At 69.0% G+C, this 57671-nt stretch carries 7 protein-coding genes (2 of these 7 running past the window's edge); all 7 read right to left on the reverse strand.

Going from position 1 to position 57671, the window contains the following annotated elements:
• Positions 1 to 2935: the 5' portion of an SDR family NAD(P)-dependent oxidoreductase gene (locus ACFIMZ_RS28020; protein ID WP_431822724.1), read on the reverse strand. The gene continues 14060 nt to the left of window position 1, outside the view; 2935 of the gene's 16995 nt are visible here — the first part of the coding sequence; its start codon is at positions 2933 to 2935; its stop codon lies off the left edge, out of view.
• A 10-nt stretch (positions 2936 to 2945) separates the two neighbouring features.
• The gene (locus ACFIMZ_RS28025) at positions 2946 to 14996 is read right to left on the reverse strand and encodes an amino acid adenylation domain-containing protein (RefSeq protein ID WP_431822725.1); all 12051 of its coding nucleotides are present in this window, start codon (positions 14994 to 14996) and stop codon (positions 2946 to 2948) included.
• A 25-nt stretch (positions 14997 to 15021) separates the two neighbouring features.
• The gene (locus ACFIMZ_RS28030) at positions 15022 to 27273 is read right to left on the reverse strand and encodes an SDR family NAD(P)-dependent oxidoreductase (RefSeq protein ID WP_431822726.1); all 12252 of its coding nucleotides are present in this window, start codon (positions 27271 to 27273) and stop codon (positions 15022 to 15024) included.
• 17 nt (positions 27274 to 27290) lie between these two features.
• On the reverse strand, positions 27291 to 39947 hold the full coding sequence (locus tag ACFIMZ_RS28035; RefSeq protein WP_431822727.1) for an SDR family NAD(P)-dependent oxidoreductase: 12657 nt from the start codon (positions 39945 to 39947) through the stop codon (positions 27291 to 27293).
• Positions 39948 to 40035: 88 nt separating this feature from the next.
• Complete coding sequence (locus ACFIMZ_RS28040; protein ID WP_431822728.1) at positions 40036 to 47097, reverse strand: SDR family NAD(P)-dependent oxidoreductase; 7062 nt, start codon at positions 47095 to 47097, stop codon at positions 40036 to 40038.
• A 194-nt stretch (positions 47098 to 47291) separates the two neighbouring features.
• Complete coding sequence (locus tag ACFIMZ_RS28045) at positions 47292 to 47582, reverse strand: hypothetical protein (protein WP_431822729.1); 291 nt, start codon at positions 47580 to 47582, stop codon at positions 47292 to 47294.
• A gap of 352 nt (positions 47583 to 47934) precedes the next feature.
• Positions 47935 to 57671 carry the final stretch of an amino acid adenylation domain-containing protein gene (locus tag ACFIMZ_RS28050; protein WP_431822730.1) on the reverse strand. The gene runs 14515 nt beyond the window's last position, so the window shows 9737 of its 24252 coding nt (coding positions 14516-24252); its start codon lies off the right edge, out of view — the gene reads right to left on this strand; it ends in the stop codon at positions 47935 to 47937.

The following is a 57671-nucleotide window of genomic DNA, read 5'->3' on the forward strand; positions in this document are numbered from 1 at the left end:
ACTCATCCAGGCCGTCGATCACGCCGACCTGCCGGGTCAGGCTCGCGCCCGCCGTCGAACCGCCCGCGAGCGCGTCGGCGTCCCAGCGATGCGCGGGCATCTCGCCGATGCAGTCGCGCCCCGCCTCCAGATTCGCCCAGAACGTGGCGACGTCGGCCGCCTGCGGAAAGCATCCGCTGACGCCGATGATCGCCACGGGTTCGGCCATCGCATTCGCCGTCCCCGTCACGCGCGCGCCGACAGGCGGCACCGGGCCCGGCATCCGGCCGCGCCGACGACGACGCGTCGGGGGCGTCGGCTCGATCAGCGGCATCGGCGTCGCGACCGCTTCCTCGCCGCTCGTCCGCGCCGGACCCGCAACGCTGAAATGGCGCAGCATGGCCGCCTGCTGCGCTAACGCCAGGTACTCGGCCAGCCGCGCCAGCGTCGAGTGCTCGAACAGCACGGTCGGCGTCAGTTCGAGGCCGTAGCACTGGTTCAGCGTGTTGGCGAACGTCGTCAGCGAGACCGAATCGAAGCCGAATTCATCGAGCGACGTTTCGCCGTCGAGGTCCTCCAGCTTGAATTTCAGCTGCTCGGCAACCCGCGCGGTCAGCGCCGCCAGGATCTGGCCGCGCAACTCGTCCGCGTCGGACACGTCGGACGCATCCGGCATCGCGTCAACGGGCGCCGGCACGGCCGCCGCCGGCGTCGTGTCCAGCAGCGTGCGCCGGATCCGCTCGGCGTCGCCGTGCATCACCGCGAGCTGCGGCAGCGCCAGCGTCAGCGCCTGTTGCAGCGCGGCCAGCCCCGCCGCCTCGGGCAGCGGCGTCACGCCGGCCTGCGTCCGCATCTGTTCGAGCGCCCCGGCGGACATGCGCATCCCGCCGTCCGCCCACAGCGGCCAGTTCACCGCCACCGTGTGGCCGTGGCGCCGCCCTTGCGCGACGAGCCAGTTGCGCCGGTGCGCATAGGCATCCATGAAACCGTTGGCCGCCGCGTAATCCGCCTGTCCGGCATTGCCGAGCAACGCGACCATCGACGAGAACAGCACGAAGTGCTTCAGCGCCGTGTCGCGTGTCGCGACGTCCAGGTTGATCAACCCGCCGACCTTCGCCGCCAGCACGGCGCGCAGATCCCCGACCGTCTTCGCATGCAACGCACCGTCCCGCAGCACGCCCGCCGCATGGAACACGCCGTCGAGCCGGCCGTGGCGCGCGAGGATCGCGGCCACCAGCCGCTGCGTCGCGGCGGCGTCCGTCACGTCGACCTGCTGATAGTCGAGCGCATCCGCGCGCGCGCTCAGCCACGCGCGTTGCGCGTCGTCCGGCGCGGACCGGCCCGCCAGCACCACCTTGCAGCCCTGTTCGACCAGCGCGTTCGCGCATAGCCGGCCAAGGCCGCCCGCGCCGCCCGTGATCAACACCACGTCGCCGGTTGCCCAGCACGGCCGCGTCGCCGCAGCCGCATCGACCACGTCGAATCCGGCGCGCTGCCACACGCCGCTTCGCTCGCGCAGGTCCTGCTCCGCGCGATCGGCCTGCCGGAGAATCCCGGCCGCCAGCTCGTCCACGGTGCGTGTCGCGTCGAGCCGCAGTTGCTGCGTTTCGAGACGCGGATGCTCAAGGTGCGCGCTTTTCAGCAGGCCGCTCAGACCATGCAGCAGGCCATCCGCTTCGTCGTCGTCCGGCAGCGCCAGTTGCACTCGCAGGCGGCCGGCCGGATGCGCGGCCAGCAGCGCCTGGAGCCGTGCCAGCAGCTGGCCGGCGAGATCGGTATAGCGGTCCGCCGTCGCGGCTTGCGCGCTGTGCAGTTCAACGCACTCCACGTCGGGCAGCACGGCCCGGACGCGGGCGGCCAGATCCGGCGACGGCAGCCCCGCCAGCAAGACCAGGTGATGCGCCCATCCGGACGCCAGTCGCGCGTCGCGCGGCGGCTGCCAGGCGGGCGCGAGCAGCACGGTCTGTCGCGCGGCGTCCACGCGCGTCACGACCCGGCTGCCATAGCCGTCGAGTCGCGCGACGAGCCTGCCCTCCGGGTCAACGACGCTCAGGTCGAACTTCCGTACCGTATCGTTGCTGTCACCGGATTCCCGGACGATCACCGTCGCCGTGGGCGGAAGCGGCGCGAACACGCGCAGGCGGTCGATCGTCCACGGCAGCAGCAGGCGCTCGCCGCCCGCCAGCTCCGCGTCGGACGCCAGGCCGATACCCGCCTGCAATGCGCCGTCCAGCAGGCTCGGGTGCAGCAGATAGGCGGCGCGGTCCGCGTCCACGCATGCCGGCAGCGCGATCTCCGCGACAGCCGCGCGTCGCCCTTGCGCGTCGCGCCCGGCGCGGACCGAGCGCAGCACCTGATGCGCCGGCCCGTATTGCAGGCCCATCCGCGAGAACGCCGCATAGCAGTCGGCCGGCGCGATCTCCCGTGCGCCATCCAGCACCGGCGGCGGTTCCGTGACGAGCGGCGTCGCGGATGCGTCGACCCGCACCCGTCCCCGGCTGTGCACGATTTCGTCGTCGCCCGCCTCGGTCAGGATCTCGAACGATACGGTGCCGTCGGCTTCCGCCGTCAGAGCGATCCAGACCGTCAGCGCGGCATCGGCGAGCGCGATCGCCCGCTCGAACACCACCGCTTCGAGCGTGACGCTGAACGCGTCGACCGGCAGTTCCAGTGCCCGCCTCACGGCCTCGCACGCCATCTCCAGGTGCGCGGCGCCGGGCAGCACCTTCACGCCGCGCACGAGGTGGTCGGCCAGCCATGGTTCGTCGCCATTGAACTCGGTGCAAAAGCGCTGTTCCGCCAGCGTCGACACGTTCCGCTGCAACAGCGGATGCAGGTGCTCGGGCACGCCGCGTCCGGCGCCGCCTTCGTGGTATTGCCGCATCAGGTCCAGCGCATGCGTGTGCGAGAGCCGGCGGCTTTTGATTTCCTGGAGTACGTAGTGCAGAAAGTTCATCGTGTTTGTCTCACGCCATTTTTTTCTTGTTCGCTTCGGCCAGCGCGCGCTCGACGCTCAGCATGTCGTCGTCCACCGCCTTGAACAGCTGCTCGAAGAAATTCCGGTCGAACGCGCCCGGACGATCGCCGCCCGTTTGCGGCGGCCACGCGCCGCCTCGCGCCTGTGCCGTGAAGCGGGGATGCCAGTAGCGTTCGCGCGCGAACGGATAGGTCGGCAAGCTGATGCGCGCCGGCGTGCGCGCGCCGTACAGACGTCGCCAGTCGAAGGCGAAACCCTTGACCCACAGTTCCAGCAGCGCGAAGTACCGGCCTTCGCGCACCCACGCGTCGACGGTCTCCGTCATCCTGGCATCCGCGGCCCGCCCGAGTGGATCGTCGCGGCGCTGCTTCGCGTGCCCGCGGCAGACCTGACCGGTGTCGTCGTCGCCGGCCAGTATCGCGCGCAGTGTGTCGGCCAGTTCTTGCGCGGAACCAGCCAGCACGGCCAGCCTCTCATCCATCGCCTCGCGTCCCACTTGCAGCGTGTAGGCCGCGTCGGCGAGGTTCGCATCAACGATCGCGCCTTGCTCCAGCGCGTCCACCAGTTGACGCACGCGCTCCCGCAAACGCTCGCCGTTGCGCGCCGACAGCACCACCAGCGCCGGCTGTCCGTCAGGCTGGCGATACGGCGGGACGTCTTCCGATGGCCGGTATTCCTCGACGATCACATGCGCATTCGCACCGCCCGCGCCGAACGACGACACGCCCGCGATCCGCGGATACTCGCGACGCTCCCCATCGAGATCCAGCACCGGACGCTTCCATTCCGCCAATTCCTGCTGCACGACGAACGGCGTGTCTTCGAACGCGATGTTCGGATTCAGCGTCCGCGCGTGCAGGCTCGGCGCCAGCTGGCCATGTCGCATCTGCAACAGCACCTTCGTCAGCCCCGCGATCCCCGCCGCGCTTTCCGCGTGCCCGATGTTCGACTTCACCGAACCCAGCGCGCAGAACTGCCGCTCCGACAAACCGGCACCCAGTGCATTCGCCGCCTCGTCGAACGCCTTGCCCAGACCGGTGATCTCGATCGGATCGCCCAGCGACGTGCCCGTGCCGTGCGCCTCGACGTAGCTGATCGCGCGCGGATGAATCGCGGCCGCCTTGAGCGCGCGCGCGATGATGCTGGCCTGTGCCAGCGGATTCGGCACCGAATAGCCGTTGGTCTTGCCGCCGTGGTTGATGCTGGTCGCCCGGATCACGCCATGAATGTTGTCGCCGTCGGCGATCGCCTGAACGAGCGGCTTCAGGATCACGGCCCCGATTCCCTCGCTAGGCACGTAGCCGTCGCCGCCACGGCCGAAGCTCTCGCACAGGCCCTTGCTCGACGCGAACTTGCCGTCCGCCAGCATCAGGTACTTGTTCGGATGGATCGACACGTTCGTGCCGCCGGCGATCGCCATTTCGCAGTCGCCCCGCTTCAGCGCCTCGCAGGCCAGATGCACCGCCGTCATCGACGACGAGCACATCGTGTCGACCGCCAGACTCGGACCATGCAGGTTCAGGAAATACGACACGCGGTTCGCGATCGACGACGGACTCGACAGCACCGTCACCGGCTCGCTGAGCAGTTGCTGTTGCGCGGCGTACAGCTGGTATTCCTCGTACATCACCCCGACATACACGCCGACATTGCCCGGCATCCCCGACGCCCGGCATTGCGCCAGCGTTTCCCGGGTGTAGCCCGCGTCTTCCAGCGCCGCGTATGCGCACTGCAGGAACAGGCGTTCCTGCGGGTCGATGCGTTCGGCCTCGCTCGGCGACATGTTGAAGAAACGCGGATCGAATTCATCCACGCCGTCGATGAAACCGCCCCACTTCGAATAGGTCTTGCCGGAACGGTTCTTGTCCGGGTCGAAGTACAGGCTGTGGTCCCAGCGATCGGACGGCACTTCGACAATGCTGTCGATGCCGCCGCGCAGGTTTTCCCAGAACGCGGCAAGATCGTCGGCCTGCGGATAGCGGCCGGCGACGCCGATGATCGCGATCTCGTCCCGCGATACCGGCGCGGCCGGCCGCGCCGGTCGGCGGGACATCGCGCGGGCCGCGCCGAGGCGGTGGGCCGGGCGGCGCGCCGGCATCGCCGCGATGCCAACCTCCGGCACGGAGGCGGGCGCCGGCAAGGATGCGGACACCGGCGCGGGCGTGGCCGCCGTTCCCAGCAAGGACGCCAGCCGTCCCGCGTGGTGCGCGACAAAATATCCGGCCAGTTCCTGCAACGTCTGATACTCGAAGAACAAGGTCTTCGACAAGAACCCAAACACGGTTTCCAGTTCCGTCGTCAGCTTCATCGCCGAGATGGAATCGATGCCGTACTCCTCCAGTGGCTGGTCGAGCTCGACCTTGGCGATCGGCACATGCAGCGTGTCGGCGAACAGCTTGCGCAGGTACTGGCCGGCTCCCTCGTCGAGCGCCACAGGCGTGGCCGGATCTTCGGTTACGATCGGCCTCGCATCCGCTTCCCCGCTCCTGTTGCCGGATGACAACCATGCGGACCGAAGCCGCGCGATGTCCCCCGCCGCCACCATCACCTGATCGAAGTCGCTGCTCCATGCGCGGTACAGGGCATCGATGCCATCCGCGTTCGACATCGCCACCATGCCGGTGGCGTCGGTCAATGCGCGCTCCACGGATTCATCCACCCGCATCCCGCCGTCACGCCACAATGGCCAGTTCAACGACAGCGTCCGGCCATGGCGGCGGCCCATCGCCACCTGGCTGTTGCGGTATGCCGCGAAGGCATCCATGAATCCGTTCGCCGCCGCATAGTCCGTCTGGCCCACGTTGCCCCAGACCGCCGTCAGCGACGAGAAACAGAGGAAGCAATCCAGTTCGATCTCGCGGCTCGCTTCGTCCAGGCTCATCAGGCCCGCGACCTTCGGGCTCAAGACTTCGTGCAGCGAGGACGTTGTTTTGTGCATCAGCAGCCCGTCACGCAACACGCCTGCCGCATGCACGATTCCGCTCAGGCCCGCGTGCGACTCCTGAATCTCCAGCACCGCTTGCCGCACCGCGTCCCGGTTCGATACGTCCAGTTCGCGGTATTCGACGGTCGCGCCTTGGGCTTCCAGTGCACGCAACTGCTCGCGTCCTGATGCGTCAAGCACGCGGCGGCCGCTCAGCACCAGCGTAGCGCCCGGTGCGCGGGAGGCGATCTCGTCCGCGAAGATGCGGCCCAGACCACCTAGCCCGCCCGTGATCAGATAAACCCCGCCCGCCTTCCACGGCACCGACGGCTCGGCTTCCGTCACCTCACGCCAGCGCAGGACTTGCCGTTCGCCCTCGGCATAGCGAATCTGTGTATCGTCCGGCGTCGCGCGGTTTTCCTTCAGCTTGATCGCCAGTTGGGTCGCATCTTCCTCGCGATCCACTTCGATCAATTGCCCGATCAGCTTCGGCTGCTCGAGCTTCGCGCTTCTCAGCAAGCCCGACAATCCCGCCGATACCTGTTCCGCCCCAAAGGCCGGCACGACCACCTGTATCAGCACCGGTCCCGCATGCTTCGCGCGCAGCAGCGATTGAACATGCGTCAGCAAGGCTTCCGCCTGCGATGCGTAATCCCCGGACAAGGTCTCGCAGCGCGCGTTCACTTGCGACGACAACGCCGCCACATCCGTTTGTTCGCCCACGAGCAGCACCAGATGCTCGCTGTAAGCAGGCGCATGCGCATCAGCACGCACCGCTTCCCACACCGGATGCAGCAACAGCGTCTCCGGCACCGATGCCGCGAAGGATGCGGATGTCGTCGCGGGCGTCATATCGGACGCCGCTGCCACTCCCGCGTCGCTGTCCATCACTCTTGTCGTAAACCCACGCAAGCGCACACACACCCGTCCCTCGTCGTCACACACATCGAGGTCGAATTTCCGCACCCGCGCTTCCGGCCCGCTCCCCGCGCTGAACCGCGCCCACACCCACATCCGCTCGACGCACCCGGCCAGCACGTCCACGTGATCCACCGCAAACGGCAACGACGAACGTCCCGTCTCTTCCCATTCCTCGCGCAACAGCCCCGCCACCGACTGCAGCGCCCCATCCATCACGCTCGGGTGCAGCACGTATTGCTCGCACGTCCCGGCCACCGCCGACGGCAGCACCAACCGCCCCAGCACCTGCCGCTCACCCACATACAGGCACTCGATCGCCCGATGCGCGGCACCGTATTGCAAGCCTCGCCCCAAGAAGCGCGCATAGCACGCGTCAGCCGACCATGCCTCGCCGCCGCTTTGCGCGCGCAGCGCCTCCACATCCACCCGCTCCGGCTCGCCTGCTTCTATCCGTTCGACCCGACCCTGGCTGTACGTCACCTGTCCCGACGGATCCTCTCCATACACCTCATACGCCAGTGTCCCGTCTTCCTCCGGATACAAACCCAGATGCGCTTGCACCGCCCCGCCTTCCACCACCAGCGGCCTGCTCCACACCACATGACTCAGCCTCACGCCGCGCGTCATCGCATCGCCGCCATCCGCCAGCCCCAGTGCCGCGCGCACCATCTCCAGATACGCCACGCCCGGCAGCACCTTCCGCCCCTGCACCTGATGGTCCGACAGGAAAAACGCCTCGCCGTCGAATACCGTGCTGTATCGCAGTCCGTCCAGATCCGACGTATTCCGCTGCACCAACGGATGCAAACCCGCGACCGCGCGCACCGTATCCGCCGCCGCCATCGCCACCTCCGGCAGCCAGCAGCGCTCCTTCGCGAACGGATAGGTCGGCAGGCTGATCCGGCTCGGCTTGTGTTCGCCATACAACCGCGCCCACTCCACCGCGAATCCCTTGACCCACAGTTCCAGCAGCTTGCCGTGCTTGCCCTTCGCCAGCCAGCCGCTCACCACTTCGGACAGGTCCTCGTCCGACGCCAGCAACGACAGTTCCTCGCGATGCTTCCGGACCTCGCCGCGATATACGCCATCGACCCGCGTATCGCCAGCCAGTACCCCGCGCAACTTGTCGGCCAGTTCTTGCGCGGAACCAGCCAGCACGGCCAGCCTTTCATCCATCGCCTCGCGTCCCACTTGCAGCGTGTAGGCGGCATCGGCGAGGTTCTCGTCTACGATCGCGCCTTGCTCCAGCGCGTCCACCAGTTGGCTTGCCTGCTCACGCAAGCGCTCGCCGTCCTTCGCCGACAGCACCACCAGCACCGGCTGTCCGTCAGGCAAGCGATACGACGAGACATCTTCCGATGGCCGGTATTCCTCGACGATCACATGCGCATTCGCACCGCCCGCGCCGAACGACGACACGCCCGCGATCCGCGGATACTCGCGACGCTCGCCATCGAGATCCAGCACCGGACGCTTCCATTCCGCCAATTCCTGCTGCACGACGAACGGCGTGTCCTCGAACGCGATGTTCGGATTCAGCGTCCGCGCGTGCAGGCTCGGCGCCAGCTGGCCATGGCGCATCTGCAGCAGCACCTTCGTCAGCCCCGCGATCCCCGCCGCGCTTTCCGCGTGCCCGATGTTCGACTTCACCGAACCCAGCGCGCAATACTGCCTGTCACTCGTGTATTCCGAGAACGCGCGGCTGAGTCCGGCAATTTCGATCGGATCGCCCAGCGCGGTGCCCGTGCCGTGCGCTTCGACATAACTGATCGCGCGCGCATCGATACCGCCGCGCGTCAGCGCCTCGGCGATCAACGCCTGCTGCGCGTCCGGGTTCGGCACCGTGTAGCCGTTGGTCTTGCCGCCGTGGTTGATGCTGGTCGCCCGGATCACGCCATGAATGTTGTCGCCGTCGGCGATCGCCTCGCCAAGCGGTTTCAGCAGCACCGCGCCCACGCCCTCGCCCGGCACGAAGCCGTCGCCATCCGCGCCAAAGCTGTGGCAGCGTCCATCCGACGACGGCATATTGAGCAGCGCGTGGGTGACGTACTTGTTCGGATGCAGCGACAGGTTCACGCCGCCGGCAAGCGCGCACCGGCAATCGCCGCGCCGGATGCTTTCGCAGGCCAGATGGATCGCGGTCAGCGACGACGAGCACATCGTGTCGATCGCCAGGCTCGGACCGCGCAGGTTGAGCACATACGACACCCGGTTCGCGATCGAGCCGTACGAACCGCTCACGCCCAGCTGCTGCCCCGCGCCGGGCAACAGCTGGTACTCGCTGTACATCACGCCGATGAACACGCCCACCCGGCCCTGGTAGTGCGTTTCGAGCGCCGACCGGCTATAGCCCGCGTCCTCGAACGCCTGCCACGCGGTCTGCAGGACCAGCCGTTCCTGCGGATCCATCCGCTCCGCGTCCAGCGGCGAGATATTGAAGAACAGCGGATCAAACGCATCGACATCGCGCAGGAAGCCGCCCCACCGGCTGGGCTGGACCGGACCGTCGACCACGGCCTGCCGCCGGACATCCCAGCGCTCGCGCGGCACTTCGTCGATGCAGTCCCGGCCATCGGCCAGATTGCGCCACAACGCATCGAGCGTGTCGGCCTGCGGATAGCGGCCGGCCAGCCCGACGATGGCGATCGCGTCCGCGTCGCCGGCCGGCAACGCGCGCCGCGCCGCCGCGCGGGCGACGGGGACAACCGGCGGCGCATCGACGACGTTCGCCTTCGCGACGCCGAGCAGCGTCAGCAAGGCCGGCCGATGGGCGTTGACCAGGTATGCCGCCAGCGAACGCAAGGTCCGGTGCTCGAAGAACACGGTTTTCGGCAATGCCGGAAAATCCCGCGCCAGCCGCACGTTCAGCGCCTGGATGATCATCGAGTTCAGACCCAGCTCCTCCAGCGGGCGATCGACCGTGATGCGCGCGGCCGGAATGCCCGTCGCGTCGGCCAGTTCGCGCACCAGGAACGCATGCACGCGCGCTTCCAGCGCATGGGCATCGTCGTGCGTCGCCGCCTTCGCGGCCGGCGTCGCATCGAGCCAGTGACGCGTCGCCTCGAACGGATAGGTCGGCAACGGAATCCGGCGCGGGTCGGGACCATCGAGCACGCGCCAGTCAACCGTCCCGCCCCGCACCCACGCGGCGCCGAGACGCGCCGGTTCGCCACCCGCGACGCCGGCGTCGGAGACAGTCGCGCCGTCTTCCACCGTGCCGCGATATACGCCATCCGTCTCGCCGCCGTCGCGCGCGCATCGCAGCCGCGCGCGCAGCTCCGCCCCATCGGCGGCGACGATCGCGAGCCGCTCGCGCATCGCCACCCGGCCGGCCCGCAACGTGAAGGCGAGATCGTCCAGTGGCGTATCCGCATGCGCGTCCAGGAAGTCGTGCAGGCGCTCGACCTGTTCGCGCAGTTGCCCGGCCGTCGCTGCGGACAGCACCACCAGCTGGCGCGTCTCTACACGCGGCGCGCGCGGCGCGGACCGATGTTCGGCGAGGATCAGATGACCGATCGAGCCGGCCGCGCCGATCGAATTGATCAGCGCCCGGCGCGGCCGGTCCGCCGGGTCGCGCGGCCACGGCGTCGCCGCCGTGACCACCGCCAGCGAACGCGCATCCAGTTCGATCAACGGGCTGCGCGGTTCGCTCGCGAGCGTCGGCGCGAGTTCGTCGTGCGCGAACTGCAACACCACCTTGGTCAGCTGCGACAACCCGGACGCGGATTCCAGATGCCCGATGTTGGCCTTGAGCGTGCCGACCCGGCACGGCGTCGCGCGCGCCGCCGCGCCGAACACCTCCGCGATCGCGCCCAGTTCGGCGGCGTCGGCCAGGCTCGCGCCGGGCGCCGCCGCCTCGATGTAGTCGATATCCGCCGCCACGAGGCCCGCGCCCGCCAGCAGCCGGCGCAGATGCTCGGCCTGACGGCGCGCGTTCGGCGCGCCATAGCGCGGCGACTTGCCCGCATGACCGACATAGCTCGCGTCGACGGTTGCGTACACATGGTCGCCATCCGCCTCGGCGCGGGGCAGCGCTTTCAGCAGCACCGCGCCGACACCCTCGCCCGGCGCCCAGCCGCTGGCGTCGGCCGATAGCGGCCGGGCGCGGCCGTCCGCCGCCAGCAGGCCCAGATCGGCCAGCACCCGCGCGTGATACGGATGCGCCAGCAAATTGACGCCGCCCGCGATGGCCACTTCGCATTCGCCCCGGCGCAGGCTCTCCGCCGCCAGGTGCAGCGCGGTGAGCCCGGACGCGCACGACGTGTTGACCGCGAGGCTCGGCCCCGCGAAATCGAAGACGAACGAGATCCGGTTGGCCAGCGACGCGTGATGCGAGAACTCCCCGGCCTTGCCTTCCGTGCGCCAGCTGTCCAGCCCGACGCTCTGGTAGTCATTCCACATCGCCCCGACGAACACGCCCACCCGCTGCCCCGCGGCGCTCAGCGTCGCGGCCGTGTGGCCGGCATCTTCGAGACAGGCCCAGACCGCTTCCAGCAGCAGCCGCTCCTGCGGATCGAGGCTCACGGCCTCGACCGGCGCGATGCCGAACAACAGGCTGTCGAAGCGGGCGATGTCGTCCAGGTAGCCGCCGGGCGGCCACGCGCGGCCCGCCGCGTGCGCGTCCTCGCCTGCCGCCGGCTGACGGCTCGCGGGCAACGGACCGATGCTGTCGATGCCCTCGCGCAGATTGCGCCACAGGCGGCGCGGGCTGTCCGCGCCCGGATAGCGTCCGCCGAGGCCCACGATGGCCACGCGCGCGGCGCTCGCGGATGCGGGTTGCGACGCGGCTGCGTCGCCGGCCTCGATCCGCCGCCGGCTGGGCGGCACTTCACGCGCCGACCCGCCGCCAATGAAGCTGTGCAGCAGTTCCAGGTCCGGCCCGAGGGCGAACGCCTGCCGGATCGGATCGAGTCGAACCGCGCCGATCGGGCACAGGCCAATGCCGAATTCCGCCTGCCGTTCGAGCAGCAACTGGCCGGCATGCCCCGCGTCGAGCAGCGCGGCATGCAGCGCCGCCTGCCGGCTGGCCGCCGGATCGCACCGGCCGAACACGAACAGGCAGAACGCGCCCTGCTTGAAATGCCGACGATTGTAGGGCGTGTAGATCTGCTGGACCTGCGCGGCCGTCAGACTGGCGACGGCCGTCAACCGGTGGGTGTCGGCATCGTAGCGGTACAGCCCTTCGGGGACTTCGCCGCCGCGCGTGTAAACGTAGATCACGAGATGCCGCGACGCGCTCACCGCCCCGTAGAGATAGGGCCGGCCCTGTCCGGATGGTTGCGGACGCAACATCCCGAGCAGACGGCCGAGCTGCGCGAGGCCGACCGGCTCCGGCAGGTAATCGCGGCAGGTCGCGCGCAGGCGGTGCTCGGACCAGTCGAACGGGGTGCTCGCCAGCGCGAAGCACGGCGCGTCGGCCGGCAACCGGCGCAGATGGCGGCGCTCGCGATGCAGTTGCTCGGACGTGATCGTCACCGCCGCTTCGCCCGCGAAGAGCGTATCGACGGCGTCGTGCCGGACGCACAGGCGGGCCGAATACGCCGCATGGACGGACGACGCGCCCGCCTCCATCCGCGTGCCCGCCGCCGGGACGCCGGCCAGCAGGCAATGAACGAAGCGCTCGGTGGCGGCCAGATCGAGCGCCGGCACCAGCGCCTCGACGTTCACCCCGGTCGCCGGCGCGGCAACGAAACCGTGCGCGCCCTGTGCGGCGAGCAGCAACTGGCTCATGTAGCCGGCTTCCAGCGCGGCCAGCGGCGCGGCCGCCTGCCGGTAGAGCGGTTCGATGGCGTCCATCTCGGCCACCATGAACACGGCGAACGCGGCCCGCGCATAGCGCGCGGCGTCCGCGCCAAACAGCGCATCGGGCTGCGCGGCGGGTGTCCCCACGCGATATAGCGCGTGCGCTTCAGGATGGTAGTAGTAACCGCCTTCCGGCAGGCCCGGCACGCCCCCCGCCCTCACCTGGACATAGACACGCACCGGATTCAGACCGCCGCCCGACGGATAGCGGAACCTGGCGTCGCCGTCGCCGTCGCCGTCGCCGGCGCCGGCGCCGGCGCCGGCGCCGGCCATCAGCAGGCCCAGCCATGCGCTGAGCGCTTCGAAGGAAATCGCGGCGCCGCTGAAGCCGCACTCCGCGCCATCGGCGAGCCGCGCGTCCGGCCGGTAGGCCACCGGCGGCAACGGCAGATCCGCCAGCGCGCCGACCGGCCCCGGCGTCGTGACAGGGCTGTCGGATGCGGCGTCGGCCACGCGCGCCGGCTCGGCATGCGCCGTCACATACGCGACGATGCCGGCGATCGTCGGCATGTCGAGCAACACGTGCAGCGGCACCGCGACGCCACAGGCTTCGCGAATCTGCTCGACGACGCGCACGAGCGTCAGCGAGGTTGCCCCGGCGTCGAACAGGTCGGTGTCGGACGCGAGGTCGTCGCGCTTGAGCATCGCGGCGACGATGGCGTCGATGCGCGCGTGCGTCGGGGTGCGGGCAAGCGGGGGCGATGCCGCGCTGTTGCGGGTGGTGGCGCTGATGACCGGGGCCGTGTCGATCGTGACTGCCGGCGTGTGCCCGGCCGACGCCGTTGCCGGGGTCACGGCCGCCACCGCTTCCGGCACGGGTTCCGCCACGGCGCCCGCGACCGGCACGGGCCATGGCAGCGCGCCGCGATCGAGCTTGCCATGCGGCGTCAGCGGCAGACGCGGCAAGCTCACCACCCAATTGGGCACCATGTAGTCGGGCAACCGCGTCGCGACATCGCGGCGCACCTGCTTCGGGTCGAGCGTCGCGCCGTCGGTTTCAAGGTAAGCGACCAGCCTCGGGTCGCCGTCCTCTTCTCCGCGCACCATCACGGCGGCTTCGCGCACGTGCCCGATCTGTCGCAACGCGGCTTCGATTTCACCCAGTTCGATGCGCAGGCCGCGCAGCTTCACCTGAAAATCGACGCGCCCCAGAAAGTCGAGATTGCCGTCATCGAGCTCCACCACCCGGTCACCCGTGCGATACATCTTTTCGCCGGGATGGAACGGATCGTCGACGAAACGCTCGGCGGTCAGCGCGGGACGCTTCAGATAGCCGCGCGCGAGGCCCGCGCCGGCGATATGGAGTTCGCCCTCGTGGCCGGGCGGCACCCGCCGCCGCGCATCGTCCAGCACATAGAGCCGGATGTTGCGGATCGCCCGTCCGATCGGCGCCCTGCGGTCCGGCCGGATCTCGCACGGCCAGTAGCTGACGTCGACCGCCGCTTCGGTCGGGCCGTACAGATTGTGCAGACGGGCCGGCAACAGGGCCTTGAAGCGCTGCACCAGTTCGAACGGCAGCGCTTCGCCGCTGGTGAAGACGTCGCGCAGCGACGTGCAGGACGCGGCGTCGGCGTCATTCAGGAACAGGCGCAGCATCGACGGCACGAAATGACAGACCGTGATGCGCTCCGCGCGAATCAGACCGACCAGATAGTGGCTGTCCTTGTGCCCCTGTGGCGCGGCCAGCACCAGCGTCGCACCCGCCAGCAGCGGCCAGAAGAATTCCCAGACGGAGACGTCGAAGGTATAGGGCGTCTTTTGCAGCACGCGGTCACCGGCGTGCAAGCGGTATTCGTCCTGCATCCACAGCAGCCGGTTGCAGATCGCGCCGTGCGTGAGCAGGCAGCCCTTCGGCTGGCCGGTCGATCCGGATGTGTAGATCACGTAGGCCAGGTCGCGCGGCCGGCTCGCGGAGACCGGCGACACGTGCGGATAGCGCGTCAGGTAGTCGGCCTTGCTGTCGAGCGGCAACACCGTGCCGCTGAATCCGGCCAGCAGACCGGCATGCCGCTGCTGGGTCAGGACCACCGACACGGCCGCGTCGTCGAGCATGAACCGCAGGCGTGCGTCGGGATAACCGGGGTCGAGCGGCAGGTAGGCCCCGCCCGCCTTCAGGATCGCGACCAGCGCCACCACCAGCTCGAGCGAGCGCTCCATGCACACGCCAATGATGTCGTCCGGTCCGACGCCCAGTTCGCGCAGATAATGCGCGCACTGGTTGGCCCGGCGTTCGAGCTCGGCGTAGGTCAGCGACTGGCCGTCGCAACGCAGCGCCTCATGTTCCGGGGTGCGGGCCGCCTGCCATTCGATCAGCCGGTGCAAACTGTCCGGGTTGCCGTGAAACGGCGAGCCGTCGCCGCCGAAGACGGTATTCGAGTCCGTGTTCTTATACATGATGGTTCTTGTCGGTCCGTTCATGTCAAACGACATCCTCAAGCGGGTCCACCGCGGTCAGGTAGGCATCGCGGCGGGCGCGGATCACGTCGTCGAATCCGCCGCGCGACCAGGCGGCCGGGTCGTGCGACAGCAGCGACAGCAGACGCAGGTAGCCGTCGAACATGTCCCGCACCATCTCCGGTGCGTAGACTCCGTTGGCGAAATCCCAGTGGCACTCCAGACGCTCGCCGGTCTCGCTGCTCAGGTTGTCGAGGTGCACCTGCGGCGTCCGGCTTTGTCCCTCGCCCAGCGTGAACTGCGTGCCCGGCAGCGTGTGCCGCGTGATCTGGTTCGTGAACACCACCGGATAACCCTGGCGCTTCCCGCGCTCTCGCATCATCACTCGGCGCAGCACCTGCAGACCGCTGACCGGACGGTGCGACAGGTCCTCCGCGTGTTCGCGCGCCACGCGCGATACGCGCTCCCCGAAGTCCAGTGGCTCGCTGTCGCGGCTGGCCCAACTCAAGGTTGTGAAGTCGCCCACCACCCGATCGATGTCCGCATGCACCGGCAAGCGCTCCCAGCCCGGCACCACCACCGACAATGGCTGGTGGCCATTCCATGCGTACAGCACCTCCAGATACGCGCTCAGCAGCACCAGCCCCGGGGCCACGCCGCGCGACGCCGCCTGCTGCTTCAGCGCCGCCCAGCCGTTCAGCTCCCCGCTGATCCGGCGATGCGTGTCGGGGTTCGTCGAGCTCGACTGTTGCGGCAAGGCCGGGCCGGCCGGCAAGGTCGTGAACTTCCGGTTCCAGTACGCCAGGCTCGCCGCATGGGCCGCGTCGTGGCGGTAGTGCTCGACCGCGCGCTGGTATGCGCGGAAGCTCAGCGCGGGAGGCGGTTCCAGCGGGGCTTGCTCGTAGAGCTGGATCAGTTCGGCCAGCAGCTGGCCAATGCTGCTGCTGTCGACCAGCATCAGGTCGAAACACACGTGCACGCAGGCTCGATCGCCTTCGGTCAGCGATACCGATACGTTGACGTAAGGCCAGCCGCCCAGACGCATCCCGTGGCTGAGCAGATCGCGCCGGGTGGCGGCCAGCGCCGTGCCGCGCTGCTCCGGCGTGGATTGACGGAGATCCGTCACCACGATGGCGCTTCGCGAGACCTTCGGCTGCACGCGCTGGCTGCCGTCGGCTTCGATCACCGTGCGTAGCGCCGGGTGGCGCGCGATCAGGCTGTCCATCGCCTGCTCCAGACGCGTCATGTCCAGACGGTCGATCCATAACGCCTGATAGAACTGGCATGCGCCGCCGTCCGGCAGGCTCGCGTCCCGGCCGAATGCGTACGCTTGTTGCTGGTCTGTCAGCGTGAATGGAGCGAATGGATCTTCCTGTTCGGCTTCGGTCAGGTAGGCGGACAGTTTGGCTGTGGCAGGGGTTGATTTGGCTCCCGCGACAAAGGATGCAGCACCAACCGGCTTCCAGTCCGCACGACCGGCCGCCAACGCCGCCAGCGCTTGCGCATAGGCGTCGAACATCGCCTTCGCCACGCCCGGTGCAAAGTACCCTTCCGCCACATCCCAGCTGCAATCCAGCCCGGCTTCGGAATCACGCAACTGATGGTCCAGATACACCTGTGGCGTTTGATTCACCACGTACCCCAACTCGCCCAGATGAGTCAGCGGCTCGCTCACCACCTCACTGCCCAGCATCGAGGTGAACACCACCGGCAACGTCGTCGGCACCGCACGACCCGCCTTCCTCCGCAATTGCCGCAGCACCTGAATACCGCTCACGCTGCTGTGTTCCAGCGCGTTCCAAAGCTGTCCATGGTGAGCCCGCACCGTCGCGTCGAAATCACTGTTCTCAGACGAGTCAACCACGAACAGCAGCGACGAAATCGCCGGACCCACCAGTTCCCGCACCTGCGGATGCAGCGGCGGACGATTGAAGTACGTCAGGACCAACGTGAACGACGGGCCCTCGCTCCATGCACGCAACACCTCGGCAAACACGCTCAGCGTCAGTGCCGTCGGTGAAACACCCAGCGTGCTCGCCTTCGCCTGCAACGCGCGCCAGCCTTCCGCAGGCAAACGGTAAGTCAGCCGGGTCCGTTTCAACGCGGCGTCGCCCTCCGGCAACACGGCCGCGCGCGGCAATGATGGCCCGCCCGGCAGATGCGTCAAGCGCTCCAGCCAGTACGCCACGTCCCGCTGATACCGCGTGGAACCTTCATATGCCTTCATCGCCAGCACGTAATCGCGGAACGTCAGCGCCAGCGGCGTCAGGCTCTGCTCCGGGTCCGCGTACAAGCGGTCCCATTGACGCATCAACGTATCGACCGACAAGCCATCGACGATCAACTCATCGATGCTGAAGTGAATCCGGTAACGGCCCTCGTCCAGAATCGCCACACGGATGTCGAACAACGGCCATTCGTCTCCCGCGAACAGCCGGTGCTCCATCGTTTCTCGCAGCAACCCCGCCTTGTACCGCCGCTCACCCGCCTCCATGATCCGGAAATCCGTCGTCTTGCAACGGTATTCAGGCACGCTCTCCAGCACGTGTTGCATGCCGTCGACCATGACCGCACGCAGCATGTCGTGGTGCGCCACCAGCCGGTTCCACGCACGATTCAAACGAACAATGTCGAGTGCCCCGGCCACTTCGATTTCCGCATAGATATGCGCGCCAACCCGTTCGCCGTCGCTCGTTGCCTGTCGCCCGAGCAGGAATGCCTCCTGCATGTCGGTCAGCGGAAACGGCTCGTGGCGTGCGGCCGGATCGGGCGACCAGACCGGCAGGATCGGTTCGGTGGCTGCGCTGCTGGCTTGCGATCCCCGTTGCACACCGCTGAGTTGCTTGGCCAAGTCAACGACCGAACGGCTGGAATCCGCGATCCACTCCAGCCCGATCGCGCTTTGCAGCGCGGTCTCAAGCCGGTACTTCAGTTCCATCGCCGCGATCGAGTTGTAGCCCAGCGTCTGCAAGGATTTGCGGCGCGGCAACTCGGCCAGCGGAATGCCCAATGCAGCCGCCACCGCTTGCGCGACCACCTCTTCGATTCCATTCTCAGCAATGCCGGGCGCGGAATGCGTCGGCTGTGCGTTGCTCGATTCTGCATTGGTCGGCGGCACCTCACCCGATACCGGCGTGCCGTAGTGAATCGGATAAGCCGTCGGCGCGAACGGATAGGTCTCCCATTCAATCCGACGCCCACCGCGTTCACCGTGCAGCCGGTCCCAAACCACGTTCCCGCCCTGCGCCCAATACAACGCCAGCCCTTCCAGATTGCGCTCGCTCACCATCGCCGCCGCCAGCGACTCTCCCGCCTGACCGCCGAACAGCACCTGCAACGATTCCGCCGACGTTTCATCCGGACCGTGGCAGACCGTACCGCCCACCGTCTCCGTCCCGTCCAGCCATGCGCGCAGGTTCGCGCACAAAACTTCCCGCGTCGACGCCACCACCGCCAGCCGGCGATCCATCGCTTCCCGGCCGATCTGCAACGTATAGGCCAGATCCGCCAGATCCACGCCGCCCTCACGCTCCAGCCGATGCAGCGCACGCTCGGCCACGACCCGCAACCGCTCGTCGGTGCGCGCCGACCACACGAACAGGAACGGTCCCGCCGGAACCAGCCCATCGCGCATCGACTCACGCTGGCGCGCATGCTCCTCGACCACCACGCTGACGTAGGTCCCGCCCGCCGCGAACGAATTGATCAGCGCCCGCCTCGGCTGCGGCACGCCATCCGCGTCCGTCATCGGCGTCCACGCCGCCAGTTCGCGTTGCAGCACGAACGGCGTTTCATCGAGCCGAATCTGCCGGTTCGGCTCGCCGACATCGAGCAACGGCGCCAGTTCGCCATGCCGCATCTGCTGCACCACCTTCGCCAGTTGCGCGATGCCGGATCCATGCTCGGCATGACCGATATTGGACTTGACCGTGCCGACCGGGATCTTGCGGCCACCCGGCGGCAACGCGTCGAACACGCTCGCCAGCGCCTTCACTTCGATTGCATCGCCGAGCGCGATGCCCGTTGCCCCCGCCTCCACCCAGCCGATGTCCTTCGGCGCGACACCCGCCTTATGCAGGCTTTCCGCCATCACCCTGGCCTGCAGCTTCGGATTCGGCGCGGCATAGCCGTTCGACCGGCCGCCGTGCGCAACGGCCGATCCCTTGACGACCGCCAGGATCGAATCGCCGTCCGCCAGTGCCCGGCTGAGCGGCTTCAGCAATACCGCGCCAACCGTCTCGGCAGGCTGATAACCGTCGCTATCGGTAAAGCTCCGGCCGCCGGGCCGGCTGCCCAGCAAGCGCGCCTGACTCATGCCCACATACTTCTGCGGCGACAGCAGCAGACACACGCCGCCCGCCACCGCCAGTTCGCACGCTCCTCGCTGAATCTCGTTGCAAGCGACGTGCAGCGCCATCATCGCCGACGAACACATGGTGTCGACGGCCACGCTCGGCCCCTCGAAGTTGAAGAAATACGAGACCCGGTTGGCGATCGCGCTCGCGGATGACAGTCCCGCGATCTCCTTCTCGCCATCGTCGGCCGGTTGTCCCGGCAGCGCCGTCGCGCCGACATACACGCCCACCCGTCCCTGATGCTGCTGCCGCAACGTGTCGCGGGTGTAGCCGGCGCGCTCCAGCAGGGTCCAGGCGGTTTGCAGGAAAAGACGCGCCTGCGGATCCAGCGCCTGCGCCTCGCGAGGCGAGATGTTGAAGAACAGCGCGTCGAACTGGTCGACGCCGTCGATGAAACCGCCCCACTTGCTGGTGCTCTTGCCCGGTTGCCCGGGGCGCGGGTCATACCAGCGCGTCATGTCCCAGCGGTCCGCGGGTACTTCGGTCACGCAATCGCGGCCCGTCCGCAAGTTTTCCCACAGCGCGTCGGCGTCGCCGGCCTGCGGGAAATGGCCCGCAAGACTGATGATCGCGATCGGTTCGGGGGCGGACCGGGTTTCTGTCGTCGCCGGAGCCAATGCCGCCGACTGGCTCGGCAAGCGGGCCGGGGCGGCGAATCGGGTCGCCAATGGCATTGGCCTGGTTGATGCCGATGCCGATGCCGATGCCGATGCCGATGCAACAGTCTGGACCACGTGCGCGGACTCATCGACGGCCAGCAGCGCGCCGAACTTCTCCGCATACCGACTACTCAAGTGCCGCGCCAGGTCATCCAGCGTCGGGTACTCGAAAAACACCGTCGGCGGCAAATCCAGCTGAAACTCGCGATTGAGCCGGTTGCCCAGATCCGTCAGCATGATCGAATCGAAACCGTACTGGTTCAACTCGACATCGCCCTTGATCGCCTCCGGCTTGAGCTTCGCTTGCGCCGATATCACGCCGGCCAGCAGCGACGTAATCCGTGCGATCGGTCCGGCAAGATCGCTTGTCGCGTGCGACGTCGCCGCGCTGGATGACGGCGTACCGGATGACACCGTCCGAGATGCTGTGGCGGGCAGCTCCCTACGCGCGTCGGCCGGTGCCGGTTCGTCTGCCAGCAGACGCCTGACGCGAACCGGATCACCTTCGAGCACCGCCACCTGATCCAGTCCGGTGCCCCATGCCCGATACAGCGCCTCGATCCCGCTTTCCGTGCGCAGCGCCACCAGCCCCGTTGCACGCTCCAGCGACGCTGCCGTCGCCGCGTCCACCTTCATCCCGCCTTCTCGCCACAGCGGCCAGTTCAACGACAGCGTCCGCCCGTGACGCTCGCCCAATGCCACCAGGCTGTTGCGATAGCCCGCGTAGCTGTCCATGAAGCCATTCGCCGCCGCGTAGTCGCTTTGACCTACGTTGCCCTTCACCGCCGAGATCGACGAAAAACAGATCAGCCAGTCGAGCGGGACATCGCGGCTCGCATCGTCCAGATTCACCAGCCCCGCCACCTTCGCCGACAGCACTTCACGCAGCACTTCCGGCTTCTTGCCGGTCAGCAGGCCATCTCGGATCACGCCTGCGCCGTGCACGATGCCGTTCAGCGCCTGAAGTTCTTCCTGAATCTGCAGAACCAGTTGTCGTACCGCTTCGCGATCCGATACATCCAGTGCGTGATACACGACCGTCGCGCCCAGCGCTTCCAGCTCGCGAACCAGCGACCGGTTCGATTCGTCCGACAGGTCGCTCCATTCGCGCCGCCCCGTCAGCACCAGCGTGACGCATCGCGCGCGCGTCGCGATTTCCTTCGCGAAGATTCGGCCCAGTCCGCCCAGGCCGCCGGTGATCAGATAAACGCCGCCGTCCTTCCACGGCATCACCGGTTCAGCGACTGTCACCTCACGCCAGCCCAGCACGAGTCGCTCGCCGTCCGTGTAGCGAATCCGCACGTCATCCGCGCTACGAGCGTTTTCGCGCAGTCGCGCAGCCAATACATCAGTCGCTTCACCCTGCGCAACTTCGATCAGCTGACCCACGAACTTCGCGTTCTCCAGCCGCGCACTCCTGAGCAAGCCCGCGAGCCCCGATGACACTTGCCCCGCCCCGGAACCTGGCACCACCACCTGAAGCAGCACGCGCTCGTTCCGCTTCTCGGCGAACAGTGTTTGCAACCGCGCCAACACGAACTCCGCCTGCGCCGCGTAATCCTCCGGCAAGCGTTCGCAACGCACACCCAGTTGCGCCGACAGCGCGTCGCAATCCACCTCGCGATCACCCAGCAGCACCAGATGGCTCGTCACTTCAACCGGGTCGCCCTCCACCGCCGCGACCCGCCAGGCAGGCTCCAGCAACAAGGTCTGCGGCGTCGACACCGCCGTCTCGTCGCCGGCATCCAGCGTCCGCACCGACAACCCGACAAACCGCACGCACACCCGCCCCGCGTCATCGCACAGATCGAAATCCAGCTTCTGCACCCGGTCGCTGGCCTGGCTGCCCGCGCTGAAGCGCACATACGACCACATCCGCGCGGTCGTCGGCGCCAGAATCTCCAGCCGCTCCAGTGCAAACGGCAAGCCCAGCCGCGTATCGACTTCGCCCGCCGCGATCAGCAGCCCGATCGACGCCTGCAGCGCACCATCCATCATGCTGGGGTGCAGCAGGTAGCGCGTCTGATCCTCCACGGCGGCAGCCGGCATCGTCAGTTGCGCCAGCACCTGTCCTTCGCCCAGATACAGCGCCTGCACCGCGCGCAAGTGAGGTCCCAGCGACAGGCCCTTTTCACGGAACATCGCATAGAGGTCCGCCGCAACAACCTCCCCCGCGCGGCACGCCGCGCGCACGGCATCCAGATCGATCCGCGCGTCGGCAACCGTCTCCGACACCGCCACGCCCTGGCTATAAACCACCCGCTCGCCGCTCTCGGCATCCACGCCGTGCAGCGTATACGCCAGCCCGCCATCCGCTTCCGGACGCACGCCGACATGCACCTCCAGCCCCGCATCACCCACCAGAATCGGCCGCGAGAACACCACGTTCCGCAAATGCAGGCCGTTCACCCCGACACCGCCGTCCATCGACAATGCCTCGCCCAGCGCGGTACGCGCCATCTCCAGATGCGCGACACCCGGCAGCATCTTCCTGCCTCGCACGACGTGATCCGCCAGCCACGGCTCCTGCCCGCTCAATACCGACGTAAACCGCTGTTCCGCCAGATTCGACGTATTTCGGTGAACCAGCGGATGCAACCCATCGGCGGCGGCAACCACCTGCTCCACAAGCGGCTTCGCGCCAATCTCCGGAACCCAATAGCGGTCCCTCGCGAACGGATACGTCGGCAACCGGAGCCGCTGCGGACGCGCATCCCCATACATCCGCAGCCAGTCGACATGCAGCCCCTTCACCCACAGCTCCAGCAGCCTGTCGTACTTGCCTTTCTCCAGCCACGCCTCCACCATCCGCGCGGCGTCCTCGTCCGACGCGAACAGCGCCAGCTCCTGCTTGTGCCGACGAACCTCCCCGCGATACACGTCATCGATACCCGCCTCGTCCGCCAGCACCGCATCCAGCTTCGCCGCCAGTTCCTCCACCGACGTCACCGCCACCGCCAGCCGCGCGTCCATCGCTTCCCGGCCAACCTGCAACGTATATGCCGCATCCCCAAGGTTTGACGCCGTCACCCAACCCGCGTCGATCGCCCCGCGCAATTGCGCCACCCGTTCGCGCAGCCGCTCCGGATTCCGTGCCGACAGCACCACCAGCGCCGGATGGTCCGCGTCAACCACCCACGACGCCCGCACATCCTTCGGCTGATACTCCTCCAGCACCACGTGCGCGTTCACCCCGCCGAACCCGAACGACGACACCCCCGCCCGCCTCGGCAACGCCCGCCCTTGCGCATCGCGCGGCGCCACCCATTCCCGCGCCTCGCGCACGATGTCGAACGGGCTGCCCTTCAGGTCGATATACGGATTCACCGTCTCGCAATGCAGGCTCGGCGCCAGCGTCCGGTGCCGCATCTGCATCAGCACCTTGATCACCCCCGCCACCCCCGCCGCCATTTCCAGGTGGCCGATGTTCGTCTTCACCGAACCGATCCCGCAATGCGTCTCGCGCACCTGCGCATCGCCCGTCGCCGCGTACAGATCGCGGAACGCCATCTTCAGGCCATTGACCTCGACCGGATCCCCGAGCGGCGTCCCCGTGCCATGCGCTTCCATGTAACCGACCGTGCGTGGATCGATGCCCGCCTCGCGAAACGCCGTCTTGATCAACTCCGCCTGCGCGTTCGGATTCGGCGCGGTCAGCGAATTCGCGCGACCGCCATGGTTCTCCGACGTCCCGCGCACGATCGCATAGATATGGTCCCCGTCGCGCTCCGCCGCCGACAGCCGCTTGAGCAGCAGCATGCCGACACCTTCGCCGCGCACATAGCCGTTCGCCTGGTCCGAGAAGGTCTTGCAGCGCCCGTCCTCGCACAGCATGCCGGCCTTGCTGAAGCTGATATGTGCATCCGGATTGACGATCGTGTTCACGCCGCCGACGATCGCCATGTCGGACTCGCCGCTCTGGATCGCCTGCACGCCCCGCCGGATCGCCACCAGCGCGCTCGAACAGGCGGTTTCCACCGGTTCGCTGGGACCATGCAGGTCCAGGAAGTAGCTCATCCGGTTCGGCCCGACCGACGGCGCGGCCCCCGTGTTCATATACCCTTCGATCGCCATCCGCGCGCGGAACACCAGCCGGCTGTAGCCCGTGCTGGCGGTTCCGACGAACAGCGCGGTATGGCTGCCGGCGAGGCTCGCGGGCGCATGCCCGGCATCCTCGATGCAGTTCCACACATGCAGCATCAGGAGCCGCTGCTGCGGGTCCATCATTTCCGCTTCCTTCGGCGAAATGCCGAAGAACAGCGGATCGAAGTGCCCGACGCCATCGATGAAGCCGCCCAGCCTGATGTTGGTCTTGTCGACTTCCCTGATCGGGTCGCCCCAGTAGTCGCGCCAGTCCCAACGGTCGGCCGGCACCTCGCGGATGCAGGTGCGGCTGTCGGCGAGATTGCGCCAGAAGGCGTCGACGTCGTCGGCCATCGGAAAGCAGCCGCTCATGCCGACGATCACCACCGGATCGTCGGCCGGCCGCGCGGCGGCGGCGGCCGGCTGCACCGGAGCCGGGAGCCGCGCGCGTCGTCCCGCCGGCCGCGCCGGGGCGGCGGCGGACGATGCCGGACCAGCCGGCGTCGCGGCCAGCATCGTCGCTGCCGCCGGCTTCCCGCGCACGTCGAAATGCTCCGCCAGCAACGCATGATGCTGTTCGCTCAGATGGCGGGCGAACTTGTTCAGCGTCGAGTATTCGAAGAACACCGTCGGCGCGAGGCCGAACCGGTAGTCCTGGTTCAGCCGGCTGACGAATTCCGCCAGCATCAGCGAATCGAACCCGTAGCTGCTCAGTTCGGCGTCGCCGTTGATTTCCGTCGCCTTCAGCTTGAGCAGCTTCGCGGCGACCTGCGTCAACAGCCGCTTGACCTTGTCCAGCAGCGCCTGGCTATCGGCGTTCGCCACGCCTTCGACCGGCGCGACCGGCGTCGTCGATACGGCGGGCGCGACAGCGGCCTCCGTGGTCACCGGAACCGGCTCCGCCGTCGCCACTTCGGCCTGCGCCGCGTGCCCCAGCAGAACCTCCCGCATCCGCGCCGCGCGCCCCTCGACCACGGCGACCTGATCCAGCCCACTGCCCAGCGCGCGGTACAGCGCCGCGACGCCGCTCTCGGTGCGCATCGCGACCATCCCCGTCGCCTGCTCCATCGCGCGCTCCGTGGACGCGTCCACGCGCATGCCGCCGTCCTGCCACAGCGGCCAGTTCACCGACACCATGCGGCCGCGCCGCTGCCCGCTCGCCGCGAGGCTGTTGTGATGCGCCGCATAGGCGTCCATGAATGCATTGGCGGCGGCGTAGTCGGTCTGCCCGGCGTTCCCCAGCACCCCGGCCAGCGACGAGAAGCAGATGAAGCAGTCGAGGTCCAGCGCGCGGCTCGCCTCGTCCAGATTGATCAGGCCCGCCACCTTCGGTCCCAGCACGGCGGCGCACTCGGCCGGCGTCTTCTTCGCAAGCAGGCTGTCGCGCAGCACACCGGCGGCGTGCACGATCCCGTCCAGCGCCTGATGATCCTCCCGTACCTGCAGGACGGCTTGCGCGACCGCGTCGCGGTCCGTCACGTCGACCGCCCGGTATTCGACCGTCGCGCCCAGCGCTTCCAGCGCGCGGATTCGCTGCACGCCGTCCGGCGCGTCGATCGACTCGATCCGGCGTCGGCCGGTCAGCACGAGCGTCGCGCCGCTGGCGCGCGCGGCAATCTCCCGCGCCGTCAGATAACCCAGACCGCCCAGCCCTCCCGTGATCAGGTAGACGCCGCCGTCCTTCCACGGCACCCGCGGCCGGTCGACCGTCAGTTCGCGCCAGCCCAGCACGTGCCGCTCGCCGCCGACATAGCGGATCCGCTTGTCGTCGGGATGACGAATATTTTCCCGCAGCACGGCCGCGACACGGTCGGCGTCGTCCGTGTCGATCTCGATCACCTGCCCGACGAATCTCGGGTATTCCAGCCGGGCGCTCCGGAGCACGCCATCGAGCGCCGCCGATAACCGTTGCGCCCCCGACGCGGGCACCACCAGTTGCACCAGCAACGATTCCGCCGGGTTCGCGTCCAGCCCCTCGCGCACCTGCTCCAGCACGGCCTCGACCTGCGCCGCGAAATCTTCCGGCAACGTCGTGCAGCAAGCCGGAAGCCGCGCCGCCAGCGCCACCGCGTCGACCGCGCCGCCGTGGCACAGCACGCGATGCTCGCCATCGCGCGGCGGCTCGCCGGGCAGAACCGGCGCGGCCCGCCAATCGGGCTGCAACAGCAGCGTTTCCGCCTCGGTCGCGCGCTGGCCGGCGGCGCTCGCCTGATCGAGGATCCGGGTCGAGAATCCCCGGAAGCGCACGCGGACCTGTCCGCTCGCATCGCACACATCCAGATCGTATTTCTGCACGCGGTCGGTCACGCGACTGCCCGGGCTGAAGCGCGCCACCGCCCACGCGTCGCCCCGCAACCCGTCGCTGCCCAGCACCTCCAGCTCCTGCAACGCGAACGGCAGCGCCAGCGGCCCCTCCACGCGAGCGCCGCTGACCCGCAAGCCCACCGACGCCGTCACGGCGGCATCCATCAGGCTCGGATGCAGCACGTACCCGTCGTGCGCGGTCCCCTCCGGCTGCGCGAGCCGGGCCAGCACCACGTCCTCGCCGATCCACAGCTCCTGCACCGCGCGCAGGCCCGGGCCCAGCGCCAGCCCCTTGTCGCGATACAGCGCGTAGAACACGTCGGCCGTCAGGTGTTCGCGCGTGCAGGACGCGCGCAACGCGGCAAGGTCGACCGTCGCGGCCGCGCCGGCCGTCCACTCGGCCGTCCCCCGGCTGTGGATCGCGGGGGCTTCGCCCGCGTCGTCCGGACGCACGTAGATCTCGTAGTCGATCGCGCCATCCGCTTCCGGGTAGAGCCCGATATGGACCTCGACCGGTGTGTCCTGAACCACGATGGGCCGCGCCCACACCACGTTGCGCAGGCGCATGCCCGCCCCCGGCGCGGGCCTCTCAGACGCGCGCGCCAGCGCTTCGCGGGCCATCTCCAGGTAGCACACGCCGGGCAGCACGCGCTGCCCCTTGACCACATGGTCGGCCAGGAAGAACGCGTGCGCGTGCAGCGTGGAGCTGAAGCGCTGTTCGGCGAGGTCCGAGGTGTTGCGCTGCAGGAGCGGATGCAACGGCGCACCACCCGCTTCCGCCCGCGCCTGATATTGGCGGATGAAGTCCAGCGCGTCGCCCTTGGACAGCCGCCGGTTTTTGACTTCGCCAAAGATGTATTGAACGAGATCCGTCACGTTGCGATTCCTGTTGGTCACGACAACATCGTGCGTCTGGCTTGCCGCACGGCCGTATCGACGCTGACCGAGTCGTCCAGCAACCCGTCCAGCAAACGGCCGAGCAGCGCGTCGTCGAAATGTTCGCGAGGCGCGGCCGGCGGCGGCGCCGATGTGGCCGGCGCCTCGATCCAGTAGCGCTCCTGCGCGAACGGATAGGCCGGCAGGCTGATCCGGTTCGGCTGGCGCTCGCCGTACAGACGGCGCCAGTCGAACGCGAGCCCCTTGACCCACAGTTCCAGCAGCTTGTGATACTTGCCCTTGGCGAGCCACGCATCGAGCGCCCGGTCCAGGTCTTCGTCGACGCTGAAGACCGACAGCTCGTCGTTCTGCCGGCGAACTTCCGCCCGCCATACGCCGTCGATCGCGGGCCGACCGGACGCGATCGCTTCCAGCGTGGCGGCGAGTTGCCCGGCCGAAGGCGCGACGAACGCGAGACGCTGCGCCATTGCATCGCGGCCAACCTGCAGGGTGTAGGCGACGTCGGCCAGGTTGTGGTCGCTCACCACGCCCCGGCGCACCGCGTCGAGCAGCTGGTGCACGCGCGCCTGCAGGCGCTCGGCATTCCGCGCGGACAACACGATCAGCGCGGGGTGCGCACCGCCCGCCACGGCCGGACGCGCCGCCGCCGCGCGCGGCACGTATTCCTCCAGCACCACATGGGCGTTCACGCCACCGAAGCCGAACGACGACACCCCCGCGCGCCTCGGCAACGGCCGGCCCGCCGCGTCGTGAGCCGGCAGCCACTCGCGCGCCTCGCGCACCACGTAGAACGGGCTGCCGTCGAGCTCGACATAGGGATTGAGGTGCTCGCAATGCAGGCTGGGCGCGAGTGTCCGATGCCGCATCTGCAACAGCACCTTGATCACGCCCGCCACCCCCGCCGCCAGCTCGAGGTGGCCGATGTTGGTCTTCACCGAACCAATCCCGCAGTGCGCGTCCGTCGCATCCGGACGGCCGGCTGCCGCGTTCAGGTCGCGGAACGCCATCTTCAGGCCGTTGATCTCGATCGGATCGCCCAGCGGCGTGCCGGTGCCGTGCGCCTCGATATAGCCGATGGTCGCGGGGTCCACGCCGGCCCGGCGGATCGCGGTCTTGATCAGCGCCGCCTGCGCATGCGGATTCGGCGCGGTCAGCGAGTTGGCCTTGCCGCCGTGGTTCTCCGCGGTGCCGCGAATCAGGCCATAGATATGATCGCCGTCGCGCTCCGCCGCGCTCAGGCGCTTGAGCAGCAGCATGCCGACGCCCTCGCCGCGCACGTAGCCGTTCGCCTGCTCGGAGAAGGTCTTGCAGCGGCCGTCCGCGCTCAGCATGCCGGCCCGGCTGAAGCTGATCGTCGCATCGGGCGTCGGCACCGTGTTGACGCCGCCGACGATCGCCAGTTCGCATTCGCCGTTCTCGATCGCCTGCACGCCGCGGTGGATCGCCACCAGCGAACTGGAGCAGGCGGTTTCCACCGGCTCGCTCGGGCCGTGGAAGTCGAGGAAATAGCTCATCCGGTTCGGCCCCACCGATGGCACGGTGCCGGTGGACGAATAGCCGTCGATCGCCACCTGCGCCCGCTTGATCAGATCGCCGTAGCCGGTGCCGTAGGTTCCCGCGAAGAGCGCCGTCTGACTGCCCGCCAGCCCGGCCGCCGCATAACCGGCGTCCTCCAGCGTGTTCCACACGTGCATCATCAGCAGACGCTGCTGCGGGTCCATCAGTTCGGCTTCCTTGGGCGAGATGCCGAAGAACAGCGGATCGAAATCACCCATGCCGTCGATGAAGCCGCCCCACTTCGCGTTGGTCCGGTTTTCCTCGACCATCGGATCGCCGTAGATCGCCTGCCAGTCCCAGCGGTCGGCGGGGACTTCGGTGATGCAGTCGCGACCGCTGGACAGATTGCGCCAGAACGCGTCGAGATCGGCCGCCTGCGGGAAGCGGCAGCTGACGCCGATGATCGCGATCGGCTCGCGGGCGGCCGGCGCGCCGGCGCGCGGACGCTCGACGGCGCGGCGCGGCCGGAGGGCGGACGCCCTGCCGGATGTGGCGGGCGCGGCGGATGCCGCGGGGGTTTCCGCACGGGACACGTCGGGCGTCGCCCCGGCGGGCGCGCTGAAGCGCTCGGCGAACAGCGGCTGGTAAGCATCGGCCAGGTGGTCGGCGAAGCTGTTCAGCGTCGGATATTCGAAGAACAGCGTCGGCGCGATGCGCGTTCCGCATTCCTGATTCAGGCGATTGCCGAACTGGGTCAGGCTAACCGACTCGAAGCCGTAGTCGTTGAATTCGGCATCCGGGTCGATGTCTTCCAGGCGGACCTTCAGCAATGACGATATCGACTGGCTCAACAGCTGGCGGATCTTGTCGCGCAAGCTGCCGGTGTCGACCAGGGCGTCTCGCGCCGGCACCGGTGTGTCGGATGCGTGGCCGGTCGCGGCAGGGGCCGGGACGTCGAGGCCGAAGAGCCGGCTGATGCGCGTGCGCTCTCCCTGCGCCGTCGCGACCTGATCGAAGCCGCTGCTCCATGCGCGGTACAGGGCATCGATGCCATCCGCGTTCGACATCGCCACCATGCCGGTGGCGTCGCTCAGCGCGCGCTCCACGGATTCATCCACCCGCATCCCGCCGTCACGCCACAACGGCCAGTTCAACGACAGCGTCCGGCCATGGCGGCGGCCCATCGCCACCTGGCTGTTGCGGTATGCCGCGAAGGCATCCATGAATCCGTTCGCTGCTGCATAGTCCGTCTGGCCCGCGTTACCCCAGACCGCCGTCAGCGACGAGAAACAGAGAAAGCAATCCAGTTCGATCTCGCGGCTCGCTTCGTCCAGGTTCATCAGGCCCGCGACCTTCGGGCTCAAGACTTCGTGCAGCGACGCTGCGGTTTTGTGCATCAGCAGCCCGTCACGCAACACGCCTGCCGCATGCACGATTCCGCTCAGGCCCGCGTGCGACTCCTGAATCTCCAGCACCGCTTGCCGCACCGCGTCCCGGTTCGATACGTCCAGTTCGCGGTATTCCACGGTCGCGCCTCGGGCTTCCAGTGCGCGCAACTGCTCGCGTCCTGATGCGTCAAGCGCGCGGCGGCCGCTCAGCACCAGCGTAGCGCCCGGTGCGCGCGAAGCGATCTCGTCCGCGAAGATGCGGCCCAGACCACCTAGCCCGCCCGTGATCAGATAAACCCCGCCCGCCTTCCACGGCACCGACGGCTCGGCTTCCGTCACCTCACGCCAGCGCAGGACTTGCCGTTCGCCCTCGGCATAGCGAATCTGTGTATCGTCCGGCGTCGCGCGGTTTTCCTTCAGCTTGATCGCCAGTTGGGCCGCATCTTCCTCGCGATCCACCTCGATCAATTGCCCGATCAGCTTCGGCTGCTCGAGCTTCGCGCTCCTCAGCAAGCCCGACAATCCCGCCGATACCTGTTCCGCCCCAAAGGCCGGCACGACCACCTGTATCAGCACCGGACCGGCATGCTTCGCGCGCAGCAGCGATTGAACATGCGTCAGCAGGGCTTCCGCCTGCGATGCGTAATCTCCGGACAAGGTCTCGCACCGTGCGTTCACTTGCGACGACAACGCCGCCACATCCGTTTGTTCGCCCACGAGCAGCACCAGATGCTCGCTATAAGCAGGCGCCTCTGTACTTGCGGCCACGCGCGCCGTCTCCCACACCGGATGCAGCAGCAACGTTTCCGTTTCAGCGACAGTCGGCACTGGCTCGACCGCCTCTTCCATCACTCTTGTCGCAAACCCACGCAAGCGCACACACACCCGTCCCTCGTCGTCACACACATCGAGGTCGAATTTCCGTACCCGCGCTTCCGGTCCGCTCCCCGCGCTGAACCGCGCCCACACCCACATCCGCTCGACGCACCCGGCCAGCACGTCCACGTGATCCACCGCAAACGGCAACGACGAACGCCCCGTCTCTTCCCACTCCTCGCGCAACAGCCCCGCCACCGACTGCAGCGCCCCATCCATCACGCTCGGATGCAGCACGTACTGCTCGCGCGTCCCGGCCACCGCCGACGGCAGCACCAACCGCCCCAGCACCTGCCGCTCACCCACATACAGGCACTCGATCGCCTGATGCGCGGCACCGTATTGCAAGCCTCGCCCCGAGAAGCGCGCATAGCACGCGTCAGCCGACCACGCCTCGCCGCCGCATTGCGCGCGCAGCGCCTCTACATCCACCCGCTCCGGCTCGCCTGCTTCTATCCGTTCGACCCGACCCTGGCTGTACGTCACCTGTCCCGACGGATCCTCTCCATACACCTCATACGCCAGTGTCCCGTCTTCCTCCGGATACAAACCCAGATGCGCTTGCACCGCCCCGCCTTCCACCACCAGCGGCCTGCTCCACACCACATGACTCAGCCTCACGCCGAGCGTCATCGCATCGCCGCCATCCGCCAGCCCCAGTGCCGCGCGCACCATCTCCAGATACGCCACGCCCGGCAGCACCTTCCGCCCCTGCACCTGATGGTCCGACAGGAAAAACGCCTCGCCGTCGAATACCGTGCTGTACCGCAGTCCGTCCAGATCCGACGTATTCCGCTGCACCAACGGATGCAAACCCGCGACCGCGCGCACCGTATCCGCCGCCGCCATCGCCACCTCCGGCAGCCAGCAGCGCTCCTTCGCGAACGGATAGGTCGGCAGGCTGATCCGGCTCGGCTTGTGTTCGCCATACAACCGCGCCCACTCCACCGCGAATCCCTTGACCCACAGTTCCAGCAGCTTGCCGTGCTTGCCCTTCGCCAGCCACCCGCTCACCACATCGGACAGGTCCTCGTCCGACGCCAGCAACGACAGTTCCTCGCGATGCTTCCGGACCTCGCCGCGATATACGCCATCGACCCGCGTATCGCCAGCCAGTACCCCGCGCAGCTTGTCGGCCAGTTCTTGCGCGGAACCAGCCAGCACGGCCAGCCTCTCGTCCATCGCCTCGCGGCCCACTTGCAGCGTGTAGGCCGCGTCGACAAGGTTCGCATCGGAAACCAAGCCCTGTTCCAGTGCCTCCGCCAACTGACGCACACGCTCCCGCAAACGCTCACCGTTGCGCGCCGACAGCACCACCAGCGCCGGCTGTCCGTCAGGCTGGCGATACGGCGGGACGTCTTCCGATGGCCGGTATTCCTCGACGATCACATGCGCATTCGCACCGCCCGCGCCGAACGACGAGATTCCCGCGATCCGCGGATACTCGCGACGCTCCCCATCGAGATCCAGCACCGGGCGCTTCCATTCCGCCAACTCCTGCTGCACGACGAACGGCGTGTCCTCGAACACGATGTTCGGATTCAGCGTCCGCGCGTGCAGGCTCGGCGCCAGTTGGCCATGGCGCATCTGCAACAGCACCTTCGTCAGCCCCGCGATCCCCGCCGCGCTCTCCGCGTGCCCGATGTTCGACTTCACCGAACCCAGCGCGCAATACTGCCGCTCCGACATCCCCGCGCCCAAGGCATTCGCCGCCTCGTCGAACGCCTTGCCCAGACCGGTGATCTCGATCGGATCGCCAAGCGACGTGCCCGTGCCGTGCGCCTCGATATAGCTGATCGCGCGCGGATGGATCGCGGCCGCCTTGAGCGCGCGCGCAATGACGTTCGCCTGTGCCACCGGGTTCGGCACCGAATAGCCGTTGGTCTTGCCTCCGTGGTTGATGCTGGTCGCCCGGATCACGCCATGAATGTTGTCGCCGTCAGCGATCGCCTGCGCGAGCGGCTTCAGGATCACGGCCCCGACGCCCTCGCCCGGCACGTAGCCATCCCCGCCGCTGCCGAAGCTCTCGCACAGGCCCTTGCTCGACGCGAACTTGCCGTTCGCCAGCACCAGGTATTTGTTCGGATGGATCGACACATTCACGCCGCCGGCGATCGCCATTTCGCAGTCGCCGCGTCTCAACGCGTCGCAGGCCAGATGCACCGTCGTCAGCGACGACGAGCACATCGTGTCGACCGCCAGACTCGGACCATGCAGGTTCAGGAAATACGACACGCGGTTCGCGATTGACGACGGGCTGCACATGACGGTCGTCCCGTGCCCGAGCAACTGCTGTTGCGCGGCATACAGCTGGTATTCCTCGTACATCACGCCGACATACACGCCGACATTGCCCGGCATCCCCGATGCCCGGCATTGCGCCAGCGCTTCCCGGGTATAGCCCGCGTCCTCCAGCGCCGCATACGCGCACTGCAGGAACAGGCGTTCCTGCGGGTCGATGCGTTCGGCCTCGCTCGGCGCCATGTTGAAGAAGCGCGAATCGAATTCGTCCACGCCGTCGATGAAACCGCCCCACTTCGCATAGGTCTTGCCGGCGCGCTCCTTGTCCGGATCGAAGTACAGGCTGTGGTCCCAGCGATCGGACGGCACTTCGACAATGCTGTCGATGCCGCCGCGCAGGTTTTCCCAGAACGCGGCGAGATCGTCGGCCTGCGGATAGCGGCCGGCGACGCCGATGATCGCGATCTCGTCCCGCGATACCGGCGCGGCCGGCCGCGCCGCGCGGGCCGCGCCGAGGCGATTGGCCGGACGGCGCGCCGGCATCGCCGCGACGCCGGCTTCCGGCGCGGATGCGGGCGCCGGCGTGGCCGCCGTTCCCAGCAAGGACGCCAGCCGTCCCGCGTGGTGCGCGACAAAATATCCGGCCAGTTCCTGCAACGTCTGATACTCGAAGAACAAGGTCTTCGACAACGGACCGAAGATCCGCTCCAGTTCCGTGGTCAGGCTCATCACGAGGATCGAGTCGATGCCGTATTTTTCCAGCGGCGCATCGACTTCGATTTTTTCCGGCGGCAAATGCAGCACGCCGGCGCATAACGTGCACAGGTAGCGCGCCGTCTTTCCGGAGAGGTCCATCACCGCCTCCGGAGCAACGGCCACTGCCGGTGCTTCCCCGGGTGTCGCCGTCACGGCCGGCCCGGTCAATACCGACAGGATCCGGGCCGCATGGCCCGCCGCCGCCATCACCTGATCGAAGCCGCTGCTCCATGCGCGGTACAAGGCATCGACGCCATCCGCGTTCGACATCGCCACCATGCCGGTGGCGTCGCTCAGCGCGCGCTCCACGGATTCATCCACCCGCATCCCGCCGTCACGCCACAACGGCCAGTTCAACGACAGCGTCCGGCCATGGCGGCGGCCCATCGCCACCTGACTGTTGCGGTATGCCGCGAAGGCATCCATGAATCCGTTCGCCGCCGCATAGTCCGTCTGGCCCACGTTGCCTCGAACCGCCGTCAGCGACGAGAAGCAAAGGAAGCAATCCAGTTCGATCTCGCGGCTCGCTTCGTCCAGGTTCATCAAGCCCGCGACCTTCGGGCTCAAGACTTCGTGCAGTGACGCAGCGGTTTTGTGCATCAGCAGCCCGTCACGCAACACGCCTGCCGCATGCACGATTCCGCTCAGGCCCGCGTGCGACTCCTGAATCTCCAGCACCGCTTGCCGCACCGCGTCCCGGTTCGATACGTCCAGTTCGCGGTATTCCACGGTCGCGCCTCGGGCTTCCAGTGCGCACAACTGCTCGCGTCCTGATGCGTCAAGCGCGCGGCGGCCGCTCAGCACCAGCGTTGCGCCCGGTGCGCGCGAAGCGATCTCGTCCGCGAAGATCCGTCCCAGGCCACCTAGCCCGCCCGTGATCAGATAAACCCCGCCCGCCTTCCACGGCACCGACGGCTCGGCTTCCGTCACCTCACGCCAGCGCAAGACTTGTCGTTCGCCTTCGGCATAGCGGATCTGCATATCGTCCGGCGTCGCGCCGCATTCCTTCAGCTTGATCGCCAGTTGGGTCGCATCTTCCTCGCGATCCACCTCGATCAATTGCCCGATCAGCTTCGGCTGCTCGAGCTTCGCGCTCCTCAGCAAGCCCGACAATCCCGCCGATACCTGTTCCACCCCAAAGGCTGGCACGACCACCTGTATCAGCACCGGACCCGCATGCTTCGCGCGCAGCAGCGATTGAACATGCGTCAGCAAGGCTTCCGCCTGCGATGCGTAATTCCCGGACAAGGTCTCGCAGCGCGCATTCACTTGCGACGACAACGCCGCCACATCCGTTTGCCCGCCGACGAGCAACACCAGATGCTCGCTGTAAGCAGGCGCATGCGCATCAGCACGCACCGCTTCCCACACCGGATGCAGCAGCAACGTTTCCGTTTCAGCGACAGTCGGCACAGGCTCGACCGCCTCTTCCATCACTCTTGTCGCAAACCCGCGCAAGCGCACGCACACCCGTCCCGCGTCGTCACACACGTCGAGGTCGAATTTCCGTACCCGTGCTTCCGGTCCGCTCCCCGCGCTGAAGCGTGCCCACACCCACATCCGCTCGACGCACCCGGCCAGCACGTCCACATGCTCCACCGCAAACGGCAACGACGAACGCCCTGTCTCTTCCCATTCCTCGCGCAACAGCCCCGCCACCGACTGCAACGCCCCATCCATCACGCTCGGGTGCAGCACGTACTGCTCGCGCGTCCCGGCCACGGACTCCGGCAGCACCAACCGCCCCAGCACCTGCCGCTCACCCACATACAGGCACTCGATCGCCTGATGCGCGCGGCCATAGTCCACGCCCATGCGCCGATACAGCGCATAACACTGCGCCGCCGGCAACGGCGCCGCGCACACCTGCCGGAGCGCGTGCAGATCCAGCGTGTCACCGGCGATCGAGCCGGCGTCTCCGAGCAGCACACGCCCTTCGCCATGCACCTGCGTGTCACCGTCCGCGTCGCCGCCGATCCGATACACGATGCCGCCGTCGTCCTGAGGCACGAGTTCGACATGCACGTCGACCGGCGCGTCATTCACCACGATCGGCCGCGCCCACACGACATGGCTCAGCCGCACGGGGCCCGCATGCGCGCCGTCGGCCAGACAGGCCGCCTCCCGCGCCATTTCCAGATACGCGACGGCCGGCAACATGTTCCGGCCGCGCACGACGTGATCCGCCAGAAAAAACTCCGCGCCATTGAAACGGGCGCTATAGCGCTGCACCGAGAAATCGGACGTATTGCGCTGAACCAGCGGATGCAGCCCGGCGCGCGCCACGGTCGGCTGCGCGGCGGACGCGGGCACCCAGTAGCGCTCCCGCGCGAACGGATAGGTCGGCAGCGACAGCCGCTGATGCCGCTCGCCGGCGAACAGCAGCGCGTAATCGAGCGCATACCCCTGCACATACAGATCCGCGACCGCGTGCAGCTCCTCCAGATAGCGCTCGGGCGTCGCCGCGTCCCGGCATTGCGCGAGACACTGGTTGCCGTAGCGCTGCAATGCCGGCTGCTCGGGCGGATGCTTCTCATTGACGCGCCCGGTATACACGCGCGACGAACGCCCCTGCTCCAGCCACGCCGTGGCCAGCGCCGTGAACTCCTCGCTGCTGCGCGCCACGCAGGCCCAGCGCCGGCTGAAGTGCTGGCGGCCGAGCAGCAGCGTGAAACTCAGGTTCGCGCCATGCAGGCCGGCTCGCGCCGCGCAGTCGTCGCGCATGCTGCCCACCAGCGCCCGCAGCTGCTCGTCGGACTTGGCGGACAACACGATCAGATAGCCGGGCCGCTCACTCGGTACGATCTCGACCGCCGGCGCTTCCTCCACGACGAGATGGGCATTGGTGCCGCTGAAGCCGAACGAGCTCAGCGCCGCGCGGCGCTTCTCGCCCGCGTCGACCTGCCACGCCCGCAGGCTCGTATTGACGAAGAACGGGCTGTCGGCGAATTCGATATGCGTATTGCCGGACGCATAGTTCAGCGACGCCGGAATCTTCCGGTGCCGCAGCGCCAGCAGGATCTTCAGCAGCCCGGTCACGCCGGCCGCGGCCGTGGTGTGCCCGAGGTTGGTCTTGATCGAGCCGATCGCGCAATACGCGCGCTTGTCGGTATAGGCCCGGAACGCCTGGGTCAGCGCCTGGTACTCGATCGGATCGCCCAGCCGGGTGCCGGTGCCATGCGCTTCCACCATCTGGATGCCCTCGGGATCGATCCCGAAGGTGTCGTAGACCTGCCGTTCCAGCCGCTCCTGCGACAGCGCGCTGGGCGCGGTGATGCCGTTCGTGGTCCCGTCCTGGTTGATGCCGCTGCCGCGAATCACGCCGTGAATCGTGTCGCCGTCGGCGAGCGCATCGGACAGCCGCTTCAGCACCACGACGCCCACCCCCTCGCCCGGCACGAAGCCGTCGGCGCGATCGTCGAAGGTGAAGCACTGGCCCGTCGGCGACAGCATCGCCGCCCGGTTGGCGATCTTGTACACGTTCGGCGTGCACATAAGGAACACGCCGCCCGCCAGCGCGAGTTCGGTTTCGCCGTTCCACAGCGCCTGGCAGGCCAGATGCGTCGCCACGAGCGAACTGGAGCACGCGGTATCGATCGCGATCGCCGGGCCCTGCAGGTTCAGGTAATACGCAATCCGGGCCGGGATGATGGACGTCGCGGTGCCCCACATCGCATGCGCGGGCGGCGCGTCGGGAAGCAGGCTGGTGTAGTCGACGTCGCCGCAGCCCACATACACGCCGCAGCGCCGCCCCGCCATCGACGCGCCCGCATGGCCCGCGTCTTCGAGCGCGGTCCACGCTTCTTCCAGAAAGATCCGCTGCTGCGGATCCATGTAGGTCGCCTCGATGCCCGAGATGTTGAAGAACAGCGGATCGAATTCGTCGATCGTGTCGAGAAAGCTGCCGCGCTCGCAATTCGCGCTCCCTTCCAGGTGGCGCGACAGGTCCCAGCGCGTCACGTCCTCCACGAGGTTGACCCCGTTCTCCAGGTGCCGCCACAGCGCGTCGAGGTTGCGCGACTTCGCGTAGCGGCCGCTCATGCCGATCACCGCGATCGGCTCGCGGCCCGGCGCGGCCCCGATGCGGTCCGGCCCGGCGGCATGATCGGCCGTCTCGGGCGGCACCTGCGCGGGCGCGGAGTCCGTCGTCCGCAGGCCGACGAGATGCGCCGCGATGCCGCGCACCGAGCTGTAGTCGAAGATGCTCGTGGTGGACAGGCCGGCCGCCAGCCGTTCGTTGAGCAGGCGCACGAAGTTGACGCCGAGGATCGAATCCAGCCCGTAGTCGGAAAACGGTTCGTCGATGTCGATGTCGTCGGCACGAACCCGCAATACCGTCGACAGGCAGTCGAGCACCACTGCCCTGATTTCCTCCAGCGCCAGTCCGCCGCCCTGCGCCGGCGCCGGTGCCTGCGCCGGACGCGCGGCGACGGACGCCGCCGCGTCGCGCGCCGGCGTGCCGCGCAACGCATGCGCATGACGCGCGAGCGCGTTGACCGTGCAGTAATCGAATACGCTGGTCGAGTTCAGATGGATCCCGAATTGCTCGTTCAGGCGTCGCACCAGCGTCACGCCGAGGATCGAATCCAGTCCGTAGTCGGAAAACGGCTGGTCCCGATCGATCTCGGCGGCATCGATGCGCAACACCGCGCCCACGCTCGCCGCGACGGTGTCGCGCAGCGCGTCGGGCGTCTGCGTTGCCTCCGCCTGCGCCGACGGCGCGGACGCCGCCGCCGCCGGAACCCGCACCGGCTCCGATGCCGGCCGCCCGACGGCGCGCACGGCCGGCGCCACCGCGCCGCGCGCCGCGCGCGTCTGGCGAATCACGCCGTCGCTCGCCGCGACCACGATCTGCTGCCCCAGCGCCTGCGCATCGCGCGCGGGGAAGCGCACCGCGCGGAACCCCTCCTGCTCGAGCACGAAGCGCCAGGTGTCGGGCGCGAGCACCGGCGATCCCTCGATGCGCAGCGCCGGATCCTCGTAAAGCCACCAGCCGTCGAGCAGGCCGAAGGTCAGATGCGAGTACAGCCGCTTGTCGCTCAGTTCGTTGAGCAGCAGCAGTCCGTCCGGGCGCAGCGCGGCCTTCACGTTGCGCACGCTGCGACGCACATCCGGGGTCGCGTGCAGCACGTTGGTCGCGATCACCAGATCGTAGCGGGCGAGCGCGATGCCCTGCGCGGCGAGCGGCTCGCCGATGTCCAGCGTCCGGTACGTCAGGTACGGATGCGCGGGGCCGTACGCCTGCTCGGCATGGAACAGGAAAGCCTTCGACAGATCGGTATAGCAGTACTCGGCCACCTGCCCCGCGAAGCGCCGCAGGCGCCGGAACACCGACACGCTCGTGCCGCCCGTCCCCGCGCCGATTTCGAGAATGCGCACCGCCGCGCCGGGCGCGTCGCGCAGCCGCGCGTCCAGATACGTGTCGACGCAATCGGCCAGCGCCTCGTTGAAATGATCCGAGACCGGATTGTCGCGATAGACGTGTTCGACCAGCGCCATCGAGCCGTCGGGAAACACGACGTCGGTCGCGAGCCGGCGGCCGCCCAGGATCTCGGGCAGCGCGCGCAGCGTGGCGTCGACGAGCGCGAGCGCATGACGCGCGGCATCGTCGTGCCGCGACGCCCGCGCATGCCCCTCCCACGCACGCCACGCCGCGTCCAGGTCGGCCCGGCCCGCGAGCGCGCGGCACGTGTCGCCGTCGAACGCGACCCGGCCCGCGCGCGTCAGGATCCGCAGGCTTTCCTCCAGCCAGCGGCCGTGCGTGTCGCGCAGCGGCATCGCGTCGCGCAGCCGGCGGATCGGCGTGGCCTCGTCCGGCAACCAGCCCATCGATTGCAACTGACCGTACAGCAGTTGCACGAGCAGGCCATCCCTATCCTCTTGTACAGGTTCCATGGGTCTTGTTTGCTAGCGGTTTCAGGCGGGGCCGCACGCGGCGGCCGAGGCCGGCCGGGACGCGCTGCGCCGCCGGCCGGAATTCGGGTCAGTCGACGGCGTCGAGCGCCGCGACGGGCGGATAGAGCTCGATGGTTTCGCGCGCATCCATGCCCTCTATCTCCAGGTCCTTCGCCAGACGCATCACGCCCAGCTGGTTCAACGACGCGCCCAGCAATACGTCGAGCGCCGCCATGCCGTCGTCCGGTTCGATCAGGCCGAGGCCCAGCTCCGTGAGCACGCGCACCTCCGCGCCCGCGTTCTTGTGCTGCGCCCAGTAGCCCCAGTTGACCACCTTGACCGGGAACGACACGTGCCGGGCCAGTTGCTGCGCGAACGCGTCCTTGAACGTGCAGCCGGCCGCGTAATGCGCCTGCAGCGGGTTCTTGATCAGGGAAATCATCGACGAGAACAGCAGCAGGAAATCGAGCGCGTCCGCGCCGAACGCGCGCATCAGGCTCACGCTGGTCTCGGTCTTGGCGCGCAGCACGGCGAGGAACTGCGCCTCCGTCATGCCGGCCAGCGCCTGATTGCCGAACACCATCGCCGCGTGCACGACGCCGTGGATCTCGCCGTGGCGTTCGAGCACGGCGCGGCGCACCGCCTGCAACGTGTCGGGCCGGCCCGCATCGGCGCGCAGGTACAGCGGCGGCTCGCCGAGGGCCGCCAGACGGGCCCGGCGCGCTTCGAGATCCGCGTCCGGCTCGCGCCGTCCCACCCACACGATGCGCGCGTCGTAGCGGCGCACCAGATACTCGCTCCAGGCCGCGCCGATGTCGCCCGCGCCGCCGATCACGATGTACACGCCGCGCCGCCGGTACGGGGCCGTCCCGCTCGCGCCCGGCCGGACCGGCGCCAGATGCCGCCGATACCATTCGCCGTACCGGTGGACCCACGCATGGCCGCGCCGGTCGGCCGGCAGCGCCAGCAGGTCGGCGAGCGGCACGGCATCGGGCGCGGGCAGGTCGACCAGCCGGATCTTCCAGTTCGGGCGCTCCTTGGCGAGCGAGCCGATCAGGCCGTGTACGCCGGCCTGCGCCGCGTCGACCGGGTCGCCCGCGCCAATCGACTGCGCGCGGACCGTCAGCGCCGTGAATCCCAGCGCGCGCGCGCCGTAGCCCCGCGCCAGCAGCGCCTGGATCAGACGGAAACAGGCGAGCAGGCCGCGCTCGTCGGCGGCGGACGCCTGCCCGTTCGGTGCCGCATCGACGGGCGGCGCCTGCCAGATCACCTGATCAATCGGCCCCGGTGCGTCCAGCACGCGCATCAGCACGGCTTCGCTGTCGATTGCGTCGGGCGGCACGCACACCGCCCGTGGGTCGATCGTGCGCGCGGCCTGCCACGCCGCATCGGACAGGCCGACCGCCAGCACGCGGCCGCCCTGCGCGGCGAGCGCGCCAACGCGCGGCTCGACGCGATCCCAGACCGGCGCCAGCAGCACGGTCTCGCCGACGCGCTCGACGCCGGCATCGGTTGCGCGTGCAAGCATCGCATCGGGTTCAACCGTCGCTGCGGATGCGGCAGCGGGAATGCGCGCGTCATCCGGCGCAGCGTGAATCGCCACGACATCCCGCGTGGGCATCGCGGCATCCGCATCCGCCGCGCGGACCCAGTGCCGAACCGGCGCGAACGGGTACGACGGCAGGCTCGTCAACCTCGGCCGCGCGCCGCTCAGCACGCGCGCGGCGGGTGGCGCATACCCCCGGCAATACAGGTCGGCGAGCTCGGCGAGCACCGCGCGCCAGCGCGCCGCGTCGCCGCCGAGGGACGCGCACGCGTCCAGCAACGCATCGACCCGCCGCTGCTCCGCCGCCTGCGGCCTGAAATCGCGCGCGACCTTCTGCTGGCAGCCCGATTCGTCCTGTCGCAGCAGCAACGCGGCTTCCGCCGCGCTGCCGGCGACCACCGCGCGGCGATACGCGAAATGATGCCGCCGGTCGAGCAAGGTATAGGCGAGGTCGGCCAGATCGCCGCCACCCTCGCGGGATTCGAAATACCGCGCAAGATCGGCGCGCCGCTCGCGCAGCGCCTTCTCGGTCTTCGCCGACAGCACGAACAGATAGGCCGGCTGCGCCGCCGGCGCGCGCGCGTTGCCGTGCGCGTCCTCTTGCGCGACGCACTCGCGCAGCACGACATGCGCATTGGTGCCGCTCATCCCGAACGCGCTGACCGCACCCATGCGCGCGCCCGCGCGGCGACGCGGCCAGGGGCGGTTCGCGGCGTTGACGAAGAACGGCGCGTCGCGCCACGCGATATACGGATTCGGCTGCGCCCAGTTCAGGCTGGCGGGAATCGTCCCGCGCCGCATCGCCTCGATCAGCGCGACCACGCTCAACAGGCCGGACGCCGCCAGCGCATGGCCGAAATTCGGCTTGATCGAGCTCAGCGCGCAGAACCCCGTGCGCGCGGTGAAGCGGCGGAACGCGTCGCTCAGCGCATTGACCTCCACCGGGTCGCCCAGCTTCGTGCCCGTGCCATGCGCGACCACCCAGTCGAGCTGCGCGGGGTCGATCCGGTGCCGCCGGTAAATCGATTCGATCAGGCGAGCCTGCGCCGCGCCGTTCGGCGCGGTGATGCCGTTGGTCCGGCCATCCGCATTGATGCCGCTGCCGGCGACCAGCGCCAGCAGGCGATCACCGTCCCGCCGCGCGTACGCCGCGCGCTTCAGCACCAGCGCGACCACGGCCTCGCCCGGCACCATGCCGTCCGCGTCCGCGTCGAACGCGCGACACCGGCCGCCGGGCGACAGCATGCCCGCGTCGTCCATCTGCCGATGTCCGCGCGGCGTGATCAACAGGTTGGCGGACGCGACGATCGCGGTGTCGCACTCGCCGGCGCGCAGGCTCTGGCAAGCCTGATGAAACACCACCAGCCCCGACGAGCAGGCGGTGTTCACCGCCAGCGCCGGTCCCTCCAGGTTCAGGAAGTACGCGAGCCGGCCGGCCAGGATGCCGTTGTGATTCGACGTGATGGGCGCGTCGCCGTCCTCCGGCGCGCGCGCGAGCCGGTCATAGTCGCCCGCTTCGACGCCTGCGAACACGCCCACGCTTCCCGCCGCCAGTTGCGCCGGCCCATAGCCCGCGTCTTCCAGCGCCTTCCAGGTCTCTTCGAGCAGCAGGCGCTGACGCGGATCCATGTCGTCGGCTTCGCGCGGCGAAATCTCGAAGAACAGCGAGTCGAACGTGCTGATCCGCGCCATGAACCCGGCATGCGGCGCGAACCCGGCCCACCCGCCTTCGCGGTCCGGCGGCACCGCCGCCACCGCGCTGCGGCCTTCGGACAGGATGCGCCACATCTCGTCGATGTCACTCGCGCCCGCACAGCGCGCGCTCATGCCGATCACCGCGATTGCATCGTCGGCCAGACTGTCGGCGGGTGCTTCAACCTGCGCCGACGAAGACGCGGGAGCGGTGTCCGGTGTGAGCGGCGTATCCGGTGCGGCGTGCGCCGCGCGACGATGGAACAGATGCAGGGCCGGCCCGTGCTGCTCGACCAGGAACTGCGCAAGCCGCTCCAGGGTGGGATAACTGAAAAACACCGCCGGCAGCAGTTCGACGCCATAGCGGCTGGTCAGCATGGTGGCAAACGACGCAAGGTTGATCGAATCGAAGCCGAAGTCGGCGAAGTTGCGATCGAGCGCCAGACGGTCCGCCGCCACTTGCAGCAATTCGCCCGCGACGCGCAGCAGGTCCTGTTCGACGCGCGACTGCAGCGGCGTGTCGTCGGCGGGCGGCGCGCCGCCCGCATCCTCGGCCACGGCATGCGCGGCCGCGGCCGGCCGCTCGCCGTTCGCCTCCAGTCCGAGCAGACGCCGGATCCGCTCCGGCTCGCCCACCATCACGAGCCCGTGACTCCCCGTCCCCGCGCTCAGACGCTCGAACGCGGTCATGCCTTCGTCCGTTTCCAGCAGACGCTGCCCGGTCGATTGCAGATAGAAGCGCGTGCTCTGCGCGTCCCCGACCTGCATGCCGCCATCGCGCCACAGCGGCCAGCTGATCGCCAGCGTCCGGCCGGGCGCGCGCCGCGCCTGCCGCACGCGCGCGTGGGCCATCTGGAAGCGATTGCCGACCGCGTACGCGCAGGCGCCGAAATCGCCGACGATCGCCGCAACCGACGAGAACGAACAGAACACGTCAAGCGGCTCGTCGCGCAGCAGCTGATCGAGCACCAGCGTCCCCGCCACCTTCGGCGCGAGCACGCGCGCGAAGGTCTCGCGGCGGATCGTCTGCAGGCCCTCCCAGCACTCCACGCCCGCCGCATGGAACACGCCGTTCAGGATGCCGAAGCGCGCCTTCACCGTGGCGAGGCACGCGGCCATCTGTTCGTGGTCGGTCACATCGGCGGGCAGGTACAGCAGTTGGCCGCCCCGTCCCGCCAGCGCGTCGAGCAGACCTTGCCGCGCCGCGTCGACGGGTGTGCGCCCGACCAGCACGACGGTCGCCGCCCAGTGGCGCAGCAGGTAGTCGGCGAAATGGCGGCCGAGACCGCCCAGCCCGCCGGTAATCAGGTAGACGCCGCCCCGGCGCAACGGCGGCGCGGCGGCGGCGGACGCCGGATCGACCGCTCGCAGGCGGCAGACCTGGCGAGACGCGTCCTCGTGCACGCAGCTCTCGATGTGCTCCGCGCGCAGCGCCGCGTCCAGCGTGCGCGCCCACTCCGCGAGGTCCGCCGCGTCGGGCGGACGCGCGGCGACCCGGTAGAGCGCCGCGACCGGCGTGCCGGCGAGCGCCTGTCCGGCGGACCGCTCGAAGCCGAGCCAGGATTCCCAGTGGCAACGCTGCCCGGCGGCGTCACCCTGCGCCGCCAGCAGGATCGGCCCGGCGATCAGCCGGGTCGCGCCCGCCGCCTGGAGCAGCGACACGATCGGCGTGCAGTCGGCGAGATGGCGCGCGTCCTCGACCGCCCACAGATAGAGCGCGGCGTCGACCTTGCCATGCCGGGCCTGGATCCGCTCGAACGCGGCCCGGAAGCTGGCCGGATCGTCGCGCGTCACCGGCTCCGTGTCGAGCGTGTGTCCCGTCGCGGCGTCGGACACGAACACCACCCGCACCGGCCGCGCCAGCGCGCCGAAATGGTCGGCGATCGCGCGCCGGGTCGCCGCGTGCGACGCGAAGCACAACACGGTGTTGATCTCGCGCCCGCCGGCGGGCGGCGGCGCCTGCTCGACCCAATGTTCCTCGAAATACAGCGGCGCGCGCTCCGGTCCCGCCGGCACGGCGGACGAGGAAGCCGCTTCCGGCCGGGCGGCATCGGCCGCACCGTGCGCGCCGTCGCCGGTCGCGCCGGATGCCGCCGCGCCGGGCGCGGCCACCCAGTGACTTTCCCGCGCGAACGGATACGTCGGTAGTCCGATCCGTCGCGGACGATGCGCGCCATACAGGCGGCCCCAGTCGACCGTGAGCCCCAGCGTCCAGAGCTCCAGCAGCTTCGCGCGCTGACCGCCCGCCACGAGTCCGTCCACGAGGCCCGCGCCGCCCTGCGCGCCGAGCGCGGCCAGCACGCCGTCATCCTCCCGGACTTCGCCGGCATGCACGCCATCGAGCCCGTGCTCGCCGGCACACCACGCCGCGAGCGTGCGCCGCAGCTCGTCGAGCGAATGCACGCTCAGCGCCAGCCGGTGCGCCATCGCCGAGCGCCCCACCTGCAAGGTATACGCGAGGTCCGCAAGCGCCACCGCCTGCTGCGCCGGCCGGCTCAGCCATTCGAGCAGTTGCGCCGCCTGCGCGCGCAAACGTTCGGACGTCCGCGCGGACAACACGACGAGCTCGCCCAGCCCGGCGCGCGCCGCGTCGGGGGGCGTCAGGTCCGCGCCGTCGTCGACGAACTCCTCGATCACCGCGTGCGCGTTCACGCCCCCGAAGCCGAACGAACTGACGCCCGCGCGGCGCGGCAGCGGCTGGCCGTCACCGTCGCGCAACGCGGGCCAGTCCCGGGTCGACTCGACGATATGGAGCGGCCCCGCCGACAGATCGATGCGGTGGTTCAACTGCTGGAAATGCGCGAGGCCCGGCAGGGTCCGATGCCGCATCGCCAGCAGCACCTTGATCACGCCCGCGACGCCCGCGACCGGTTCGAGATGGCCGACATTGGCCTTCAGGCTGCCGAGGCCGCACGATTGCGGCGCGAGCCGGCAACCATAGTGAGCGGCGAGACGGGCGAACGCCGCGTTCAACCCGCTGATCTCGATCGGATCGCCCTTCGGCGTGCCGGTGCCGTGCGCCTCGATATAGCCGATGGTGTCGGGCGGCACGCCCGCGCGCTCATGGGCGGTCGCGATCACGTCGGCCTGCGCGTCCGGATTCGGATAGGTGACTGTGCGCACCTTGCCGCCGTGATTGACGGCCGTGCCGCGAATCACGCCATGGATCCGGTCGCCGTCGGCGCGGGCGCGCGACAGCGGCTTGAGCAGCAGCAGGCCCGCGCCCTCGCCGCGCACGTAACCGTTCGCGCGCTCGTCGAACGAGCGGCACCGGCCGTCCGGCGACAGCATTCCCGTTTTCGAGAACGACACGTAATGCGTCGGACTGCAAAGCACGCTGACGCCGCCCGCCAGCGCCTGCTCGCATTCGCCCAGCTGCAACGCGCGCACCGCGTGATGCAGCGCCACCAGCGAGCTCGAACAGGCGGTGTCGATCGGCACGCTGGGGCCATGCCAGTCGAAGTAATAGGACAGGCGATTCGGGATCAGCGCCGTGTAGGCGCCCGTCGACATATGCCCGGCGATCGCGCCGATCGCATCGGTCAGACGCTCGCGGTAATCGAAGTTCATCACGCCGACGAACACGCCGGTGCGGCTGCCGCGCAGCGCATCCTGCGCGTGTCCCGCATCTTCGAGACAGGCCCACGCCAGTTCGAGCAGGATCCGTTGCTGCGGATCCATCACGCGCGCTTCCCGCGGGGAAATGCCGAAGAACATCGGGTCGAACCAGTCGACGCCGTCGATGAAGCCGCCCCACTTGCTGACGGACTTGTTCAGATCCTGCGAAACCGGCGAATAATAGCGCTCGACATCCCAACGCCCCGGAGGAATCTCCCGCACGCTATCCACGACGTTCTTCAGGTTTTCCCAGAACTGCTCATAATCGTTCGCCCCGGGAAGGCGCGCCGCCATTCCGACCACGGCGACGCCGTCGCAATCAGCGCGCCGAGCATTATCTTTACCCACCGATGCATCCCCCGTGCGTATCTCCAGGTTTTCCCGTTTTTACGTTTGCCGCATGGTTCAACTTGCACCGCATTTCACCGGACGAAGCGCGCTCCACCGGAACGTGCGCCGTTAATTACCGGAATCAGAAATTTTTCCGCTCAAGCCAGTTTTAATTTTTTGCTCGACGCAAATAGGTATTTATTATTATTTTCCGGACGGCTCATGCGGCCGGCCAGCATGCCGGCGCCGCGCGAAGCCATGCCCGACGACGCAAAACGCCCGTGCAGCGGCGTTCCGACGCCATCGAGGCCCTGCCGGAAGCAGATTTTCACAACCCATCGAAAAGCCTGTCTCATGCTGAAAATCAACACGACATAGCACTGCGCCCGGCCCGAAACAGACCGGTCATGCGATTTTTTCGAGTGAAGTGCTGGGAGGGAGTCGGACAACAGGACATCGCGACTGCAGATTCATAACGCACCCAGACGCCGCCATGCCTTTACGTGGAAATATCTACCGCCGTCAAGGGGCAACACCATATGCAACTCACAAAACTTCATCGCATCGTTTCAAAGCGGAGTCTACCATAGCGAACCGTTCAGTGGCAGTCAATGTTGCGATATCCAAAGGAGAAATAATCACTCGAATTTCTTCGCCAAAATAAATCCTGTCACTTATACGAGTTTTCGAATATCGCGCCCCGCACCAATTCCCTTTTCGTATTTGCCTTCGATCAAGAAAACGGCGCGACGCCGCGTATTCCGTCCGCGCGGCGGCCGGTCCGGGACGTCGCGCCCGCGCTCATCCGTCGCTCAGCGCGATGGCCGGCACGCGCCCGCCCGCCTCCACATCGGCGAGGAACGCCCGCAAGGTCTCGTTGAACGACTCGCTCTGGTTCAGGAACGGCAAATGTCCGCCCTTTTCGAACACGACGAAGCGGGCGTGCCGGATGCCGTCCTTCAGCAACGCGACCTGATCGATCGGGAACGCGATGTCATGGCTGCCCGCGACGATCAGCGTCGGCGCCGCGATCTCGCCGAGACGCCCGCGCGTGTCGAAGCTGAACAGGCTGCCGATGAAACCCAGCAACGCCTGCGACTCGACCGGCACGTGCGCCTGCCGGATGATCGCCAGACTCCGCGTCACCTCGGGCGCAAGAAACTCCTCGTGGTAGATGTTGTTGAACTCGATCTGATAGCTCAGCAGCGGCGATTCCGAATAGTCTTCGAGCGCCTCGCGCGTGATGCCGCGCATGCGCGCGTCGGTCGGCGTCGTGCACACCAGCGCCAGCGACGCGAGCCGGCGCGGATGCCGGAGCGCCAGCAGCTGCGCGATGTTGCCGGCGACACACCAGCCGACCAGATGGGCCTCGCGCACGTCGAGCGCGTCCATCAACTCGACCAGCTCGTCGGCCAGCGTCTCGAAGCTGAACCCGGGCGCCGTCGGCGTGCTGCCGCCATGCCCCGGCAGGTGCGGGAAAATCAGCCGGTAGCGATCGCCGAACGCGTGAACCTGCTCGCTCCACACGGCCTGACTGAACGCCAGCGCGCTCAGGAAAATCAGCGCCGGTCCGCTGCCCTGTTCGAAGTATTCGTACACCTGCCCGCGCGCACTCGTGAAGACCCCGCGCGTGGCGCGTGACGCCTGCGCCTGCGGCGCTTCGGCGCGGCCCGCGTCGACCAGCCGCTGCATGACCCGCTCGCCCAGATCATCGGGCACCGGCGGCGGCGCGTCGTCGCTCGCCCGCGTGCCGGCCAGCCGCTGCGCGAGCGACTCGATGCTCAGCGCGTCGCCCGCGTCGGCGAACATGCCCGGCTCGACCCGCGGCCCAAAGCGCTGCTGCAGCTTCGCGAAGATCAGCGCCCACGAGATCGACGGAATGCCCGCGTCGGCCAGCCTGTCGTGCGGATCGAGCGTGGCGTCGTCCGGCAGCGCGTCCGCGAAGATCGCGCTCAGCACCGCGCGGATCTCCGCGAGCCGCGCCGCGTCGATGCCGGGCGCCGGCGACGCCGCGTCCGCCGGGTTCGACACCGCCTCGCGGCTGAACACCGTCAGCACCGACCCGGCCACCTCGTGCCGGCGGTAGCCCGCCCGCGCCAGGGTGTCGTCGAGCGCGCGCGCGTCGGCAGGCGCGTCGCGCGGCGCGACGGACGGCCACATCCCGGTCAGGTCGAGCAGCAGCGCAAGACTCCGTGTCTCGACCGGCGCCGTGACGAACACGAGACCGGCGCGCGATGCCCCGGACGGCGTGTCGAACAGCGCGACCGCTTCACGCGCGCACGGGTCCTGCGTATTCACGATCACGACGTCGAAGCGGCGCTGGCCGACATGCTCGGCCAGCGCGCCCGGCTGCTGCGGCGCGCACGACGAAAACGCGACACCCGGAAAGCGCTCGTGCCCCAGCTCGGCCACGCCGGTCGCGATCTGCGACCACCCGGACACCACCTGATACGTGATCCGCGTGTCGCGCGGCGCGGCCGCGACCATCGACGCCAGCACCTCGAAACCGCCCGCGCCGATCGCCAGCACGGACAGCGTGGTCCGCCCGGCGAGGCGTCCCGTCATGCACAGCTCGGCGGCCAGGCGGTTGAGAAACGCCAGCTTGGACGGCGCCGTGAACAGGTCCACCAGCAGCGCGCCCGCCTCGGCGACCTGCTCGGGCCCGGGACGCGCGCCCTCCAGCATGCCGCTGACGATCCCGGCCAGCAGTTCGCAGTACGACTGATATTCCGGCAGCGCGCGCAGGTTGATCTCGTATTGCCCGCGCAACGCATCGAGCGCCTTGCGGCTGCGGATCGTGTCCGGCAGCGCGAGGCGCGCGCCGGTCGCGTCGGTGACGAGGTAGGGCGTTCTTTCCAGCAGCTTCAGCAGATAGGCCGCCATCAGGCCCTCGCCGCCCGGCAGCAGCGCCAGCCATCCGTTCGACGACGTGCGGGCCGCGCGCGTCGGCCAGCCTTCGGCCAGACGTCCCGCCAGGGTCATCGTGCGCGCGCCCAGACGCTGCAGCAGCCCGCCCGCCGCCACATCGGGGACGCCCGCGTCACCCGCGAGCAGGCGTTCGAGCACGCGCGACGCCGCCGCGCCGAGCGGCTGCGCCGGACGCGGATAGAGCGCGAACCCGCCGTCGGGTCCCGGACGCTCGTCGAACACCACGCCCTTGTCGCTCATCACCACGTACAGGATCCCGACCGTCATCAGGTGCAGATGCTCCGCGATGTTGTCGATCTGCGTCCTGACATGCGCGCGCGCTTCGTCCGGCGTCGACACCGATTGCAGGAGCGCGATGGGGGTGTCATGCACCGGCGCGGTTGCGAGGGGCGCGGCATCGTCCGCCGTCTGCAACGGCAACGGCAACGGCAACGCGGCAGGCATGGACACGGGCAACGCAGCGGCCGGCGCGCGCGCCGCCTCCGCCGGAACGTCGGCCAGCCGCGCCACCGCGTGCGCATCCGCCGCGCGTTCGTCGTCGCCCGGCCAGTACGCGCGCAATTCGAACGGATAGCCGGGCAAGGAAGCCCGCCTGCCCGCGCCCGCCTCGCCGCGCCACGCGAACCCGTCGACCGGCATGCCCGCCGTCCACCGCCGCGCCAGCTCGATCAACCCGGCGGCCTCGTCACGCGCGTCATCCGCCGCCCGCGTGGCCCCCTCATGGCCCGCGCCCGCCGTTGCACCCGCCGTTACGCCTTCCGGCGGCGACATGAACAGGCGGCCATCGTCGACGCGCCCGTCGTCCTGCCGCGCATCGCGCAACGCCGCCCGCACCGCGTCGATCGTGTCGGCCACGATCGCGAGCCGATGCCGGAACGTACGGCGGCCCACCTGCAGCGTATATGCCAGATCCGCGAGACTCACCGCGCCCTCGGGCAAGCGCTCGAGATGCCCGGCCAGCGACGCGGCCGAGCGCCGCAACGCCGCGCGCGAACGCGCGGACAACACGACGACCTGCGCCGCGCCATCCCGCGTGTCGCGCGCATGCGAGGACGGCCCGCCCGCCGCGATGATCAGATGCGCCGCCGTCCCGCCCGCGCCCATCGCGTTGACCGCCATGCACAGCGGCCCGCCGGCATCGCTCGCCTCCGGCAACGCCTCGACCGCCGTCTGGATCGCGACGTTGGCGCCGTCGAAACGACATTGCGGATTCGTCGTGTCGCGCGTCAGGGTTCTGACGAGCGTGCGATGCCTGAGCTGCAGCACGGCCTTGATCAGTTGCGCCATGCCCGCCGCCGCTTCCGCATGCCCGACATTCGGCTTCACCGACCCGAGCCGCAACGGCGCGCCGGCGCGCTGCCCCGTGCGGTAGCCAGCCTTGATCGCGTCGAATTCGGCGGCGTCGGTCGCTTCGTCTCCCGCGCACTGCATCTCGACATACGCGACCTGATCGGGCGCGACGCCGGCATGATCGAGCGCCTTCGCGATGACCCGGCCCTGCCCGCGCGCCGACGGCGCGAAGTAATTGAGCGTCGTTCCGCCATGACCGATCGCGCTGCCCTTGATCACGGCATGAACCACGTCGCCGTCGCGCCGCGCGTCGGCGAGCGGCTTCAGCACCACCGCCGCCACGCCCTCGGCGGCGAGGAAACCCTTGCCGCCCGCGCCGAAACTGCGGCTCTCGCCGTCCTCGCAGATGAGCTTGCCCTGCGCCATCGCATCGAGCCGCGCGGGATGCAGGTTCAGGTTCACGCCCCCGGCGAGCGCCATTGCGCACTCCCCGCGCCGCAGGCTTTCGCAGGCCATGTGCAGCGCCACCAGCGACGACGAGCACATCGTGTCCACCGCCAGGCTCGGCCCGCTCAGACCCAGCGCGTGCGACACGCGGTTCGCGATCGACGCGAACGACAGCGTCGTGACCCGCGGCCGGCCCGCGAGCGTCTGCTCGAAGCCGATCAGGTTGTAGCTGGCCGCGGTCACGCCGACGAACACGCCGACTTCGTCGTCCGCGCGCGCAGGCTGGGCCGGCCGCGCGTCGCCGGCGTAACCGGCGTCTTCGAGCGCATGCCAGCAGCTCATCAGGAACAGCCGCTCCTGCGGATCGATCGCGTCCGCGTGCAGCGGCGGAATGCCGAAGAAGCCCGGATCGAAATGCCCGACATCGTCAAGGAACGCGCCCCAGGACTGCGGCGCGGTCGAATCGGCGCGCGCATGGCGCTCCGGCCAGCGGCGCACCGGCCCCCGGTTGTCGGCCTGCGCGCCGTCGAGCAGCATCCGCCAGTACGCATCCGGTGAATCAGCGTCCGGGAAGCGGCACGCGAGACCGATGATCGCGATGTCATGCGACACGGCGGCGGGACGCGCGGGCGCGACGGCGTCGGCCGATGCGTCGGCCGGCTCGTCCGCCACGACGCCAGACGCGTCGGCCGCCGCCTCGGCAACCGCGTCGACGGCAACCCCGGTGGGCGCGGCCGTGCTCCCCGCCACCCAGGCCGCCAGCGCCGCGCGCTGCGTGCCGAGGAAGTGCGCGACGAGCTCGTCGATGGTCCGGCAATCGAAGAACAGCGCCTGATTGACGTCGGCGAAAGCCCCGCCGAGCAGCCCGCACAGCTGCGTCACCGAAATCGAGTCGATCCCGTAGGTCGCGAGCGATTCCGCCTGGTCCAGCCGCTCGGCCGGAATATGCAGCAGGTCGCCGACCAGCTGCTTGAAGGCCGCGACGCCCAGCCGCCGCAACTGCGCGTCGTCCGTCACGTCCACCGACGCCACGGCGGCGGACGCGGATGCCGCGGCCAGCGCGGCCCGCGCACGCGGCGCGGCGACCGTCTTCACGGCGACCAGCTGATCGTGCGGACCGCCGAGCAGCTGCTCGAGCGCCGCCCATCCTTCGCCGGGTTCGATCGACGCGAGGCCGAGCCGCGTCATGCGCGCCTCATAGGCCGGCGCGGCGGCCACCCCGACGCTGCCCCACCAGCCCCAGTTCATCACCTTCACCGGACACGTCCAGTGCCGGCCGAGGTGCCGCGCAAAGGCATCCTTGAACGCGCAGCCCGCCGCGTAGTTGCCTTGCCCCGGCACCCGCGAGAAGCTTTGCAGCGACGAGAAGAACAGCACGAAATCGAGCGGCTCGTCGCCGAACACCTGCGCGAGCCGCACGCTCACGTCGACCTTGGCCGTCAGGCTCGCGGCAAAACGCGCCTCGTCAAGATTCGCCAGCGCCTGATCAGCCAGCACCAGCGCGGAATGCACCACGCCGTGGATCGCCCCGAAGCGCGCCTGGATCGCGTCGCGCGCCTGCTCGAGCGCGGCGCGGTCGCTCGCGTCGGCGGCGAGGTAGTACGGCGCGGGGCCCACGCGGGCCACGCGGTCGATCCGGGCCTGGATCGCCGCATCGAGCGGGCGGCGTCCGATCCAGACAATCTGCGCGCCGTGCGCGCGGACCATCTGCTCGCTCCATGCTTCGCCAATACCTCCCGCGCCGCCGATCACCACATAAACGCCGCCGCGCCGCTGAGCCCGCTGCGGCTCGACGACCTCGGCCGGCAGCAGATGCTGCCGATACCATTGCCCCGTGCGCCATGCCCAGCTGTTGCCGTCCGGATCGGCCGGCAGGCCGAGCACGGTGTCGAACGGCCAGGCCGCATCGACCGGCAGATCGACGAGCCGCACCTTCCAGTTCGGATACTCCTTCGCCAGCACGCCGATCAGCCCATGAACGCCGGCATGCGCGGGCGCGAGCGTGTCGCCGTCCGCGACCGCCTGCGTGCGGGTCGTCAGCACGCTCCATTCGAGCGGCTTCGTGCCATAGCCGGCCGCCAGCAGCGCCTTGACCAGCCGGAAGCCATGCAGCACGCCATCGTGCTGGGCCGCGATCAGCTGCTCGTCGGCGACCGACGGCAGCGACGCATCGGGAACGATCCAGATCAGATGCGCGAACGCATCGTGCGCCATCAGCGCGTCGGCGATCTCCTCGATGCCGGCGCGGCTCGCGAAGTCCGCGACCTGCGCGTGGCCCAGCTGCCGTTGCAGCATCTCCTGCTGCAAGGACGTGCCGCCGACGATCAGCACGCCATCGCTGCCCGTCGCCGGCGGCGTGTCCGGATGCGCGACGTACGCCGGCTGCCAGACCGGCGCGAACAGGCTCACGGCAGACGGCGCCTCCGCTGGCTGCGTCGGCGCGGGCGCAGGCGCGGCGGACGGCGCCGTCGCGGGTGGCGTCGTCGCGTCGGGCGCGAACCCGGCCATGATCGCGTGACGATCGAGCCAGACCCGTTCGCGCGCGAACGGGTAGGTCGGCAGGCTCATGCGTTTCGGCCGGTCCGCGCCGTAGAGCGCGCCCCAGTCGAACGCCAGGCCCTTGACCCACAGATCCAGCACCTTCGCGAACTTGCCGCGCGCGACCCATTTCTCGATCGCTTCCTGCAGTTCATCATCGGCGGAGAAGACCGCCATCGTTTCCTTGTTGCGCCGGACCTGCCCGCGATACAGCGCGTCGATCGCCGCATCGCCCGCGAGATACGCCGACAGCTTGCGCGCCAGCTCCGCCATCCCGCTCACCGCCAGCGCCAGCCGCTCCTCCATCTCCTCACGGCCCACTTGCAGCGTATAGGCCAGATCCGGCAGCTCCGCGTCGCCCCAGCCTTCCGCTTCGATCGCCCCGACCAGATCCCGCACCCGCTCGCGCAAGCGCGCCTCGTCACGTGCCGACAGCACCACCAGCGCCGGCGCTTCCGCCGTCACCGGAGGCGCGTCGCGACGCGCCTGCGCCCCGCGATATTCCTCGATCACCACATGCGCGTTCGACCCGCCCGCACCGAACGACGATATCCCCGCCCTGCGCGGCATCTCCACCTTCTGTCCCGCCACCTCCACCACCGGTCTGCGCCATTCGCCCAGTTCCCGCTGCAGCACGAACGGCGTCGTCGAAAAATCGATGTGCGGGTTCAGCGTCTGCGCATGCAGGCTCGGCGCCAGCTCACCGTGCTTCATCTGCAACAGCACCTTCGTGATCCCCGCGATCCCCGCCGCGCTTTCGCAATGCCCGATGTTCGACTTCACCGAGCCGATCGCGCAGAACTCACGGTCCTGCGTGAACTCGCCAAACGCCTTCGACAGCCCCGCGATCTCGATCGGATCGCCCAGCGACGTCCCCGTGCCGTGCGCTTCGAGATAGCTCAGCGTGCGCGGATCGATACCCCCGTCGCGCAGCGCGCGCGCGATCACCTCCGCCTGCGCCTGCGGATTCGGCACCGTGTAGCCGTTGGTCCGGCCGCCGTGGTTGATCGCCGACGCCTTGACCACGCCGTAGATCCGGTCGCCATCCTCGATCGCCTGATCGAGCGGCTTCAGGACCACCGCGCCGACGCCCTCGCCGTCGACAAAACCGTCCGCCTCCGCGCCGAACGAGCGGCAGCGGTCGCCGGCCGACAGCATGTTCATCGTCGACAGCAATACGTACTGCGCCGGATCGAGGATCAGGTTCACGCCGCCGACGATCGCCGCGTCGCACGCGCCGCTGCGCAGGCTCTCCAGCGCCAGATGCAGGGCCGTCAGCGACGACGAGCACGCGGTGTCCACCGCGAGGCTCGGCCCCTGGAAGTTGAACAGATACGACACCCGGTTCGCGATCGACCAGTAGCGCGTCCCGACGCCGTAGTAGCTGTTCATCACCCCGGCGAACACCCCGACCTTGCCGCGCGCGTTCAGCGTGGCGGGCGTATGCCCGGCGTCCTCGATGCTCGCATAGGCTTCCTCCAGGAACAGGCGCTCCTGCGGATCCATCATTTCGGCTTCGCGCGGCGCGATGTTGAAGAACAGCGGATCGAAGCGATCGACACCGTCGATGAAACCGCCCCACTTGCTGTAGGTCTTGCCCGCCTTGCCCCGCTCCGGATCGAAGTAGGCGCGATGATCCCAGCGCGCGTCGGGCACCTCGGCGATGCAGTGCTTCCCTTGCCGGAGATTCGCCCAGAACGCGTCGACGTTGCGCGCCTGCGCGTAACGGCCGGACATGCCGACGATCGCCACCTCCCGGACAGCCGCGCGCGGCGGTGCGGAGGCGTCGGCCGCCGGCCGCGGAGCCAGACGCAGCCGCGAGCGGCGGCCCGTCAGGCGCGCGTCGCCGGTCAGCGCCGGCCGGGGCCGCGTGTCTCGCGTGACGGGCGCGGGGGGCGCATCGCCATGCGTGGCCGCGTCCGCGTTCGCGCCTTCGTCCGACGCGAGATCCAGCACCTGCGCCAGCGCGTCGGGATAGGTCGCCAGGAAATGGGCGACCAGTTCGTCCAGCGTCCGGTATTCGAAGAGCAGCGTGCTGCTGACATTGCCGAAGGTCCGCTGCAACGCCGTGGTCATGTCCACGGCGAGGATCGAATCGATCCCGTACTTCTCCAGCGGCTCGTTGCCGGCGATCGCGTGCGCCGGCAATTGCAGCGTCTTCGCCAGCAGCCCCTTGAGATACGTGGTGGTCTTGTCGCGCAACCGGTCCCGCGCGCGCGCCGGTACCGGGATGCTGGTCCGCGCCGGGGCGCGCGCCACGGCCGAACGCTCGCGCGGCGCGGGCTGCGCGGCGGGCTCGGGCTCATGCTCGTGCGCTTGCTCCTGCAACGCGTCAGCCCCGGCGTCCTCGGCCGCCGCCTGCCGCGCCACGCCATCGCTCTCTCCGACGACGATCTGCTGGCCCAGCTCCCGCTGTTCGCGCAGCGGATGCGGCACGGTCGCGAAGCCTTCGTCTTCCAGCACGCCGCGCCAATGCTCCGCCGACAGCGCCGGCGATCCGGCGATCCGCAGCTCGGGGTCCTCATGCAGCCACCAGCCGTCGAGCAGACCGAAGGTCAGGTGCATGAACACGTGGCCGCGATTCATCTCGTTCAGCAACAACAGGCCATGCGGACGCAACGCCGCCTTCGCGTTGCGCACGCTGTGCCGGATGTTGCCGGTCGCGTGCAGCACGTTCGTCGCGATCACGAGGTCGTAGCGCCCCGCCTCCAGCCCCTGCGCGGCCAGCGGCCGGCCGCAGTCGAACAGCGCGCCGCGCAGATACGGCGCGACCGCCCGGTAGTGCTGCTCCGCATGGAACAGGAATGCCTTCGACACGTCGCTGTAGCAGTACTCGTCGATCCGCGCCGCATACGGGCGCAGACGCTCGAACAGCCCCGCGCTCGTGCCACCCGTTCCCGCGCCGATTTCGAGGATCCGGATCCGCGCGTCGGCATCCTGTTCGAGCCGGGCCGCGACGAAGGCCTCGACCGCATCGGCCAGCACCGCGTTGAAGTAATCCGCCACCGGGTTGTGCCTGTAGACGTTCTCCACCAGGCGCATCGATGCCTCCGGGAACATCACGTCGGTCGCGGGCACGCGGCCGCGCAGGATCTCCGGCAGCGCCCTCAGCGTCGTCCCGACCAGCTCCGCCTGCGCGCGGAACGCGGGCAGCGCGTGCCATGCCGGCCGGCGTTCGTCCCATTCGCGCCACGCCGCGTCCGGGTCGATGAGCGGCATGCCGCGCGTCGACACCGTCGCTTCGTCGTACGCGAGATAGCCCTGCTCGCCGAGCACGCGCAGCGTCTGCGCGAACCAGCGTTCGTAGCGATCGCCCCCCCCCAGCGAGGCCGCGA

This window comes from Burkholderia sp. F1 (assembly GCF_050813845.1).
In the GTDB taxonomy this organism is placed as follows: Bacteria; Pseudomonadota; Gammaproteobacteria; order Burkholderiales; family Burkholderiaceae; genus Burkholderia; species Burkholderia ubonensis.

Excerpts from the sequence above, each read along its gene's own strand:
- ACFIMZ_RS28025 (WP_431822725.1), bottom strand. The coding sequence starts at position 14,996 with ATGTATAAGAACACGGACTCGAATACCGTCTTCGGCGGCGACGGCTCG.
- ACFIMZ_RS28040 (WP_431822728.1), bottom strand. The coding sequence starts at position 47,097 with ATGGCGGCGCGCCTTCCCGGGGCGAACGATTATGAGCAGTTCTGGGAA.
- ACFIMZ_RS28035 (WP_431822727.1), bottom strand. The coding sequence starts at position 39,947 with ATGGAACCTGTACAAGAGGATAGGGATGGCCTGCTCGTGCAACTGCTG.